The sequence below is a fragment of the Halopseudomonas salina genome (genome assembly GCF_014637955.1).
GTDB classification, from domain to species: Bacteria; Pseudomonadota; Gammaproteobacteria; order Pseudomonadales; family Pseudomonadaceae; genus Halopseudomonas; species Halopseudomonas salina.
The window spans coordinates 515373-571847 of sequence record NZ_BMFF01000002.1 but is presented as its reverse complement, the minus strand read 5'-3'; the positions used below and the strand labels follow the sequence as shown (position 1 = coordinate 571847).

56 protein-coding genes (2 of these 56 running past the window's edge) are annotated in these 56475 nt (G+C 58.4%); 34 read left to right on the top strand and 22 right to left on the bottom strand.

Translation table 11 applies throughout. The annotated features are described in order from the left end of the window. Window positions 1-317 carry the 5' end (the start) of a ribonuclease PH gene (gene rph, locus IEV54_RS06575; RefSeq protein WP_150276527.1) on the bottom strand. 403 nt of this gene lie to the left of the window's left edge, so only the first 317 of its 720 coding nucleotides appear in the window; the start codon lies at window positions 315-317; the stop codon falls past the left edge of the window. Window positions 318-443: 126 nt separating this feature from the next. On the opposite strand from rph, the gene IEV54_RS06570 reads away from it, so the two are divergent. Further along, complete coding sequence (locus IEV54_RS06570) at window positions 444-1310, top strand: YicC/YloC family endoribonuclease (RefSeq protein ID WP_150276526.1); 867 nt, start codon at window positions 444-446, stop codon at window positions 1308-1310. Between the two features lie 15 nt (window positions 1311-1325). Here IEV54_RS06570 and IEV54_RS06565 read toward each other — a convergent pair whose 3' ends face one another. Further along, window positions 1326-2588 (bottom strand): DUF2254 domain-containing protein, encoded by a 1263-nt coding sequence (locus IEV54_RS06565; protein WP_150276525.1) that lies wholly within the window; start codon window positions 2586-2588, stop codon window positions 1326-1328. A gap of 106 nt (window positions 2589-2694) precedes the next feature. On the opposite strand from IEV54_RS06565, the gene gmk reads away from it, so the two are divergent. From gmk to ridA, 4 genes are all read left to right on the top strand, one after another. Next, window positions 2695-3315 carry a guanylate kinase gene (gene gmk, locus IEV54_RS06560; protein ID WP_150276524.1) on the top strand — a complete coding sequence of 207 codons (621 nt, stop codon included), beginning with the start codon at window positions 2695-2697 and terminating at the stop codon, window positions 3313-3315. A gap of 100 nt (window positions 3316-3415) precedes the next feature. Beyond that, complete coding sequence (rpoZ, locus tag IEV54_RS06555; RefSeq protein ID WP_150276523.1) at window positions 3416-3673, top strand: DNA-directed RNA polymerase subunit omega; 258 nt, start codon at window positions 3416-3418, stop codon at window positions 3671-3673. Between the two features lie 97 nt (window positions 3674-3770). Next, on the top strand, window positions 3771-5924 hold the full coding sequence (spoT, locus tag IEV54_RS06550; RefSeq protein WP_150276730.1) for a bifunctional GTP diphosphokinase/guanosine-3',5'-bis pyrophosphate 3'-pyrophosphohydrolase: 2154 nt from the start codon (window positions 3771-3773) through the stop codon (window positions 5922-5924). Between the two features lie 18 nt (window positions 5925-5942). Continuing rightward, window positions 5943-6323: a deaminase RidA gene (gene ridA, locus IEV54_RS06545; RefSeq protein WP_150276522.1), complete on the top strand. Its 381-nt coding sequence runs from the start codon at window positions 5943-5945 to the stop codon at window positions 6321-6323. Between the two features lie 7 nt (window positions 6324-6330). Here ridA and IEV54_RS06540 read toward each other — a convergent pair whose 3' ends face one another. Continuing rightward, the gene (locus tag IEV54_RS06540) at window positions 6331-6762 is read right to left on the bottom strand and encodes an OsmC family protein (RefSeq protein ID WP_150276521.1); all 432 of its coding nucleotides are present in this window, start codon (window positions 6760-6762) and stop codon (window positions 6331-6333) included. Between the two features lie 76 nt (window positions 6763-6838). Further along, the gene (locus tag IEV54_RS06535) at window positions 6839-7693 is read right to left on the bottom strand and encodes an NAD-dependent epimerase/dehydratase family protein (protein ID WP_150276520.1); all 855 of its coding nucleotides are present in this window, start codon (window positions 7691-7693) and stop codon (window positions 6839-6841) included. Between the two features lie 69 nt (window positions 7694-7762). Here IEV54_RS06535 and IEV54_RS06530 point away from each other — a divergent pair, with 69 nt between their 5' ends. The 3 genes from IEV54_RS06530 (at window position 7763) to IEV54_RS06520 (ending at window position 12321) form a co-directional block, all read left to right on the top strand. Further along, window positions 7763-8683, top strand: coding sequence for a hydrogen peroxide-inducible genes activator (locus IEV54_RS06530; protein WP_150276519.1), 921 nt, complete (start codon window positions 7763-7765; stop codon window positions 8681-8683). 21 nt (window positions 8684-8704) lie between these two features. Further along, the gene (gene recG / locus IEV54_RS06525) at window positions 8705-10780 is read left to right on the top strand and encodes an ATP-dependent DNA helicase RecG (protein WP_150276518.1); all 2076 of its coding nucleotides are present in this window, start codon (window positions 8705-8707) and stop codon (window positions 10778-10780) included. Between the two features lie 137 nt (window positions 10781-10917). Then, entirely contained in the window at window positions 10918-12321 is a 1404-nt protein-coding gene (locus tag IEV54_RS06520) for an aminoacyl-tRNA deacylase and HDOD domain-containing protein (protein ID WP_150276517.1), read from the top strand. Between the two features lie 115 nt (window positions 12322-12436). Here the strand turns inward: IEV54_RS06520 and IEV54_RS06515 are convergent, their stop codons facing one another. From IEV54_RS06515 to IEV54_RS06505, 3 genes are all read right to left on the bottom strand, one after another. Continuing rightward, complete coding sequence (locus IEV54_RS06515) at window positions 12437-12709, bottom strand: HU family DNA-binding protein (protein WP_150276516.1); 273 nt, start codon at window positions 12707-12709, stop codon at window positions 12437-12439. Between the two features lie 208 nt (window positions 12710-12917). Further along, complete coding sequence (locus IEV54_RS06510; RefSeq protein WP_150276515.1) at window positions 12918-14072, bottom strand: NAD(P)/FAD-dependent oxidoreductase; 1155 nt, start codon at window positions 14070-14072, stop codon at window positions 12918-12920. A gap of 23 nt (window positions 14073-14095) precedes the next feature. Beyond that, a complete protein-coding gene (locus IEV54_RS06505; RefSeq protein ID WP_150276514.1) occupies window positions 14096-14263 on the bottom strand; it encodes a rubredoxin in 168 nt (55 codons plus the stop codon). A gap of 146 nt (window positions 14264-14409) precedes the next feature. On the opposite strand from IEV54_RS06505, the gene IEV54_RS06500 reads away from it, so the two are divergent. The 4 genes from IEV54_RS06500 (at window position 14410) to phoR (ending at window position 18016) form a co-directional block, all read left to right on the top strand. Further along, complete coding sequence (locus IEV54_RS06500; protein WP_223825359.1) at window positions 14410-14940, top strand: chorismate--pyruvate lyase family protein; 531 nt, start codon at window positions 14410-14412, stop codon at window positions 14938-14940. Window positions 14941-14983: 43 nt separating this feature from the next. Continuing rightward, on the top strand, window positions 14984-15859 hold the full coding sequence (gene ubiA, locus IEV54_RS06495; RefSeq protein ID WP_150276729.1) for a 4-hydroxybenzoate octaprenyltransferase: 876 nt from the start codon (window positions 14984-14986) through the stop codon (window positions 15857-15859). A 101-nt stretch (window positions 15860-15960) separates the two neighbouring features. Further along, a complete protein-coding gene (gene phoB / locus IEV54_RS06490; RefSeq protein WP_150276512.1) occupies window positions 15961-16650 on the top strand; it encodes a phosphate regulon transcriptional regulator PhoB in 690 nt (229 codons plus the stop codon). Between the two features lie 97 nt (window positions 16651-16747). Continuing rightward, a complete protein-coding gene (gene phoR, locus IEV54_RS06485) occupies window positions 16748-18016 on the top strand; it encodes a phosphate regulon sensor histidine kinase PhoR (RefSeq protein ID WP_223825358.1) in 1269 nt (422 codons plus the stop codon). A 17-nt stretch (window positions 18017-18033) separates the two neighbouring features. Here phoR and IEV54_RS06480 read toward each other — a convergent pair whose 3' ends face one another. Continuing rightward, on the bottom strand, window positions 18034-18966 hold the full coding sequence (locus IEV54_RS06480; RefSeq protein ID WP_150276511.1) for a response regulator: 933 nt from the start codon (window positions 18964-18966) through the stop codon (window positions 18034-18036). Between the two features lie 268 nt (window positions 18967-19234). On the opposite strand from IEV54_RS06480, the gene IEV54_RS06475 reads away from it, so the two are divergent. From IEV54_RS06475 to IEV54_RS06425, 11 genes are read left to right on the top strand one after another with little or no spacing between them, the layout of a single operon-like run. Further along, entirely contained in the window at window positions 19235-20059 is an 825-nt protein-coding gene (locus tag IEV54_RS06475) for an NlpC/P60 family protein (RefSeq protein ID WP_150276510.1), read from the top strand. Between the two features lie 16 nt (window positions 20060-20075). Continuing rightward, window positions 20076-21182: a hypothetical protein gene (locus tag IEV54_RS06470; protein ID WP_150276509.1), complete on the top strand. Its 1107-nt coding sequence runs from the start codon at window positions 20076-20078 to the stop codon at window positions 21180-21182. Then, entirely contained in the window at window positions 21179-21757 is a 579-nt protein-coding gene (locus IEV54_RS06465; RefSeq protein WP_150276508.1) for a peptidylprolyl isomerase, read from the top strand. The genes IEV54_RS06470 and IEV54_RS06465 overlap by 4 nt, the downstream gene beginning before the upstream one ends. A gap of 14 nt (window positions 21758-21771) precedes the next feature. Next, entirely contained in the window at window positions 21772-23496 is a 1725-nt protein-coding gene (locus IEV54_RS06460) for an OmpA family protein (RefSeq protein ID WP_150276507.1), read from the top strand. Between the two features lie 3 nt (window positions 23497-23499). After that, window positions 23500-23979: a hypothetical protein gene (locus IEV54_RS06455; protein WP_150276506.1), complete on the top strand. Its 480-nt coding sequence runs from the start codon at window positions 23500-23502 to the stop codon at window positions 23977-23979. 18 nt (window positions 23980-23997) lie between these two features. Then, complete coding sequence (locus tag IEV54_RS06450) at window positions 23998-24702, top strand: hypothetical protein (RefSeq protein WP_223825357.1); 705 nt, start codon at window positions 23998-24000, stop codon at window positions 24700-24702. Window positions 24703-24732: 30 nt separating this feature from the next. After that, window positions 24733-25266, top strand: coding sequence for a hypothetical protein (locus tag IEV54_RS06445; RefSeq protein WP_150276505.1), 534 nt, complete (start codon window positions 24733-24735; stop codon window positions 25264-25266). After that, window positions 25263-26084: a hypothetical protein gene (locus tag IEV54_RS06440; RefSeq protein WP_150276504.1), complete on the top strand. Its 822-nt coding sequence runs from the start codon at window positions 25263-25265 to the stop codon at window positions 26082-26084. The genes IEV54_RS06445 and IEV54_RS06440 overlap by 4 nt, the downstream gene beginning before the upstream one ends. 2 nt (window positions 26085-26086) lie before the next feature. After that, window positions 26087-26812 carry a hypothetical protein gene (locus tag IEV54_RS06435; RefSeq protein WP_150276503.1) on the top strand — a complete coding sequence of 242 codons (726 nt, stop codon included), beginning with the start codon at window positions 26087-26089 and terminating at the stop codon, window positions 26810-26812. Between the two features lie 10 nt (window positions 26813-26822). Beyond that, window positions 26823-28208 carry a PASTA domain-containing protein gene (locus IEV54_RS06430; RefSeq protein ID WP_150276502.1) on the top strand — a complete coding sequence of 462 codons (1386 nt, stop codon included), beginning with the start codon at window positions 26823-26825 and terminating at the stop codon, window positions 28206-28208. Between the two features lie 18 nt (window positions 28209-28226). Then, entirely contained in the window at window positions 28227-28913 is a 687-nt protein-coding gene (locus tag IEV54_RS06425) for a hypothetical protein (RefSeq protein WP_150276501.1), read from the top strand. A 68-nt stretch (window positions 28914-28981) separates the two neighbouring features. Here the strand turns inward: IEV54_RS06425 and IEV54_RS06420 are convergent, their stop codons facing one another. Next, the gene (locus IEV54_RS06420) at window positions 28982-30136 is read right to left on the bottom strand and encodes an iron-containing alcohol dehydrogenase (RefSeq protein WP_150276500.1); all 1155 of its coding nucleotides are present in this window, start codon (window positions 30134-30136) and stop codon (window positions 28982-28984) included. 140 nt (window positions 30137-30276) lie between these two features. Beyond that, window positions 30277-30999: a phosphate signaling complex protein PhoU gene (gene phoU, locus IEV54_RS06415; protein ID WP_150276499.1), complete on the bottom strand. Its 723-nt coding sequence runs from the start codon at window positions 30997-30999 to the stop codon at window positions 30277-30279. A 295-nt stretch (window positions 31000-31294) separates the two neighbouring features. On the opposite strand from phoU, the gene IEV54_RS06410 reads away from it, so the two are divergent. The 4 genes from IEV54_RS06410 (at window position 31295) to IEV54_RS06395 (ending at window position 35132) form a co-directional block, all read left to right on the top strand. Further along, window positions 31295-31687 carry an acyl-CoA thioesterase gene (locus tag IEV54_RS06410; protein ID WP_150276498.1) on the top strand — a complete coding sequence of 131 codons (393 nt, stop codon included), beginning with the start codon at window positions 31295-31297 and terminating at the stop codon, window positions 31685-31687. A 38-nt stretch (window positions 31688-31725) separates the two neighbouring features. Next, the gene (locus IEV54_RS06405) at window positions 31726-32286 is read left to right on the top strand and encodes a TRAP transporter small permease subunit (RefSeq protein ID WP_150276497.1); all 561 of its coding nucleotides are present in this window, start codon (window positions 31726-31728) and stop codon (window positions 32284-32286) included. Beyond that, window positions 32286-33653 carry a TRAP transporter large permease gene (locus IEV54_RS06400; RefSeq protein WP_150276496.1) on the top strand — a complete coding sequence of 456 codons (1368 nt, stop codon included), beginning with the start codon at window positions 32286-32288 and terminating at the stop codon, window positions 33651-33653. The genes IEV54_RS06405 and IEV54_RS06400 overlap by 1 nt, the downstream gene beginning before the upstream one ends. Before the next feature lie 147 nt (window positions 33654-33800). After that, window positions 33801-35132: an MFS transporter gene (locus IEV54_RS06395; protein WP_150276495.1), complete on the top strand. Its 1332-nt coding sequence runs from the start codon at window positions 33801-33803 to the stop codon at window positions 35130-35132. Between the two features lie 47 nt (window positions 35133-35179). On the opposite strand, the gene IEV54_RS06390 is transcribed toward IEV54_RS06395, so the two are convergent. Together IEV54_RS06390 and IEV54_RS06385 are read right to left on the bottom strand one after the other, a co-directional pair. Next, window positions 35180-35677 carry a nucleoside deaminase gene (locus tag IEV54_RS06390; RefSeq protein ID WP_150276494.1) on the bottom strand — a complete coding sequence of 166 codons (498 nt, stop codon included), beginning with the start codon at window positions 35675-35677 and terminating at the stop codon, window positions 35180-35182. Between the two features lie 266 nt (window positions 35678-35943). Continuing rightward, a complete protein-coding gene (locus IEV54_RS06385) occupies window positions 35944-36495 on the bottom strand; it encodes a hypothetical protein (RefSeq protein ID WP_150276493.1) in 552 nt (183 codons plus the stop codon). A gap of 344 nt (window positions 36496-36839) precedes the next feature. Between IEV54_RS06385 and IEV54_RS06380 the strand changes: the two genes are divergently transcribed. Further along, window positions 36840-37967 carry a zinc-binding dehydrogenase gene (locus tag IEV54_RS06380; RefSeq protein WP_150276492.1) on the top strand — a complete coding sequence of 376 codons (1128 nt, stop codon included), beginning with the start codon at window positions 36840-36842 and terminating at the stop codon, window positions 37965-37967. A gap of 65 nt (window positions 37968-38032) precedes the next feature. Here the strand turns inward: IEV54_RS06380 and IEV54_RS06375 are convergent, their stop codons facing one another. The 3 genes from IEV54_RS06375 to IEV54_RS06365 form a co-directional block, all read right to left on the bottom strand. Beyond that, window positions 38033-38677, bottom strand: coding sequence for a DUF2959 domain-containing protein (locus IEV54_RS06375; RefSeq protein ID WP_150276491.1), 645 nt, complete (start codon window positions 38675-38677; stop codon window positions 38033-38035). Window positions 38678-38934: 257 nt separating this feature from the next. After that, a complete protein-coding gene (locus IEV54_RS06370; RefSeq protein ID WP_150276490.1) occupies window positions 38935-39186 on the bottom strand; it encodes a ribbon-helix-helix domain-containing protein in 252 nt (83 codons plus the stop codon). A gap of 241 nt (window positions 39187-39427) precedes the next feature. Further along, a complete protein-coding gene (locus IEV54_RS06365; protein ID WP_188434346.1) occupies window positions 39428-40018 on the bottom strand; it encodes a TetR/AcrR family transcriptional regulator in 591 nt (196 codons plus the stop codon). Window positions 40019-40188: 170 nt separating this feature from the next. Between IEV54_RS06365 and IEV54_RS06360 the strand changes: the two genes are divergently transcribed. Beyond that, window positions 40189-41121 carry an alpha/beta hydrolase family protein gene (locus tag IEV54_RS06360; protein WP_188434345.1) on the top strand — a complete coding sequence of 311 codons (933 nt, stop codon included), beginning with the start codon at window positions 40189-40191 and terminating at the stop codon, window positions 41119-41121. 150 nt (window positions 41122-41271) lie between these two features. On the opposite strand, the gene IEV54_RS06355 is transcribed toward IEV54_RS06360, so the two are convergent. From IEV54_RS06355 to IEV54_RS06340, 4 genes are all read right to left on the bottom strand, one after another. Then, on the bottom strand, window positions 41272-41634 hold the full coding sequence (locus IEV54_RS06355) for a helix-turn-helix domain-containing protein (RefSeq protein WP_150276487.1): 363 nt from the start codon (window positions 41632-41634) through the stop codon (window positions 41272-41274). Then, window positions 41624-41932 carry a type II toxin-antitoxin system HigB family toxin gene (locus IEV54_RS06350; RefSeq protein WP_150276486.1) on the bottom strand — a complete coding sequence of 103 codons (309 nt, stop codon included), beginning with the start codon at window positions 41930-41932 and terminating at the stop codon, window positions 41624-41626. Before IEV54_RS06350 ends, IEV54_RS06355 begins: the two co-directional genes overlap by 11 nt. Before the next feature lie 355 nt (window positions 41933-42287). Continuing rightward, window positions 42288-43004, bottom strand: coding sequence for a hypothetical protein (locus IEV54_RS06345; protein ID WP_150276485.1), 717 nt, complete (start codon window positions 43002-43004; stop codon window positions 42288-42290). Window positions 43005-43706: 702 nt separating this feature from the next. Next, the gene (locus IEV54_RS06340; protein WP_150276484.1) at window positions 43707-43922 is read right to left on the bottom strand and encodes a hypothetical protein; all 216 of its coding nucleotides are present in this window, start codon (window positions 43920-43922) and stop codon (window positions 43707-43709) included. A gap of 174 nt (window positions 43923-44096) precedes the next feature. On the opposite strand from IEV54_RS06340, the gene IEV54_RS06335 reads away from it, so the two are divergent. After that, window positions 44097-45899, top strand: coding sequence for a sensor domain-containing diguanylate cyclase (locus IEV54_RS06335; protein WP_150276483.1), 1803 nt, complete (start codon window positions 44097-44099; stop codon window positions 45897-45899). A 363-nt stretch (window positions 45900-46262) separates the two neighbouring features. Here the strand turns inward: IEV54_RS06335 and IEV54_RS06330 are convergent, their stop codons facing one another. Both IEV54_RS06330 and uvrD read right to left on the bottom strand, forming a co-directional pair. Then, a complete protein-coding gene (locus IEV54_RS06330; RefSeq protein ID WP_150276482.1) occupies window positions 46263-47363 on the bottom strand; it encodes a TRAP transporter substrate-binding protein in 1101 nt (366 codons plus the stop codon). 199 nt (window positions 47364-47562) lie between these two features. After that, entirely contained in the window at window positions 47563-49737 is a 2175-nt protein-coding gene (gene uvrD, locus IEV54_RS06325) for a DNA helicase II (protein ID WP_150276481.1), read from the bottom strand. A 180-nt stretch (window positions 49738-49917) separates the two neighbouring features. Here uvrD and IEV54_RS06320 point away from each other — a divergent pair, with 180 nt between their 5' ends. Further along, the gene (locus tag IEV54_RS06320; protein ID WP_150276480.1) at window positions 49918-52776 is read left to right on the top strand and encodes a putative bifunctional diguanylate cyclase/phosphodiesterase; all 2859 of its coding nucleotides are present in this window, start codon (window positions 49918-49920) and stop codon (window positions 52774-52776) included. 29 nt (window positions 52777-52805) lie between these two features. Here IEV54_RS06320 and zwf read toward each other — a convergent pair whose 3' ends face one another. After that, entirely contained in the window at window positions 52806-54281 is a 1476-nt protein-coding gene (gene zwf, locus IEV54_RS06315; RefSeq protein ID WP_150276479.1) for a glucose-6-phosphate dehydrogenase, read from the bottom strand. A 102-nt stretch (window positions 54282-54383) separates the two neighbouring features. Here zwf and hexR point away from each other — a divergent pair, with 102 nt between their 5' ends. The 3 genes from hexR to IEV54_RS06300 form a co-directional block, all read left to right on the top strand. Continuing rightward, window positions 54384-55259 carry a transcriptional regulator HexR gene (gene hexR / locus IEV54_RS06310; protein WP_150276726.1) on the top strand — a complete coding sequence of 292 codons (876 nt, stop codon included), beginning with the start codon at window positions 54384-54386 and terminating at the stop codon, window positions 55257-55259. Between the two features lie 187 nt (window positions 55260-55446). Then, window positions 55447-55800 carry a response regulator gene (locus IEV54_RS06305; protein ID WP_150276478.1) on the top strand — a complete coding sequence of 118 codons (354 nt, stop codon included), beginning with the start codon at window positions 55447-55449 and terminating at the stop codon, window positions 55798-55800. Between the two features lie 151 nt (window positions 55801-55951). Beyond that, a protein-coding gene (locus IEV54_RS06300) for a sensor histidine kinase (protein WP_188434343.1) crosses the window boundary here: on the top strand, window positions 55952-56475 show its start. 622 nt of this gene lie beyond the right edge of the window; only the first 524 of its 1146 coding nucleotides appear in the window; the start codon lies at window positions 55952-55954; its stop codon lies beyond the right edge, outside the window.

The window sequence follows — 56475 nt, the reverse complement described above, 5'->3', positions numbered from 1 at the left end:
TTCAGGTCAATCGCGGCGCGCAGGGAGCGACCAATCAGCCGCTGGATCTCGAGGGTACGCCCGCCTTGCTTGCCTCGGCTGGCTTCACGCTGCATGCGCGAGCCGGTTGAACGCGGCAGCATGCCGTATTCGGCGGTTATCCAGCCCTGACCTGAGCCGCGCAGGAAGCGTGGCACGCCAGCCTCGACACTCACGGTACAGATCACCTTGGTATCGCCAAATTCGACCAGAACCGACCCCTCGGCATGTTTGGTGTAATGGCGGGTCAGTGTTACCTGACGCATCTGGTTGGCTTCGCGGCCACTGGGTCGTTTCATCTTGGAATCCTTGTACTGCGGGTATGTGTCCCCGGATTATACGGGTCAAGCCAAGCGGGCGACACCTGCGTCTCCACCGGAGTAGAATGCGGCTTCAATTATTCTAGTGCGCCAGGAGGCCAACCGATGGTTTACAGCATGACGGCATTCTCACGCTGCGAGCTGAGCACAGATCAGGGCAACCTCGCCTGGGAAATTCGCTCGGTCAATCATCGCTTTCTGGAGCCCAGTCTGCGCTTGCCAGAGAGCTTTCGCTCACTTGAAGGGCCCTTGCGCGAACGTCTGCGCAAGGAATTCGCCCGCGGCAAGCTGGAAGTCACCCTGCGCTTCAATCCGTCAGCGGGCAGCGACAGCACATTGCAGGTCAACCAGCCGCTAATTGACCAACTGCTCACCGCAGCCCGACGCATCAGCCAGCAGATGGACGCCCCCTGCCAGGTGAATCCGCTTGAGGTGCTCGCCTGGCCCGGCGTGCTCGCCGGTAGCAAGATGGACGACGGCCAGTTGATTCCTCAGGCCAGCGCCCTGTTCGAGGACGCGGTGACCGCCCTGAAGACGCAGAGAGCACGGGAGGGCAGCGAGCTGAAAAGACTCCTGGAAGAACGGTTGGAGGCAATAAGTGAGAGGGTCGCCAGCCTGCGTGAGATGATGCCCGGCCTGCTCACAGCGTATCGGCAGAAGCTGATCGATCGCTTCAACGAGGCCCGCCTGGAACTGGACACCACCCGCATCGAGCAGGAACTGGTATTACTGGCGCAGAAAATGGATGTTGCCGAGGAGCTCGACCGGCTCGACACCCATGTCGCGGAGGCACGTCATATACTGTCTGGCACCAAGGCCATGGGACGACGCCTGGATTTCCTGATGCAGGAATTCAACCGCGAAGCCAACACCCTCGGTTCCAAGGCGATTGACAGTCGCAGCACCCAGGCAGCCGTTGATCTGAAGGTCTATATCGAGCAGATGCGCGAGCAGGTCCAGAACATAGAATAACGCCAGAGGGGCCCATCAGCCCCCTTGGTAACCCGCCACCAGTTCGCGCAGACGTTGCCGATCTTCCTCCAGAGTCATTCCCGCCTCGGCATGCTTCAATGCCAGCAGAGCCTGGCGATGCGCGCAAATAGCCAGCTCCGGGCCCTGCCCTGCCAGTAGTAGCAAGCCCTTTTGCAGACGTAGCTGTACTTCGATCAGGCTTGCGCCGTCTCTGGCTATAGGTGCGAACATGTCGTCGAACAGATCGTGCAGCTCGAGCCGGGGTACCTTGATCCGAGAATAAATAGGCGCGCACTCTCGCTCACCCATACTCTGTTGCGAATAGTAGGACAGAATTCTCACCGCACGGCCCAGCACATCAATAGCGGTGCCAGGATCGTTGACCGCTGGCGAGAGCGCCCGGGAAGCGATTTCCGCGAGCACGGACAGACCGAACCGCGGATCCTGATCGAAAGACCTGTCGTTGCCCAGGGTAAATACCTTGCGTATCTTTTCGTCTGCCGCATCCCCTTCGGCTCCCGCCACCCAGGCGAGCGGCCGCGGACTGCTGACAAAAGCACCAGGCAATGTCGCCACCCAGACTTCCCAATCGTTCTCCTCTGCCAGTTCAGACAGTTCGACCATGTCCAGGTGCTGCACAAGACCCGTGGATTGCGTATGGATCGGGCGAGCGGAGGCCGGAGGCGAGAAGTCGGCAGCTTTCATTGGGATGCCACCCAGACCCGGGTGGCATACGCGATCTTTCAACGCCTCCAGCGTCACGGCCTCGACCCGCCCGGTGGTATCGCCGACCCGGCCAAAATGGGACAAATGCTGAATCCAGCGCAGGATAGTCACCACCACCAGCAGGATCACCACCAGGGTGACCAGAAACAGGATCGCCCTGCCACGCTCATCGTAGGTTTCGGTACTCAGGGCGGTTATGCCCACGAGACTGAACAAGAAGGTGCCGATGAAGGTACCCAGTACGTTCTGCGTGGTGGTGTCCTGCATCAACAGGCGTGTTGCCCGTGGTGTCACATTATTGGTCGCTGCTCCATAGGCCATGACCATGACACTGAGTGAAAAGGTGGTTACCGCAAGCATACTGGAGGCAAGGATCTCCAGAATGGTTCCCACCGCGTTCTCGCCAAGCTTGAGATCCAGCTGGATCGGCAGGCTACCCTGCAGCGCCGCGGCAATCAGCGCTGCCGCAATACCCAGCAAAGCAAACAGTGCAGCGCGCACCCAGAGTGTGTGGGCAATCCGGGTAACCAACCACTGCCACTTCGAAAACATGCTGTTTCTCCTCGGGGCCGTCAGCAACGCAACATGACGGCAGGACTCAATGTCCCTATAATCGTGGCATCCATTCTAGCCGTTAATCTTCAGGACATCCTGACCAATGACTCATGCCACCGGCACCCTGTATATCGTCTCCGCCCCCTCTGGCGCCGGCAAGACCAGCCTGGTCAAGGCCCTGATCGACCAGCTCGACAATCTGCGGGTATCTGTCTCCCACACCACGCGCGCCATGCGCCAGGGGGAAATAGACGGCGTCAACTACCACTTCACCAGTCGCGATCAGTTTCTTGCCCAGGTGACCCAGGGCGACTTTCTCGAGCACGCCGAGGTATTCGGCAATCTGTACGGCACCTCGCAAAGTACGGTAGAGAAAACCCTGGCGCAGGGGAACGACCTTATTCTGGAAATCGACTGGCAGGGCGCGCAGCAGGTCCGCAGGGCAATGCCCGATTCGCGCTCCATATTCATTCTGCCGCCTTCCCGGGCAACACTGCGTGAGCGCCTGACCAACCGCGGGCAGGATGAAGAAAGCGTGATTGAGGGGCGCATGGCACTGGCCGTGGACGAGATCAGCCATTACGTCGAATATGATTACCTGGTCATCAACGATGACTTCAATACCGCCCTGGACGATCTCAAATCAATTCTGCGCTGCGCTCGCTTGAGCGTGGCCCACCAGGAAGAGCTGCATAAGGGATTGTTGACAGCGCTGCTGTCATAGTTCTTGTCATGGTGCTGACCGATTCAGTACACTACGTGGTCCTGCGTTCATAATATGGGCGCCCGTCGTTTTTGATCGTCAAGCCGTACCGGAGTACACCATGGCCCGCGTTACCGTTGAAGACTGCCTGGAAAATGTAGAAAACCGTTTTGAGCTGGTCATGCTGGCCACCAAGCGTTCGCGCCTCCTAGCCACCGGCGGCAAAGAGCCCAAGGTTGCCTGGGAAAATGACAAACCCACAGTGGTCGCACTGCGGGAGATTGCTGCAGGTCTGATTTCCAACGAGATACTGGCGCAGGAAGCGATTCAGGATCAGCAGGAGCCGCTGTACTCGATGGAATCCGACCTGGAGGAGTAATTCCTTGGGCCGGTCGATGTCAGGCCAGACCCGCACGCCCGCCAAGGGCGTGGAGACCTCCGCTGAGCGTTTTCAGCCGGAGCACCTCGCAGGCGGCATGGGGACCGACATCGAGGCGTTCGCCGAGCGCCTGGAGAACTATCTTGAGCCGGACCAGATCAATCTGGTCCGCCGTGCTTATTATTACGCCGAGCAGGCCCACGATGGGCAAACACGGCGCAGCGGTGAAGCCTACGTCACCCATCCCCTGGCTGTAGCCCACATCCTGGCCGATATGCACATGGACCATCAGAGCCTGATGGCCGCCATGTTGCACGACGTGATTGAAGATACCGGCATACCCAAGGACGCTCTGGTTACCCAGTTTGGCGAAACCGTAGCCGAACTGGTCGACGGTGTCAGCAAACTCACGCAAATGACCTTCGAGACCAAGGCTGAAGCCCAGGCCGAGAACTTCCAGAAGATGGCGCTGGCCATGGCCCGCGACATTCGCGTAATCCTGGTCAAGTTGGCTGACCGCTTGCACAACATGCGCACCCTCGGCGCCCTGGCCCCGGAAAAACGCCGGCGGATCGCCAAGGAAACCCTGGAGATCTATGCGCCGATTGCCAATCGCCTAGGTATGCATAGTCTGAGTACCGAGTTCGAGGATCTGGGCTTCAAGGCCATGCATCCGATGCGTTCGGACCTGATTCACCGCGCTGTGCGTGCCGCCCGAGGCAATCGCAAGGAACTGCTCAACAAGATTCTCGACTCCCTGCAGAACTGCCTGGAGCGCGAGGGCCTGCCCGGCAAGGTCATGGGCCGCGAGAAGCACCTGTTCGGTATCTACCAGAAGATGCGCGGCAAGCGTAAGGCGTTCCACGAGATCATGGACGTATATGCCTTCCGGATCATCGTCGACAAGCCCGACACCTGCTACCGCGTACTCGGTGCGATTCACAGTCTGTACAAGCCCTTCCCGGGACGTTTCAAGGATTATATCGCCATACCCAAGGCGAACGGTTACCAGTCGCTGCACACGACCCTCTTCGGCATGCATGGTGTGCCCATCGAGATCCAGATCCGTACCGAGGAAATGGAAGAGATGGCCAACAATGGTATTGCCGCACACTGGGTCTACAAGTCCAAGGACGAGGTGATCAACGGTCACCATGCCCGCACCCGTCAATGGCTCAAGGGCGTACTCGAACTGCAGCAGAATGCCGGCAATTCGCTGGAGTTCATCGAGAACGTAAAGATCGACCTGTTCCCTGACGAGGTTTACATCTTTACCCCCAAGGGTCGCATCATGGAATTGCCCAAGGGCTCTACACCGGTCGATTTTGCCTACGCGGTGCACACTGATGTCGGCAACAGTTGCATTGCCTGCAGGGTCAATCGACGCCTGGCGCCCCTGTCCGAGCCTCTGGAAAGCGGCCAGACGGTCGAAGTCATCCGCGCCCCCGGAGCCAGACCCAATCCCGCCTGGCTGAGCTTCGTGATTACCGGCAAGGCGCGCAGCAACATCCGCCACTTTCTCAAGCACCAGCGCCATTCCGAGTCGATTGCTCTGGGCGAGCGTCTCCTGGACAAGGTCCTGGCCAGTTTTGATACCAACCTGGGGGCGATTCCCGAAAGCAACATCAAGCAGGTACTCAAGGACTGCAAGATGGAGCTGATGGAAGACTTGCTGGCTGATATCGGACTGGGAAACCGCATGGCCTATGTGGTCGGCCGTCGGTTACTGGCAACCGAGCCCACGGTGGATTCTGCAGACTCAGCTTCCAAAAAGCCGGCTGCCACAGAGCCCGAGTCCACCGCGGAAAAGCCCCTGGCAATCCGGGGCACCGAGGGCCTGGTCGTCAGTTTTGCCCGCTGCTGCAATCCTATCCCCGGCGACCCGATCGTTGGCTACTTGTCATCTGGCAAGGGTATGGTGATCCACCAGGAGAACTGCAGCAACCTGGCCGAGAATCGTCACAGCAACGAAAAAACTCTGCACCTGACGTGGGACAAGGACGTCAGCGGCGAATTCACTGTGGAATTGAAGGTCGAGCTAGTCAACGAGCGCGGCATCATCGCTCAACTGGCCACCGGCATCACCATGGCCGATGCGAGTATCGACAAGATAAGTGTCGACGAGCGCGATGGGCGTGTCAGCGTTGTCCAACTGGTCGTACGGGTCCGCGACCGCCTGCACCTCTCACAATTGATCAAGCGCATACGGGCCCTCAGCGGCGTGATGCGCATCACCCGCCTTAAAAACTGATCCGACTCCGGAGATTCAATGAACAAGCAAGTCATTACCAGTGACCGGGCACCTGCTGCCATTGGTCCATATTCCCAGGCCATCAAGGTAGGCAACACGGTATACCTGTCAGGTCAGATCCCACTGGACCCGGAGACCATGGAAGTGGTCGAGGGAATGGAACAGCAGATCTGTCAGGTGTTCGACAACCTGACCGCCGTAGCCGAAGCGGCTGGCGGTACGCTGCAGGATATCGTCAAACTGAATATCTTCCTCACCGACCTGGGCCACTTCAGCCTGGTCAACGAAGTGATGGCGCGTTACTTCAGCCAGCCCTATCCGGCACGCGCAGCCATTGGCGTAGCTTCACTGCCCAAGGGCGTGCCGGTAGAGATGGATGGCATTATGGTTGTCAGCTGAGTAATACTCAGCTTTCCAGAACCGCATCCAGGGTAATGTCCGCTTTCAGCAGCTTGGAAATCGGACAGCCCGTCTTGGCCTTGTTGGCGATCTCTTCGAACTTCCCCTTGTCGATACCCGGTATACGCGCTCGCATGTCCAGATGGACTGCGGTAACGGCAAATCCGTCATCCTGTTTTTCCAGGGTAACTGTCGCTTTGGTATCGATGCCATCGGGCGTGAAACCCTCTTCACCGAGCAGCATGGAGAAGGCCATCGAGAAGCAGCCAGCATGGGCTGCACCAATCAGCTCTTCGGGATTGGTGCCCTTGCCGCCTTCAAACCGGGTATTGAAACCGTAGGGTTGCGCATCAAGCACACCGCTTTCGGTAGAAATGCTGCCCTTGCCCTGCTTGAGATCGCCTTCCCAGTGTGCCGAAGCTGTCTTGTTGATTTTCATCACGCTTTCTCCTGTATGTCGATGCAGCAGGTGATTTACCTACAGTATTCGGACAACGGATAGGCGGCTTTGATCCCTAGTCGGGCCTGGCGCTTTGCAACATCTCCCCATACCCCTCGCGAAAAGTCGGATAACGGGGCGCCCAGCCGCTCTCGCGAGCCAGCGCGTTGCTGCAGCGCTTGCTACCGACCCGACCCGGCGTCGGCCCACTTTCCTGCAACGTCGTGCCGAGCCGCTCAGCCAGCCAGCTGGTCACCTCATGCATGCTTGCCGGCTCGTCATCCACCCCAAGGTAACAAGGTGCCAACAACTCGTCCTTGTCAGCCTCCAACAACAGATGCTCGAGCAGCGCTACTGCGTCGTCGCGGTGAATCCGGTTGCTGTACTGGGGCGGCTCGAGCGGAACGTGCAGGCCGTTGCGCACCTGGTCGATCAACCTGTTTCGACCAGGGCCATAGATACCTGCCAAGCGCACCACTGACGCGGGAAAGCCACAGCGCAGAGCCACGTCCTCGGCCTGCAGCAGCGCCTGACCGGTAGCGGATTCGGGCAGGGCTCGGCTGTTCTCGGTTACCCACTCGCCGTCTTTCTGGGCATAGACCCCGGTACTGGAGATTTGCAGCAGGTGCCGCGGCAACTTGCGACCCTGCTTCAACCAGCCAAGGACATGCTCCAGACCCTGGACGTAGAGCTGTTGATACAGCTGTGCATCGCGTTTGCCCGCAGCCGGGCAGTAGACCAGATAATCGACCTTGTCTGGCCATTGTTCCGGTTTGTCGACGCAGGTCAGATCGCCGATGATTGGCTCGATCCCCTCTGGCAACGCCGAAGTATCACGGCGCAGGCCGAACACCTTCCAGCCACGCTGCCTGAGGCGCAGGCCCAGAGCCGTACCTAGATCGCCACATCCTGCTATCACTACCTGTTTCATCTGATTGTTTTCCTCTATCGATCAACCCGCTATGCTGGGCAGATTAAACACCGGAACAGTATATACGCCATGACCCTGACCGAACTGCGCTACATCGTTACCCTGGCCCAGGAACAGCATTTTGGCCACGCCGCCGAGCGTTGCCATGTATCCCAGCCGACACTCAGCGTGGGGGTAAAGAAGCTGGAGGACGAGCTAGGCGTGATGATTTTCGAGCGCAGCAAGAGCGCCGTGCGGGTTACCCCGATCGGCGAGCGCATTGTCGCCCAGGCACAAAAGGTGCTCGAAGAGGCGCTGACCATTCGGGAACTGGCAACTGCCGGCAAGAATCAGCTCTCTGCACCCTTGAAGGTAGGGGCAATCTACACTATCGGGCCATACATGTTCCCGCATCTGGTACCACAGCTACATAACGTGGCACCGGAAATGCCGCTGTATATCGAAGAAAACTTTACCCACGTCCTGCGTGACAAGCTGCGCAACGGTGATCTGGATGCCATTATCATCGCACTGCCATTCAATGAACCGGATGTACTGACTCGTCCCTTGTACGACGAACCTTTCAGCCTGCTTATTCCAGCCAATCACCCCTGGGCCCAGCGTGACAGCGTGAGCCTGGAAGAACTGGACGACAACAAGTTACTGCTATTGGGCGAGGGCCATTGTTTCCGTGACCAGGTACTCGAGGCTTGCCCGACCATACGCAAGAGCGATGAACAGACCCGTCATACCACAGTCGAGTCCAGTTCACTGGAGACCATCAGGCATATGGTCGCATCCGGCATTGGCATGACAGTGCTGCCAATGTCCGCGGCGGACGATCGCTATTACAGTTCCGAGCTGCTGGTCACCAAGGCATTCAAGACGCCCGCGCCCTACCGCACCGTGGCCATCGCCTGGCGCGCCAGTTTCCCACGACCCAAGGCGATCGAAATTCTCAGCGATTCCATCCGGCTGTGCTCGGTCGGCCAGCCGAAAACGCGCAAGTAAGCCGTGCCAGGCCCCCTGAACATGCCCGAGAAAACCGCGCTGACGGTGTTCAAGGGCGTTGGCCCGGCTTTGGCCGAGAAACTGCACAAGCTTGGGCTCAGCTCCGTGCAGGATGTGCTCTTTCACCTGCCACTGCGCTACCAGGACCGTACACGCGTCACCCCCATCGGCGCCCTTCGCCCAGGCATGGATGCCGTGGTCGAGGGCACAGTGCAGGGTACCGACGTGGTCATGGGGCGGCGTCGGAGTCTGCTCTGCCGATTGCATGACGGGACCGGTGGATTGAGTCTGCGCTTCTATTACTTTTCCGGTGCGCTGAAAGCCAACCTGGAGCGAGGCAGCCAGTGGCGCTGTTATGGCGAGGTAAGGCCTGGCGCGTCGGGGTTGGAGATTTATCACCCGGAACTGCAGAGCCTCGACTCCATAACGCCGCTACCGGTCGCCGAAACACTGACGCCCATCTATCCGAGCACCGAAGGGCTGTCACAGCAACGTTTGCGCAGCCTGAGCGAGGCCGCACTGGCCTGGCTGGACCAGGGCAACAGCCTCACCGAGTTACTGCCTGCGAACATACTCGAAGAGTATCAGCTGGCCCCCCTGCGCGAGGCCATTCATACCCTGCACCGCCCGCCACCCTCAGTTGACCTTGAAGCACTGGAAGAGGGCCGGCACTGGGCCCAGCATCGTCTTGCGTTTGAAGAGCTGCTGGCCCATCAGTTGGCCATGCTCAACCTGCGCGCTCAGATCCGCAGCCACGAGGCTCCGGCGATGCCCCCCGGCAAGGAGCTGGCTGGGCTGTTTCTGGCGCGACTGGGCTTTAACCTGACCGGCGCCCAGCAACGCGTAGGCAGCGAAATTGCCCGCGACCTGCAACAGCGCCAACCCATGCTGCGCCTGATTCAGGGCGATGTTGGCTCCGGCAAGACCTTGGTAGCGGCGATGGCCGCACTGCAGGCATTGGAAGCAGGCTGGCAGGTAGCGCTGATGGCACCTACCGAAATTCTCGCCGAGCAGCATTTCAACAATTTCAGCGCCTGGCTCGCACCGCTGGGTATATCCGTAGCCTGGCTGGCGGGCAAACTCAAGGGCAAGACGCGTCAGAACCAGCTGCAGATGATCGAGACCGGCGATGCAGCCATGGTGGTTGGTACCCATGCGCTGTTTCAGGGGGAAGTACAATTCCACAACCTGGGGCTGGCAATCATCGACGAACAGCACCGCTTTGGCGTGCAGCAGCGCCTGGCTTTGCGCGACAAGGGTGCTGCCGGACAGTTCTCACCCCATCAGTTGATCATGACCGCCACACCAATACCACGCACGCTGGCAATGAGCGCCTACGCAGACCTGGATACCTCGGTACTGGATGAGTTACCACCCGGCCGCACGCCGGTAAATACCGTTCTGGTGTCCGACAGCCGTCGCGAGGAAGTAATCGAGCGGGTCAAGATGGGCTGCGCCGAGGGACGCCAAGCCTACTGGGTCTGTACGTTGATCGAGGAGTCAGAGCAGTTGCAAGCTCAGGCTGCCGAAGGCACATGGGAGATGCTCTGTGAAAGCCTTCCGCAACTTTCCATCGGTTTGATTCACGGTCGCATGAAACCGATGGAAAAGGCCGAGATCATGGCAGCCTTCAAAGGTGGTGATCTGCACCTGCTGGTGGCCACCACTGTCATTGAGGTCGGGGTGGATGTTCCCAATGCCAGCCTGATGGTAATCGAAAATCCCGAGCGACTCGGGCTGGCGCAACTGCATCAGCTGCGTGGCCGAGTTGGACGGGGCAGCACGGCCAGCCACTGTGTTCTGCTTTACCACGCGCCCCTGTCACATCTTGGTCGCGAGCGGCTGGGTATAATGCGTGAAAGCACCGATGGCTTTGTGATCGCAGAAAAGGATCTGCAACTGCGCGGACCTGGTGAAGTACTGGGCACCCGTCAAACCGGGGTGGTGCAGTTCCGGGTTGCCGACCTGCTACGCGATGCCGATCTACTACCACGGGTGCAGGAAGCAGCCAGTCTGATGCAACAGCAGTACCCGCAACAGTGTCAGCCGCTGATTGATCGATGGCTGGCTGTGGGCCAGCAGTTCGCCCGAGTGTGATCCGATGCACGCCCCTGTAAGAAGCACCTTGTATGCGCCCGTGCTAATATCCCGATAGCCTAAACAGACGATCCAGGTTCACCAAGACGCCAAGGCAGTTCGCGTCGGTGAACGCTGAACAATAAAGGAACCTGCCGATGAACAGTTCTGCTCCTACCCCGGAAACCAGCGCAGGCCTGCCCCACCTGATCGAGAAATTACTTCAGCAACAGGCCATAGATTACAAGTTGCGACCGACACCACACACAGTTCCCGGCAAGCAACAGGTACAGGCCTGCCTTCTCTGCGATTCGATAGGTACCGTACTGGCGCTCTTTCCGACTGACCACCTGCTGGACCTGAAAAAAGCCGGAGCACTTCTCGGCCGGGAGCTTGAGCCGGTGCGCGCGGCCCAACTGCAGCGGATTCTCGCCAAGCATCAGCTCAACCAGCTGCCCGGCTTGCCCATTCTGTTCAGTTCCCCCTGCATCGTGGAGCAGAGTCTACTGGCGCAGCAAAGCCTGTGGCTGGATAGTGGGCTGGCCGGCTGGAGCCTTGAGCTCGACCAGAAATCCGCGCACCTGCTATTGTCAAAAGCCAGCGCAGCCCATTTTGCAGTACCCCTGGATGGGCTGAACAGCCTATCTGCGGATCCTGCCCAGGACGGACAGGATCTGAGCCGTGCGGTCAGCAACTTCACCGCCCTGCGCATGCGTCAGCGGCTGGAAGAAACCATCGAGATCCCCCCGCTGCCTGCCACCGCACAGAAAATCATGAAACTGCGCAGCAAACCCGATGCCGATCTCATGGAGTTGGCGGATCTGGTGGAAACCGACCCCAGCCTTGCTGCTCAGGTCGTCAGCTGGGCCTCATCGCCCTTCTACGCGGCGCCCGGCAAGATACGCTCTGTGGAGGATGCCATCGGACGGGTGCTTGGATTCGACCTCGTCATCAACCTGGCGGTTGGCCTTGCGCTAGGCAAGACTTTCACGCTCCCCAAGGACGCACCTGAGGGCGCTACCGGCTACTGGGAGCAGGCGATCTATAGCGCGGCAGTGATCGAAGGACTGGCCAAGGCCATACCGCGCAACAAGCGGCCCGAGCTAGGCCTGAATTACCTTGCCGGTTTGCTGCACAATTTCGGCTACCTGGTTCTCGCCTATATCTTTCCGCCCTATTTCCATACCATCTGTCGCCACCAGGAAGCCAACCCACATGTGCAGCCACATCTGATCGACCAGCATCTATTGGGTGTGACTCGCGATCAGATCGGTAGCTGGCTGATGCGTTTCTGGGATATGCCTTCGGAAATTTCCACAGCGATGCGCTATCAGCACGATCCCGATTACGCTGGTGAGGATCACGTGTATGCCAACCTCGTGTATCTCGCCCAGGCGCTTCTCCAGGAGCAGAATATTGGCGAAGGCGCGCCAATGCCGATACCTGAAGCGTTACTGGCGCGTCTGGAATTGAGTAGCGAAAAAGCGTCTGAGGTGGTTCACAAGGTTCTGGATGCGCGGGAAGCGCTGCGGCTGCTGGTCACCCAGTACCAGCACGGCTGATGTAGCCGCAATGAGCGTTATGCCCAACGCCCTGACCGGGCAAAGTTTGGCCATGGCGCACTGATTGCGCAGGCGGCCCCCGCAAAAAAGGGGCCACCCACACGTCGGCCATATCTCAGTTGATTGATTCTTTCAGGCTCTTGCCCGGCTTGAAGGAAACAGTATTGCTGGCCTTGATATCGACGGGAGCACCGGTTTGCGGGTTTTTACCCGTGCGGGCACCACGGTGGCGTTGCAGAAAAGTGCCAAAGCCCACCAGAGTAACGGTGTCTTTGCGGCTCAGTGCCTGGGTGATTTCATCAAGAACAGCGTTAAGTACTCGATTTGCCTGGTCTTTGGTCAGGTCAGCCTTGTCAGCGATAGCTGCAGCGAGATCCGGTTTACGCATATGAAGCCTCTTCATGTTGTTTTTGTTTTTCACCGTTGCTTCCTCGCAACGATTGCCACGCCGACCAGAGCTGGCTGGCAGGGCGTCTAGTGCTCGGGCAGCATCGCATGACTTGGCATGTTGTGCCAGTCGTATAGCCTGCGGCCTGTGCGGTGTTTCACCGTTTTCCCGACAAAAGGCAATATGGCCCGCCAGTTTGCCCGATTTGTCAGACTAGCCAGGCCGGCAATTGGCGATTCAGCTGCAATTTCTCACTCACTGCGGTACCCGTCAGCGCGTAGCCGTGGAGCATGCCATCGGCGTCGTGGAAAAGTGCTTTCATATTCTGACCTTCGCCACTGACCGTCCACAGTCCATTAGTCGTAGTGACTGGCGGTGCAACGACAAGCGGGCACGCAGGCGTCTTGACCATCACCGGCATCACCGGATAACTGACCTCGGTGGGGTCCTGCGCCAAGGTCCGCGCCAGCGCCCGGGCGCAACTCATCAGCGGCATCACATACATCAACTGCATGCCCGTGACCTCGGCGCAATCGCCCAGCGCGTAGACATGCGGATCAGACGTGCGCAGATAGCGATCCACCTGAATGCCGCGACCACAGAGCAGGCCCGCCTCGTGTGCCAGTGTGGTATTGGCAATCAGGCCGATAGCCGACAATACCTGATCAGCCTCGATACGACTGCCGTCATCCAGCTCAAGACTCAGCGCTGCGTCGGCTGGATGCACGGCAACAACCGATCGCCCCAGATGGAACTGCACGCCCAGTTCCTGCAGAGCAGCTTGTACCGGAGCGGCGATCTGATCAGGGATCAGGCCAGGCATCAACTGCTCATCCGGGGCAATCACCTGCACTTCCAGTCCGCCCAATGCCAGATCATTGGCAAACTCGCTGCCGATCAATCCAGCACCGATGATAGCTATGCGCTTGCGTCCCTGGAGTGCCTCCCGGAACCGGCCATAGTCGCCAAGATCGTTGATCGAAAGCACCCGCTCATGCATTTCCTCGGCCAGCGGGAAGGGTCTTGCGTGGGCACCACAAGCCAGCACCAGATCGCCGTAATGCAACTCGCCGTTCTGGGTCCGGATGGTGCGCGACTGAGGATCGACCTGGAGCACCCGGGTATACGGCATTATCTGCGCGTTCAGTTGGGCGGCCATGGCGGTGGCATCCTGCATCGCCAGCTCATCCGCCTGTTTGCCCTTGGCAAAACCAGTGGACAGCAGCGGCTTGGAGTAGAATCGGCCGTCATCGGCGGTAAGCAGAATAAGCTCACGCTGGTTATCCAGCTTGCGCACTTCCTTGGCCAGGTTATAACCGGCCAGGCCGGTTCCAACTATGATCAACGGACCGGTATCAGACACGTTCGAACTCCTTCATGGCGGGCTTAGCCCATCTCGATCATTTCGAAATCTTCTTTGCCTACGCCACAGTCGGGGCATTGCCAATCAGCCGGGACATCTTCCCAACGGGTACCGGCGGCTATGCCTTCGTCAGGCCAGCCTTCGGCCTCGTCATAGATGAATCCGCATACAACACATTGCCACTTCTTCATGCAGTTTTCCTGGAAAAGGGTATAGAAAGAGTACATGGACACTACCGGAATTGCCTCGATACGCCAAGCTGCAACCCGCAGCGGGCCAGCTCCCATTCATGCTAACCTTGCGCCTCCGATCAACTGCTCTGCGACGATGCCCTGCCGTGACCCTGCCTGACTGGTACGCTGTTTCACTTCACCCTGCGCCACCTCCGACTCCGCTGCTTGACTGGCTGAGTGATGAAGGCTCGCTGACGGCTCGCCTTGACGCTGCCGGCAACGCTGATTTTGCGGTAGAGGTTCTGCACCAGGGGCGCGAACCAGCTCGGCCAGATGAGGTCCTGGCCCTGGGTTTGCAGTGTGAAGAGCTGGTCTGGGTGCGCGAGGTCCTGCTGCACACCGCGGGCGAAGCCCGAGTATTTGCGCGCAGCATAGCTCCACTCGCCGCCCTGGAGCGTTCGACCCTGGAATTGCAGGAACTGGGAACACGAAGCCTGGGCGAGTTGCTGTTTGGGAAGCCGGAGATCAGCCGGGGCAGCATAGAAATCAGCCTCTATCCGACCTCCTGGTTACCATCCCAGGTGTCGCCAGAAGCCCAGCTCAATAGCTGCTGGGCCAGACGATCATTATTTTGTGACGGCGAATTCCGACTGCTGGTTTGCGAAGTATTTCTACCAGGCTGGCCGCCAGCCTGAGCTCATGTCATCAAGGAGAACCCACCCCGTGCCAGGCCTGACGATGAAAATTGCCGCCCGCATCCACCCCCGCGGTCCCGACTTCGTGCAACTGATGCGCCTGGACCGCCCCATAGGTACCTGGTTGCTGCTATGGCCGACCTTGTGGGCCCTATGGCTGGCAGCTGATGGTCTGCCTGACATGCGCGTACTGGTTGTTTTCGTACTCGGCGTTTTCCTGATGCGGGCCGCTGGCTGTGTCATCAATGACTACGCGGACCGCAATATCGACGGCCACGTCAGCCGGACCCGCACCCGCCCACTGGCGACCGGCAAGGTCAGCCCGCGCGAGGCGCTGATCACCTTCGGCATACTGGTCGCAACAAGTGCGTTTCTGGTACTGCTGACCAACGGACTGACCATTCTCCTGGCTTTCGGCGGGCTGGCGCTCGCCGCGCTGTATCCATTTTGCAAGCGCTTTACCTTTTATCCGCAACTGGTGCTGGGTGCAGCGTTTTCATGGGCCATCCCCATGGCGTTCGCCGCGCAGACCGGCGAGCTGCCCCACATACTCTGGCTCATCTATCTTGCCAACCTGATCTGGACAGTGGCCTACGATACCGAATACGCCATGTGCGACCGGGAGGATGACCTGCAGATAGGGGTCAAATCCACCGCAATACTCTTTGGTGAAGCAGACCGGACAATCATCGGGCTACTTCAAGGCCTCACCCTGCTGTGCCTGCTCATGGTCGGTGCCCGCTTCGACCTGGGTCTGTACTTCCATCTTGGGCTGCTCGGCATGCTGGGTGGGTTCGTCTGGCAGCAACGCCTGATACGCAATCGCGAGGCTGATCAGTGCCTGCGCGCGTTTCTCTCCAACCATTGGCTCGGTATGCTGGTGTTTATCGGTCTGGCTCTGGACACCATGCTGGACTGAAGAATGCACTGATTCACCGAGCTGCCACCGTAAAGTCACACAACTGCAATAAAAGTGTTATCTAATCGTTGCACCTGAGATTCAGCAACGGATGGTGATTCATGGCAGGCAAGACCATACTGATAGTCGATGACGAAGCGCCGATCCGCGAGATGATCGCTGTTGCGTTGGAAATGGCCGGATACGATTGTGTCGAGGCAGAAAACACCCAGCAGGCCCACGCCAGCATTATTGATCGGCAGCCCGACCTCATTCTGCTCGACTGGATGCTCCCCGGCACTACCGGCATAGAGCTGGCCAGACGGCTGAAGCGCAATGAACTGACGGCTGATATCCCCATTATCATGCTTACCGCCAAGGGTGAGGAAGACAACAAGATCCAGGGTCTGGAAGTCGGTGCGGATGATTACATCACCAAGCCTTTTTCACCCCGGGAACTGGTAGCCCGACTCAAGGCCGTTCTGCGTCGCGCCGGGCCTCCGGACAATGATGCCCCACTGGAGGTCGACGGGTTGCACCTGGACCCAGCCAGCCACAGGGTCACCATTGATGATCGCCCCGCAGAGATGGGTCCAACCGAATACCGTCTGTTGCAGTTCTTCATGACTCACCAGGAGCGCGTTTATACTCGCAGTCAATTGCTCGACCAGGTATGGGGTGGCAATGTCTATGTCGAGGAACGCACCGTTGACGTGCATATCCGGCGCCTGCGCAAGGCATTGGGCACACATTATGAGTCTCTGGTGCAAACTGTACGTGGCACCGGGTACCGCTTCTCGACCAAGACCTGAATCCTGTATCGTGATGTGCAACGCCTACCGCTCCGCGCAGTAGTGCAATGGGTTGAAAAAGGGGATGTAAGTCTTGCGCACACACTTGACAGGTAGCGTGTTCAAATTATTGTTCTGGCTGTTACTGGCAGGTGTTCTGGGAGGCATGCTGGTCGGTCAGATTGCCTGGGGCCTGGTAGTCGGACTGAGCCTGTATGTAGCCTGGCATCTGCGACAGATGACGCGCTTCGTGCAATGGTTGAGTGTGCAGCGCAATGATCCCCCACCGGATACCCGGGGTCTGTGGGGAGAGATATTCGATAACATCTACCGAATACAACGCCGCGACAGTCGCATGCGAGCAAAACAGCAGCTGGTGATCGACCGGATTCAGGCATCAACTGCAGCACTGAGTGACGCTGTGGTCATGGTGGATGCCAAGGGCCGGCTGGAATGGTGGAACCATGCGGCCGAACGCCTGTTGGGCTTTCGTGCCCCTGATGACAGTGGCCAACACGTGACCAATCTGTTGCGTGATCCGCGATTCGTCGAATATTTCGAAGCTGATCATTTTCGCGAGCCGCTGGACATTGCATCCCATCTGAACGCGAGCGCCTGGCTGCAGTACACCATTACGCACTATGGTCAGGGCGAACGCCTGATAGTGGTCAGAGACACCACTCGGCTGCATAACCTTGAACAGATGCGCAAGGATTTCGTTGCCAACGTTTCCCATGAACTTCGCACCCCGCTTACCGTTGTGGTGGGTTATCTGGAAACCCTTCAGGATTCCGATGAACCTATCAATCCGCGCTGGAAGCGAGCCTTGCAGCAGATGGAACAGCAGTCAAAGCGCATGCAGAATCTGCTCAACGACCTGTTGATGCTGGCCCGCCTGGAAAACGACGATCGCGCTGTCGAAAAAAAGTCTGTGGATATCAGTCAGATGCTCAAGTCGGTATCCCAGGACGCTCAGGCCCTGTCAGCGGAGCGAGGGCATCAGATTCACCTGGACACAGACCCGGCGATACGCCTGCTTGGCGCCGATGCCGAGCTGCGCAGCGCATTTTCCAACCTGGTTTTCAATGCGGTCAAATATACGTCCGACCAGGGCGAGATCAGTATTCGCTGCTGGCAGGATCAGAACGGCACCCATGTAAGCGTAAGTGATAACGGGACGGGCATCGCCCCCGAGCACATCAGCCGCTTGACCGAGCGCTTCTACCGCGTGGATTCAAGCCGTAGCACCAATACCGGCGGAACAGGTCTGGGGCTGGCTATTGTCAAGCATGTGCTGTTACGCCATGGGGCGCGGCTGGAGATCAAAAGTACCCTGGGCACGGGCAGCGTCTTCACCTGTCATTTCCCCGCAAGCCGGGACGCCTGAGCCGCCCGGCCGCTCATTCAGGCGCTTGGCGAATAGTGCCGTTGAGCACTGCCGGACGCGATCAGGCGTGATAGGTAGTCCAATTTCTGCGGATCCTGATCGACGAACTTCAGGGTAACCTTGATCCATTCGCAATCCATTGTCGGCTCCATCGACGCTACCGCGTGCACGTAGGCGTTGATGCGCGCGACACTCTTGTCCGCGTCCTGCTCCAGATCAAGCACTCCACTCTCGAATACTTGCGGCATATGTTCGCTGCGTCGGACCACTACCAGCGCATCGCGCAGGCTCAAGGTCTTGACCACACAGGCAAACTGACCGCCGGCCAAGCGCAATTGCGCCTGGCCACGCACCTGTTGGGTGGCCGGGCGGTCCTGCACATCGGTAGTATCGGAGTCCGTAGCGCCGGTTTCACTGATTGCGGGCTTGATCTCCGGCGGAGCTGCGGGTGAGGCCGCAACAGAATTCGAACCGCTATCAGGCTTGCGCCCCCCCATCAGGTTGGCGACCGAATCCTGCGCAGTTCCGCCGCTGGCCGGAGCCTGACGGCCCTGCAGCACCTGTAGTTTGCCGCTGCGATGCAACGCCTTTTTAACCTTGGCCGCCAGTTGCTCGTTGGTGAAGGGCTTTCCGATAAAATCGCTCACACCGGCCTGAATGGCCTCGATGACATTTTCCTTGTCGCCGCGGCTGGTCACCATGATAAAGGGCGTCTTCTCGGAACCGGGCTGACCACGGAACCATTGCAGCAGCTCGAGCCCGCTCATCTCCGGCATTTCCCAGTCACACAGAATCAGGTCAAAGGCCGCGCGACTCAGCACCTGCTGAGCCTTGCGGCCATTAACGGCCTCTTCAATCTGCAAGCCGGGGAATTGGCTGCGTAATGCTTTTTTTACCAGGTCGCGGATGAAAGGGGCGTCATCCACTACCAGGGCCGACACTCTAGCCATCTCGTTTCTCTTCGCCTGGTTACTCGGCTAGCTTAGCTCAGACCGAGTGCAAACCATACCCATGAATAAATGACCTTTTGGTCACATTCCGGCGAAGGCAGGAGAGATAAAGCTGAAAAAATGTCTCTGCCATCATTGTGGCCATCATTGACAGCCTCAAAAACTTGGCTGATCTTATGTTCCAAGGTCGCATTTCGCGACCTTTATATCGTCAGGACGCCGTCTGGCGTCGCAGTCGTCGATACCCGTCACACGGAGTGGGGGTATTATGACGAAGTCTCGCAAAATCGATCAGCCAGCCCAGGCTTTCCTCGATCACGTGCGCAGCAATCTGTTGCGTCGTGGCTCCAGGGGCGACATGGTCAGCTATCTGAACCAGCGTCTCCACACCCTGGGCCTGGTAGACAAGCCCGGCGCTATATTCGACCTGGCAACCCAGCGCGCGGTGCGCACCTTTCAAGCCTCACAGCTGGACGAACGCGGCAGACCTCTGGCCGTGGACGGACTGGTTGGCGCCCTGACAGCGTGGCGCCTGGTGCACATCGAAGATCCTGTACCGCAGGCTGAACCACTGGATGCAGTGGCCAGCACCCCGACACTTGCACGTGGAGGCTCGGCTCGGGGCCGCCTAGCACTGCAAATGGCTTTCAAAGAGCGCGAAGCCGGTGCCCGCGAAATCGGCAGCAATAACAACGGCGAGTTCGTGCGCAAGTATCTGCATCCCAACGGTAAATCACCCCTTCCATGGTGTGCCGGCTTCGTCAGTTGGTGCTATAGCCAGCACCCCCAGGGTTGCCCGTACAACTACAGCCTGGGTGCCCGCGACATACTTAATCAGTTTACCCGCCGCGGCTGGCGCATAGACCCACGCAAAGGGCAGCTACCGGAACCTGGCGATATCGTGGTCTGGACCCGAGATGTACCCGGGAACCCCCACGCCGGACATATCGGCATGGTTGTCGAGCTCAGCGAAGGCGGCATTCTTTACGTGATCGAGGGCAATAAAGGCCCGTTCCCGGCGCCGGTAAAAGTGTTCGATTACGTTTATTCACGGATGAACAATCTGCTCGGTTTCGGGCGCGTACCGGACTGAATGGCAGGAGGCCAACATGCAGGAAGCCACCCTTCGCAGCCCAGCTGCCGAACAACGTCTGATCGTTGAGTCCATCGGCTCAGCCAGCCCCGGTCTGGCGGGTGTCCTGGCGAGCCAGCTGGGCATGCCAGCTTCGCAGGTGGCCAGCGCTCTGTACAAGGCCCCAGCAATATTGCTCGACAAGCTGCCCATGCCCCATGCACAGGGTCTCGCCGAGATTCTCAGCCAGGCCGGCCTGGGCATCCGTATAGAGCCCAGTCAAAGTCCCGTACCAACAGCTGCAGATAGCCTGGATATTGCCCTGTATCTGCGTGAACCGGCTTGCCTCGCTACATGCTGTGAGCGGCTGTCGCGTTTTCTCGGCTGCCCCGCCGCCGCCATACAGAACATGTTGTTGGCGCCCCCCAGCGTTATTCTTGGCGACGTCAGCCAGGCCACGGCCGACGCCTTGCAGCAGCTGCTGGATGGTCTACCGGTGGAATTGATCTGTTCAGCACGTAAACAAGCGCGCTACGCACTGTTTATCAGTCGCCAACGCGGTACTGCATTGAGCAGCCTGCTCGGCGACTTGCAACGCATGGGCATCAATGCGGACGCGACGGGGACCCTGGATGGCGCCGAGCTGGATTACCAGCAGGGCCAGTACCTCTGGCGTCGGCATCAGTCGGCCGGTGGTCTGCGGCTGGTCGACAAGGCCTTTATGCGCTTTGACCTGAATCTGGAGCAAATCAGCTCCGATAGCTGCCTTGAACAGCTACCAGCCCTGGCCGGGTTTCCCGCAGATCTGGTGCCCTGTGTTATCGAGAACCTGCCCATAGTGGTCGAAGAAGGCGTGCCAGCCCACTCGCTGCAACACCGGCTGGCTGCCTGGTCCGCAGCAGGCATGACAGTGCGGCCGCAACTTGCAAGCCTGCGCTGCTGCCGCCTGATCGTTGAAAGCTGCCCCCAACCTGAGCGCTGCCGCGAGCTGCTGCAGACCGGCGGGCTGATCGAGCATGCCGGGCAGCTAGCCACCCTGCCCTGGATTTCCGACATGCTCTTCGGCGAACTGCTGCCACGCTGGCTGCAAAGCGGCCTCGACGCCCTGGAAGCCGAGTACCGATTCGAGGAGACCTCTCCATGAGCGCCAACGCAGCCAACGTCGGAATGCATCTGGGAATTGCAGAACAGGGCAAGCTGCTCGCGCTCAAAGGCCAGCACGAGTCCGCTCTCGCGCATTACCGGGAAGCCCTGCGCATGGCCGTCAGCAGCTCCGCTCCGGAAGTTTTCTTCCGCCATTACACCCAATGCGTGATGGAAAGCCTGGAACGCAGTGGCAGCCTGGAAGCCGTGCTGCGTTATTGCGACGAGGCAGAGTCCCACTACCAGCGTATTGCCTCCCCGCTGGCCCTGGTAGCCCGGGACCGCGCCGAAAACCACCAGCGACGCGCAAGCATTCTGCTGCGCATGGGTCGTCAGAACGACGCCGTTGAAGCAATCGAGCAGGCCCTGGCTACCGCCGGGGATCATCCGCTACCCATGGCTCGTGAGGTCCTCGGCTGGATACGTCGCGGACTCAGCGTGGGAGTCAGACAACTGGATGAAGCCCAGCGCCGTCACCACTACTACATCGTTCGCAAGGAGCTGGTTGATCCGGCCCGTGCCATTGCCCTACCCGCCGAACGCCTGCACGCCAGCGGCATGGCCTCGCCTCTCTGAAAGGAGCTATACAAATGAGTCAATACAATGGGTTAAAGCCGGGCGAGGTACTCGCCGATGCCAGTGTCGCCGAGTTCATTTCCAGTCTCGGCCTGGGTATCGCGAAGGCGCAACAGGCACTGGATGCCAATTCCATCGAACAGTTGGACAGCTTTATCTCGCCCATTCCCGGCCTGGGAGGCAAGACGCTGATCGAAATGGGCTTCAGCCCGGCGTTTTACCACTATCAGCATGCCGACATCAGTTGCTCGATGAACCTGCGCTTGAAGGTCGAAGAGAACTCAGGATGGGACCTGGGTGTAAACGCCGCCTACGACGGCACATTCGGCAACGAGGCGTCGTCAGAGAACAGCGAAACGACTAGCGAGAGTGGCACCAGCAACGAAACCCGCACCCGCGAGGCCAAACTGCAGATCACCAGCCAGTCAGCCGGTGAAGTCGTGGTCAACAATGAGCGCATTGGCGTCAACGGCCCCGATCTCGAAGCGCGTCTGAACAATCTGGTGGATGCCCTGGCAGGCAATGCAGATATCGACGCAGTGGCTTTCGACCGCACGGAAACCCCCATCAATCCAACCTCCAACGCCAGTGCCGCGCTGGTCGAATGCACAGCCAACGCGGTGGCCTTCAAGGCCTTCGGCTACGCCTGCGGTTTCATTCGCATAGCAGCCAATTCAGCCACCGACTTTGTGGTCAATCCAGACATCACCGTCCAGGTGCCCGTTTCCAACAGCATCCGCAACTATGCACGGAAGGTCAAAACCCATTTTGAGGACGCTGGGTTCAATGCCAAGCTTTTCCCCCCTGGCTTCCCGATCGAGAACATTCTGTTCGACATCAACCGCGCCAACATTCGTGCTGATCAACTGGACAAGCTCCAGGAAGTAGCCCTTCTGCTGGCGCGCAGCTCACTGCATTTCAAGATCGTCGGGCATGCGGACCCGCCGGCGACGCCTGATTACAACCTGGATCTGTCCCAGCGGCGCGCCAACGAGGTCAAGCGTCAGATGATCCGCATGGGTGTGCAGGAAAGCCAGATCACCACCACCACCGGCGAGGGCGAAATCAGCGCCAACCCCGGGGATCGGGAAGGTCTGCCTTACGACCAGGCCCATCGCAGAGTGGAGATTCTGCTGGATATCGAGATGATCCGGGTCGATGCCGAGAATGGCGAGCCCATCAGCGGCGTCAGCCCGGACCGACGGGATGGCTCCGAGCCCGGTACCAATGGATGGATACATACCTTCGATAGCCAGACCCTGACAGGCGTCAATGGCAAGACCGTCACCGCTGAAGGACAAACCTGGGAGTTGTCCGGGGCTGCGATAGACGGCCTCGAGGCTGACAGCCCCCAGGCCTTCGCCAAGAACCTGAGCAACAGCATCAACGCCGATAGCGCCAGCCAGATCGCCGCATCGGCCAGCGGCGCCATCTGTAACCTGGCCCGCGAAACCGACCCCGTCAGCCTGCGCCTGATCACCCGCTCGAGCCGTGATGTGCGCGTCAGTAGCAGCGAAAGCATCACGGTTACCGAACAGTTCGAACGGACCTCCGCCCAGCGTGAGACGCAACGACGTACCGGCAACCATACCGTGGCGGTAGGCGCGACATTCAGCATGCATGAAAGCAAGAAATTCGAGCTGGACGTGACCGGTAACTCGTCGATTTCAGCACGGCTGGTCTCGATTCCGGCCCCTCCGGAATTTCTCGAGACCATCCGCACCTTCCTGGAGGAATAGACCGTGTCGGAAACCGTCAGTGTTACCCGCTCCCTGGTCAGTGCGCCGCTGCCGCAGATCATCGAGCGGCTCGGTCTGGCCATTGCCCAGGCCCAGTCGGCGCTGGACAGCAACTCGGTCGAGGTCGCCAAACAGATGGCCGAGACACCGGTGGAGCTCAACGGTGAAACCTACAACCTGCTGACTCTGGGCTTTGCGCCCAGCTTCTACGCCTTCACCGAGGCCACAGTGGAGGCAAAGCTGTCATTCAGCATGTCGGAAACCACCGAGACCTCGGTTTCAGCCGGCGTGACGGCACGGGTCAATTACGGCGTGGTCATGGTTGCGGCAAGCGTGGATGTGTCCTATGCGCGCAAATTTTCGGTGTCCGCCGAGGGCACCAGTTCAATCGCCGCCCGGCTGGTATCGCTGCCCGCCCCGGAGGCTTTCAGCGAAGTACTGCGCCGGCTGCACGACAAGGGCCTGCAGAATCAGGATGACTAAGTTCAAAGGAGCTGCACAATGAGTATCGGTCAGGAACTACTTAATGTCCCCATGGGCGACATGATCCGGCAGATGGCATTCGCCATCGCCGAAGCCCAGGTCAAGCTCGACGAAGCCTCGATTGACGTCGCCGAAATGATGGGCGGCCTGCGCACCATTTACGATGACGAAGGCAACATCACCTTCGATGACAGCCGGATCTTCTTTGGTCACGAATACATGACCGAAAACGCGGCCAATTCGCTCGCTGCCATTGATACCGGCTACGCCAAGGTCGTGACCGAAGCGGTCAAGCACAAGGACGCTGACGGCATGGTCCGCGTGCCGACGCGACTGTCGATGCTGGAGCTGGGCTTCACGCCGGTCTTCTACAACTTCGTGGACACCATCATCGAGGTGAAGATCGCCATCAAGATCACCCGCACCCGCGAGTTCACCAGCACCCGCAGCAACAAGAAAACCGAGAACTCGAAGAAGAACAAGACCAGCGGCCTGTTCGGCAAGGTTTTCGGCGGCAAGAATAGTGGTTCATCGACCGTGGCCACCAGCCAGGTAGACGCCACCTATTCGTCCAAGTACTCCTATTCAGCCGAGGGGTCGAGCCTGTTGCGTACCAAGCTGGCGCCGGTCCCGCCGCCGCCGATTCTGGAAGAACGAATCCGCGCGATGATGGAAGAAGCCGCAGCGCGCCGTCAGCCGGCCGAAGCGGAAGAAGACGCCTGAGTGCCCACAGCCTGAACAGGAGGATCGACCATGTCTGTAGGCACGGAATTAATGAACGTCCCGTTTCCGATGATGGTGCGCAATCTGGGCGTGGGTATTGCCGAGGCGCAGCTCGAACTGGACCTGGTGTCCCTGCGTATCGCGCGCATGATGGCCGGCTACGCCAGCGGCACTGATGAGGACGAAGACGGTGGCAGCGAGCAGACCTACAAGGTCGAGTTCAGTAACGGCAAGTCCTACAGCCTGCTCGAACTCGGGTTCATGCCAACGTTTTATCAGTTCGTCGACACCGTCATCGAGCTGAAGATATCGATCAGCGTCAGCAGTGAACGCAGCTCGACCTTCAAACGCAATCAGGTCAAAGCCAGTGCCAAGGGCGGCGCGTTGCCTTTCTTCGCCGCCGGCTCGATGACAGCCAGCTCGGTATCCGCCAGTTTCGCCAGCAAGTATCAGTATTCCGCGGAGGGCAGTTCGGTCATGCGGACCAAGCTGGTAACCGTGCCGCCTCCGGCGATTCTCGAGGAACGCATCCGCAAGATGATTGAGGAGGAAGGCGAAGAATGAGTCGCAAGACCTGGCGCGACCTGGCCCGGCAACAGACTGGAGGGCGACGCACGCGGGAGGCACAGCGCGCCCCACCAGCCGATCTTGCCAGCGTTGCCGAGCAGCTGCCTGCTCTGCAGTCACTGCTGGAAAAGCGCAAGGCGCTGGAGGCCCGCATGCAAGAGCTGGGGTCGAGCCCCACACGCGCAGGGCAAACCCCCGGGGAGGATCCGCGCTTTCCGGTTGCCAGCATGGCTGAACGCCGCGCCGAGCTGGAACGCTGGGCGCGCCAGCACGAACAGTGCAAGACCGAACCTGCCGCAGCTCTGGATCAACGGCCTCGGCAAGCCCCCCGCGATGGCTGGCAAGCGTTGCGCGACAGCCAGGCAGGCCAGGCCGAGGATCGGGCACGCCAGCTGCTCGCCCAGAAGCAAAGCCTGATGCAGCGCCTCGATCAGCGCGTCAACGATGCCCGCAACAAGGCGCAGGAACGTCTGCGAAACAGCCGTAGGGAGACCATCCAGGCACCCCTTTCCCGACCCGTCGAGGCACCCCTGACACAGCGGCTGGATGCGGCCCGGCATCCTACCCGGACCGAACGCGCCACCACGCGGGAGAGTTTCGACCAGCGCTATAAGCAACGCACGGAAAAACTGCTTGGTATCGCCCCGGGCTCCACCGACGACCTGGCGCAGCGCCGTGACCGACAACGCGAGCAACAGCGCGCAGAGCGCCTGGAAGCGCGCCGGGCCGAACGACAGGCTGAACGCCAGGACATGATGAAGCGTGAGCGAGCCCAGGAACGCCGCGCCCAACGACCTCAATTGAGTACCGACTGACCATGAGCAAATCCAGCCAATTCGTTTCCAGCTCCATCGAACAGGTATTACTCGGGCTGGCCCGGGGACTGCGCGATGCCCAGGCCGTACTCGACGAGATGCCGCCCACCGACAACTATGGGCGACCGCGCAGCAGCTACCACCTGCCCTATCTGGACTTCACCATCAAGGCGACCATGGAGACCACCGAGCAGGCCGCTCCGGCTGCGCCAACGCGGGCTATGGGTGCGACCAGTGCCAAGATTCAGAAAATCCCCATGCTGCGTCTGAAAATGCCCAGCCTGAACGCCAACTCCGAACCGAGCAGCAGTTCCACCGAGCTGACCAGTACCTTCAGCGGTCGGCTGGTGTCGGTACCGCCGAGCAACAACCTGCCCACGAACCGGTTGGTTACGCGAGCCATGAGCAACACCGACAAGCCGCGCATCCGCCAAATCCTGGTCAACTTGAGCAATACTGCCGGCGACCTGATCAGCGGGGCGATGATCGAGTTCAATCTGGATATTGAAGCCAGTCAGAAGCTTAGCGAGCTGGCTGGTGCGCCAGCCAGCTTCAGCGAAGACAAGATCAGAACGGCGGTGCAGTTCAGCCAGCGTGTGGTAGAAACGGACGAACAAGGCAATGCCGAGGTTGATGTCGAACTGACCAACAAGGTCCCGGCGAACGCCAATATCGTGCTGCTGATCAGCAGCGGCCCAACCCTGACCCAACTCATTCTCAGCCCGTAGGAACACCTTCATGCAATGGAGTATCACTGGCGTCGTGCTGGAAGCCGACGGCAAACCCGCCACCGGTACAGTACAGGTGCAGATCTATGATCTGACCCGCAAGGCCTGGCGCGCCCAGGCCAAGGCTGCACTGAACGCCCAGGGTCGCTTTTCTCTGAAAACCAAACTGACTTCCGGCGGTGAAATACTGCCGGCCATGCGCCTGTGTGAAGCCAGCGTCTCGGGGCAGCCTGCCCGGGTCCTTGCTGAAGGTGGCCTGGTGCAGGTCGCGTCGGCTACCTCCGCTCACCTATCCTTCGGACAGATACAACGTCTGGCCAATAACGCCATCGCGCGCAGCGACCACACAGCTCCCTTCAGCCAGACAGATGACTACCTGATAGCCGGTGTACCCCGTCCGCCTGCACCCCAAGTTAGCGCTGCGACCGCCCGCATGACCATGGCTGGCGCGCCTATTACAGCCTTCGTAAAGCCGCAGATTGTGGAACAACCGAGCACCGCGCAGTTGCGCATGAATGCCGACCTGACCAAGCGCATAGAGCTACAGGATACCGAGCTGAACCAGAAACAGATGCAGATGGTGCAGCTCGAGCAGAACAACCTCAAGACCACACAGGAGCTGCGTCTGGCGCAGAGCAGGATTGCGACGCTGGAGAGGGAGCTCAAGGCAAAGCCCGCCACCACTGCCTCGAGCAAACCGGTAAACGAGCAATTCACCCTGGCTACCGAAACCATGAAGCTAAACCTGAACGAGCAGATCATCCGTCAGGCAGCAGACTACGACATACGTGCAATGCAACTGCAACAGACCATCAATGCCAAGAACCTGGAACTGACCAGCTATACCGAGCGCCTGAAGGAAATGGCCAAGGTGTCGAGTGCTGCAATGGAGGAAGCCGCCAAGGCCAAGGACGAAGCCGAACAGCTGAAGCAGCAGATGAATACCCAGGTAGGTGCTGGTGAGCTGTATGCCAATATCGGTAAACAGTTGCAGGAGGCGCAGATGGCACTCAACAACGAAGCGGTGCCATACCGACTGGGCAAGGTGTCCCTCAACCTCAAGACCCTGGTCTCGGGTAACCAGTTGACCATGCCGACCCTGGCGGATCTGAACAACAAGGGCGCAGCAGGCATGTTCACCGATGTAAACCTGGAGTTCTTGCCCGACGCCGCCGTGAGCGAAGACGAGGGGCTGATCAGCGTACCCGACTTCACCGAACTCACCGAAACGCTGGCCCGACGTCTGGCCAGAGATATGGGGTTGAACATGGATGCTGCCTATCAGAGCGTTACCAACTCCAGCCTGCCGATTGGTCAGGCCATACGTCAGCTACCCGCCAAGGGCACGCAGGTAAGCCCCGGCGAGAGCATCATGGTGGTTTTCACCCAAGCCTAAGCACACAGGATAAACGCAATGACAACCATCAAGAATCTGGTCAGCGACGTGATGGCAGCACCCATCGGTGAAATAATTGCAGCCGTCGGGCAGGGGGTCGCCCAGGCCCAGGAAGCTCTGGACCAGGGCTCGCTGGCCAAGGTACTGGCGATCTACAGCGAAGGGGGGGATGCTGAACTGCGCTTGCTGCAGGAGATTGGATATCAACCAACTTTCTATGCCCTGCCAGAAACCACAGGTGAGATTCAGGTAGCACTGAGCATCAGCGGCGACACCCGTACCCAGCCACCCGCCCCTATACCAGCGAAGGGAAAGATCGCGCAGTTGAACCTGAGCGACCTGAACAGCTCGAGGCTGGTACATTCCCAGCTGCCGGCAGCACGGCTTTATGCGGCACCAGTCAATGCGGACCTGACCAATCGCTACGGTTTTCAGTCCAGTGCCGCCGCCAAGGTGACTTTCAAGATCGTGCCGGTGCCCGCGCCGGCACGCGCCAGCGAGATTCGTGTGGTACCCGCCCTGATAGACAAAAATTGGGAAGAGGCACTACAGCTTGCCGAGTTGCTGGATCAGGAACTCTCGGCCGTAGACAAACAGGGCAACGCCGTAGACGCACCTGCAGCCAAGAGGAAAATCACCATGCAGGAGCCGGAAGCAGGCAGCATAGTTATGGTCGGTGCCGGCATTGAGGTTACCCTGGCCTGAGGACGAGCCGCGGCAGGAACTGGTCCATGCCGCGGCTTGCATCTTGATAGTGAAGTTTGAGAAATATCCTAGAGCACCCCGCGCAGGGCATTGAGAAACAGCTGCTGATACTGGCCGGCATCAAACTTGAGAGCGTTGGTTCTGGCTGCGACATCCTTGGCTGACATCTTGCCGACCAGTTCTGCCTGGGTGTCGTCCATGCCGATCTCGGCCAGCGTGTGGGGGATTTGCAGTTCCGCGCGCAGTGCCAGAACCCACTCCAGAACGCCCTCAAAACCGGCAGTAGGCAAGTCCAGGTAACGTGCCAACCGCTGCATTTCCGGCTCGATGGCCGCTCGATTGGCTACCAGAACATAGGGCATGACAATAGCGTTCAACAAACCGTGGTGGCTGTCATACAGAGCGCCAAGGCTGTGCGATACCGCGTGAATGGCGCCGAGGCCCCGCTGGAAGGCAACCGCCCCCATGCTCGACGCCACCAACATCTGTTGACGGGCATCCACGTCCTGACCGTTGGCCGTTGCACGGGGCAGAAACTCCTTGACCAGCCGCATACCCTCCAGAGCTACGCCCTCTGCCATTGGATGGTAGACCGGTGTGCAATAGGCTTCGAGGTTGTGCGCCAGGGCGTCCATCCCGGTTGCTGCAGTGAGCTTGGCCGGCAGGCCCAGGGTCAGCTCCGGGTCAAGGATAACGATACCTGGAACCATCTTGAGGTGAAAAATGGGCCGCTTGACGTGGTTCTCATCGTCGGTGATCACTACCGCCTGGCCGACTTCCGACCCGGTACCGGCAGTGGTGGGCACGGCAACTACCGGCAGCATCTTGCTTGCGTCCACTGTAGCCGGACCGGCTTCCCACAGGGTGCAGGTCTGATGTGCGATCAGCGCCACGGCCTTGGCTGCGTCGATGGCGGAGCCACCACCAAAGGCAATCACGCCATCGTGCCCCCCGGCCTTCAGCGCTGCTACCCCGTCGGCCACGTTGCCACCGGTGGGATTGCCCTTGATGCTGCTGAACAGTCCTACCTGCAAACCAGCGTCGCGGCAATTCTGCAATGCCTCTTCAACCATGGTCATCGCCGCCAAGCCTGGATCGGTGACCAGCAATGGTGCCTTCATGCCCAGCTGTTTACAGGATTTGCCGAGTTCACGAATGCGACCTGCACCCACACGCATCGCGGTCGGGTAGTGCCAATTCATACTGTAGGAAGTGATCTCCATGGAAGCTCCAGAGTTGGGAAGAGGAATCGCAAGCGTCACATGACTCTACTGCCCAGCAGAGATACAGTTAGCTTCAGTGTCCCAAAACATACCCAAAACCGGGCGTCGCGTCTATGCCCCAAACGCGAGAAAAGCTTCTCCTAATCCTTCCTGACCGTTTCCTGCATGCGCTCGAGTCCCTGATAACGCACGTCGGTGCCCTTGACCAGAAATATGACCTGCTCTGCTACGTTTCGCGCATGGTCACCCACCCGCTCAAGTGAGCGCAGCACCCAGAGGATACTCAGTACGCGACTTATGGATCGAGGGTCTTCCATCATGTAGGTAACCATCTCGCGCATGGCGCTCTTGTACTCCTTGTCCACGATCTTGTCCTCGCGGGCCACCAATAAAGCCTGGTCGCTGTCGAGCCGCGCAAAAGCGCTCAATGCGTCCTGTACCATTTGCCGCACATGGGCACCGATATGGCGGCATTCGACATAACCCTGTGGCGACTGGCCTTCGTCAACCAGCAGCAGGGCCCGTTTGGCGATCTTCGACGCTTCATCACCAATACGCTCCAGGTCCACAACGATCTTGGTTATGCACATTATCAGGCGCAAATCGCTGGCGGCGGGCTGGCGCCGCGCGAGTATGCGCATGCACTCCTCGTCAATCTTGCGCTCCATCTGGTTAACCAGATCATCAGCGGCGCGCACCTGTTCACCGAGGACCGCGTCTCCCTCAATCAGCGCGGTGATGGCGTCATTGATCTGCTTCTCGACCAGACCGCCCATCTCCAGCGTCTGGGTGCGGATGCCCTCCAGATCCTCGTTGAACTGCGTGGATATGTGCTGGGTAAAGACCTCGTTGTCTTCCTTCATCACTTTTGTCTTCCTGCTGATTGTCGAGAAAACCGTCATCAGGCGGCGAAGGCTCACCTGCCACCACATAACAGACATGCGTCAACCGTACTGCCGGAATAGGACAATTGTGTGACCATCTTGCGAGTCGCCTGCAGAGAACCCTCTGCCCGTGCCGGTCTGTGGCACATTGCCCGGCACACAAGCATTGAGACACGGCCCGCAATCTCTTACCATAGACAGGCTTTGCGAATGTCAATAGACGCAGCACGCAAGCGGATAAAACAATTACAACAGACCCTTATTCGAGTATCCCATGCAAGAGATAGACAAGGATCCGGTGCCAACGGGGGAGTTGGCGCTGAAAATCACCGCATTGCCACGCGACAGCAACAGCTTTGGTGACATTTATGGCGGCTGGCTGGTCTCCCAGATGGACGTGGCCGGCACCAGCACCGCCTCGCGGCTGGCCCGGGGTCGGGTAGCCACAGTGGCAATAGACCGCATGGGCTTCATGGTCCCGGTGCCTGTGGGCGCCCAGCTGGCCTTTCACTCCCATGTGCTCGAAGTCGGCCGCAGTTCGGTGAAGATGCTGGTGGAGGTCTGGAGTGAGGACCTCGCACATGAGGGCAGTCGCAAGGTCACCGAAGCAATCTTTGTGTTCGTTGCTATCGATGATCGGGGCCGGACGCGGGTAATCCCTTCCTGATACGCCGGGTTTTCCGGCGCACCAACCACGGACAAGCCATGCCAGGCCGCCCTGCAACCCGCTGTTTGACGATAGCCAGCGCCATTGATCACCTGACAGGCTGGCTGGGTCGCACCCTGTCGTGGCTGACCCTGCTGATGGTTCTGCTGACCGGTGCGGTAGTGCTGCTGCGGTATGCTTTCGGCGTTGGCGCCACCGCCATGCAGGAGCTGGTTCTATACGCACACGCCCTGGTTTTCATGGGCGCCGCAGCCTGGGCTCTGCAGCGCGATGCCCATGTGCGGGTCGACATTTTCTTCAGGCGCATGTCGCCGCGGCGCCAGGCGCTGGTCGATCTCACCGGCAGTCTGTTCTTTATGCTTCCGGTCTGTCTGTTTCTGGCATGGAATTGCTGGGATTACGTAGCAGTGTCCTGGGCACGCCAGGAACGCTCGGCTGATGCCGGAGGCCTGTCCTGGGTGTATCTGCAAAAAAGCATCATCCTGCTACTGGTGTCCACCTTGCTGCTCCAGGCTCTGGCACAGATCATCAAAACGCTCTGCGTACTTACCGGAGCACTACCCAGCCATTTGCCAGCGAAGCACGGAGAGCACCTGTAATGCCCGAGCTGATGGCCATCGCGCTGTTTGTCTGTCTCTGCCTGGCTTTGATGCTCGGCTACCCTGTCGCCTTTACCCTGGGAGGCATCTCCCTGCTGTTTGCCGGGGCCGGCGTAATGCTCGGCCTGTTTGACCCAAGCTTCTTCGGCGCACTGCCCAGCCGACTGTTCGGCACGATGAACAATCAGACACTGCTGGCAGTGCCATTGTTTGTTTTCATGGGGGTCATGCTGGAGAAATCCCGGGTGGCCGAGAAGCTGCTGGAGTCCATGTCACAACTGTTCGGGGGCCTGCGCGGCGGTCTCGCGTTTTCTGTCTTGCTGGTCGGGGCATTGCTGGCGGCCAGCACCGGTATTGTCGGCGCCACTGTGGTCACGCTCGGCCTGTTGGCATTACCAACAATGCTGCGCCGCGGCTATGATCCTGCCCTGGCCACAGGAACCCTGGCCGCTACTGGTACGTTGGGTCAGATCATTCCGCCCTCGATCATTCTCGTACTGCTCGGCGATGTGCTCTCCAATGCCTACCAACAGGCACAGCTGCGCATGGGGATCTTCTCACCCGAAACAGTCACGGTAGGCGACCTGTTCATTGGCTCCCTGTTGCCCGGGCTGCTGTTGGTTGGACTCTACCTGCTGTACCTGATCGCCGTAGCGCTCTGGCAACCCGAAAAGATGCCGGCACTACCGGTCGAAGAGCGTGGCCAGGTGAGTATCATCGGCCTACTCGGTAGCCTGTTCCCACCCCTACTGCTCATCGCTGCGGTACTCGGCTCGATACTTGCCGGCATAGCCACACCAACAGAAGCCGCGGCGGTAGGAGCCATCGGCGCGATGTTGCTGGCGCTGGCCAACGGCCAGTTGTCCATTGCACGACTTCGCGAGGTCAGCCGCGCGACTACCGAGATCAGTGCCATGGTGTTCATGATCCTTATCGGCGCTTCGATATTCTCCCTGGTGTTTCGCGGCTTTGGTGGCGAAGAGATGATCCACAACCTGTTTCAACAGCTACCGGGCGGCGCCTTTACCGCAACGCTGCTGGTCATGCTGGTCATCTTCCTGCTCGGCTTCATTCTTGATTTTATCGAGATCACATTCGTGGTCGTTCCCATTGTCGGTCCGGTGCTGTTGATGATGGGCATCGATCCTATCTGGTTGGGGGTCATGATCGCCCTCAATCTGCAAACATCCTTTCTGACTCCCCCCTTCGGCTTTGCCCTGTTCTACCTGCGCGGGGTCACACACCCCGACGTGCCGACCTCGGCAATCTATCGCGGGGTGCTGCCGTTCATAGCCATCCAGATCCTGATGCTAGTGATCGTGGCCCTGTGGCCTGGCCTGGTCACCTGGCTGCCGGGCGTTCTCTAGCCATTTTTTACGTCAGAACGGAGCAAAATCCGGTCGATTGAGGCTTAGCTATCCTGCAAGGGGAACGGCAACGTTTTGTGTTTGTCCCAGGCAGCGAGATACCGCTTCAAGGTATGTCTATACGCCCAGCACGTCCCCGGAGTTTCAATGCAACGAACCGCCCTGACCCTGTCATCGCTGATTACCAGTATCATTTTGCTGATCAGCGGTAACGCCTTCCTGATGACTCTGCTCGGCCTGCGCCTGAGCATGGAGGAGTTCAGCGCCAGCCTGATCGGCTGGATTCTGGTGTTCTACTCCCTCGGCTTTGTCGCCGGAACCCTATGGGCTGGACGTATCATCGAAAAGGTCGGACACATCCGTGCCTTTGCCGTGTTTGCCGCCATCCTCTCCGCGTCGATCCTGGTGTATCCGATGGCCGTGCAGGCTGAACTATGGGGGCTGCTACGCGCGCTGGGCGGCTTTGTCATGGCCGGCCTGATGATCGTCATGGAAAGCTGGTTCAGCAGCAAGGCCGACAACCGCAATCGCGCGACTCTGTTCGCGGTATATCAGTTGGTGTTCTTTCTTTCCACAGCTGGCGGGCAGGTGCTTATACGGGTCAGTGATCCGGGCGGCTTCATTCCCTTCTCCCTGGCGGCCATTCTGATCGCCCTTGCGCTGGTACCCCTGTCCCTGACGCGCGAAGCTTCCCCGACCATCGCCCAGAGCGAGCGCATGTCACTGCGCAAACTGTACAAGGCGTCTCCACAGGGCGCCTTGGGAGCACTGGTGGCCGGGCTGCTGATCAGCGCTTTCTACGCCATGGGGCCGGTGTTTGCCAATCGTATCGGTCTGGACATCAAGCAACTCTCGAATTTCATGGCCGCATCCATCATTGCCGCAATGATTCTGGCCTGGCCCGTGGGCCGCCTGTGCGACCGTTACGACCGCCACCAGGTCATGCTGGTGGCCTCTTGCGTGGCCGCCATCTGCAGCTTGGCAGCGGCGTTGGTTGGCGATTTCAACATGACCTTGCTGGTGATCTTTGTCGGCTTGTATATGGGCATTACCGCCACGCTCTACCCTATTGCCGTGGCCATTACCAACGACCTGATGGAAAGCCACCAGATCACCGCTACCAGCACCGCCCTGCTCCTGAGCTACGGCGTCGGCAGCTGCATCGGTGCGCCACTCAGTGCGCTTTTCATGGAGCTGCTCGGCCCCCGCGGTCTGTTTATCAGCAATGCACTGATTCTCGGCGGGCTGATCCTGTTCATGCTGTTCGGCCCCAGTCGCAAGCGCCCGGCTGTCGTCGATCAGCAACAGTTCATTACCCTCTCACCCGAGGCGGCACTGGGTCTGGCGGAGCTGGATCCACGGTATACCGAGTTTGAAGAAAATACTGACCAGGAACCGCACAAACCGGAACCAGATGCGGTGCCTAAGGACACGCGGGAGGAAGATCTCAGCGCAGAACCGCTACCGCGCCAGCTATGATCTGCAGGCCTTGCACCCTGCTTATCCGCGCGGCCGCAGCCAGGCAATCAATAGGGTTGCCGATCGTGCTTGACCAACCAGGCCAGAAAAGGCGCGCCCGGGTCTTCGACCTCCAGCTGGGACAGCCCCAACTCTTGCATACGCACCGGGTGTGTCTGGCCGTAAAGCTGCTCGGCAATATTCCCGTCAGCAAAGCCCGCAAGGTTCGCCGTCTCCTGGGATGCGGCGAAAACAATACGCGGAATACGTGCCCAGTGGGCGGCGGCCAGACACATGGGACAGGGCTCACAACTGGCATACAGCGTAGTGTCCTCCAGGTGCGGACTGGCCAGATCGCTGGCGGCCAGACGTATGGCCAGCACCTCGGCGTGTGCAGTGGGATCGCAGTCCAGGGTCACCCGGTTCGCCGCCTGAGCGAGAACCTCGCCATTGCGAACCACCAACGCGCCAAAGGGTCCACCTCCCTTGCCTACGGACTCAACGGCCAATCGGACAGCCTGCAGAAGAAAGGTCTCGTCGATGGTCTTGTTTAACGGGTAGCTCACGTAAGTGTCCTGCTTATGACCGGTTGTAACTCAAATCCTAGCCTGAATAACCGCAAACCGGTATACCAAAGGCTCCGGCCCACAAAGGGGGCCGGAGCCTGCTATGGCAACCGCGCTTCAGTCAATAAGAGCAGTTGCCGCAGGGGCTCCGTGATTATCTAAAAAGTTTCGCTATGGAGCATCCGGCAGAAAAGAGCAAGTCCGAGCCCGTGGGGCGGCAATTACAGCAAGTGCAAAGCCGTGCCTGACAGACACGGCCTGAGCCATTACTTCACCAATGAAACCTGCTGGGGCTCAATCTTCAGCTGAGCGAGGCGCCGCAGGAAGTTCTCGATGTTCTTTTTTGCCGAACCTTCGTTGGCCAGACGCAACCGTGTAACCGCAACAAAGGCGTCACCCACCGTCGCGGTATGCGGCGCCACCACCAGCTCCTCGAATACCTTCTGATTGGTCTTCGTATCCACCAGCGTGTAGCGAACGCGAGTCGTCACCGTCATATCAAAGCCCACCAGGGGTTTGTCGACGCCGACCATCGCTACCTGCAGATTGTAGCGACCCTTATCGCTATACAGACCCTGATTGCTCAAGCTGTTGCGTAGTGCGCCCAGGAAAGACTGGTTGCTGATCTCGGACGTCCACATTGGATTTGTTTCGCGACCGCCAGATACCGTATCCAAAGCAACATTCTTGTTCAGCTCCTGAGCATATTTCGCTTTCTGCATGGACTGATAGGTGATGTTCTCCTGTTTCGCGCCCGAGGCGCAGCCGAACAGGTAGGTAGTCGCCGCTAATACAATCAGCAATTTGATCAATTTCATGAAGGTCTTCCGTGGTAGTTAGTGGGTTACCGCGGACAGATCGCGCACGCCGGCCCGGGCGCGCGGGCGGCGATAGATCGAAAAAGCATCGTATCGGGCATCCTTGCCGAGGGGGTGCGAAAAATTCTCGCAGCCTGTTGATCTTGCGTGACTTATGGCGTTTTGCCAATAGCGTGAAAACGCAAAAGTAGCGGCTAAAATCGACGTTTCAGGAGGCATAAACGGCGGTGATCGGTTGCCATGGCGATGTTTTAGCCACAATCAGCGTTATGATCAGAGCGTTCAGCAACGCGGGTCACGCAAGCCCTCAGGACCAGAACTCTTACCATTTCCAGGAGAAAAATATGACTGACACCAACATCGAACTTATTTCCACCATCAGCGAAGACAACACACTGGAGCTCGCCCTGCGCGAGATCGACATCCCGCAGCCCGGCGAAAACGAAGTCATCATCCGCATCGAAGCTGCCCCTATCAACCCGTCCGACCTGGGCGTGATGTTCAGCGCGGCGGATATGACGACTGCCAAGCAATCCGGCAGCGCCCAGCGTCCGGTCATCAAGGCCGACGTGCCAGCCAAGTTCATGGGTGCCGTCAAAAAGCGCGTGGGCAAGGCTATACCCGTGGGCAATGAAGGCGCCGGTATCGTTGTCGCCGCTGGCTCATCCGCAGCCGCGCAAAGCCTGATGGGCAAAACCGTTGCGTTCATTGGCGGGGGCAGTTACCGCAAGTATCTTCGCGCCAACGTGCAAAGCTGTCTGGAACTGGAAGCGGGTACCACCCCAATCGAGGCCGCTTCCAGCTTCGTCAATCCACTGACATCACTGGCCATGGTAGAAACCATGCGCGCTGAAGGTCACAAGGCCATCGTTCACGCGGCCGCCGCCTCCAACCTGGGGCAAATGCTCAACCGCATCTGCATCGCCGACGGCATCGACCTGGTCAATATTGTCCGCAAGCCGGAACAGGAAGCCTTGCTGCGCGACCAGGGTGCCAAGTACGTGGTCAACTCCAGCAGCGACAGCTTCATGGCAGACCTGACCCAGGCTCTGATCGAGACCGGCGCGACCATCGCCTTCGACCCTATCGGTGGCGGTCGTCTGGCCAGTGATATTCTCACCTGCATGGAAGCTGCTGTTTCTCGGGACATCACGGAATACAGCGTGTATGGATCGACCATCTTCAAACAGGTGTATATCTATGGCGGCCTGGATCGCGGCCCGATCACGCTGAACCGCACCTTTGGTTTTGCCTGGGGTGTAAACGGCTTTTTGCTGTTCAATGCGCTCGGAAAACTGGGCAAGGACACCGCCGCCGCCATGCGCAAGCGCGTAGCCGCCGAAATCAAGACCACCTTCGCCAGCCACTACACCCACGAGGTCTCCCTGGCCGGCGCGTTACAGCTGGATTCGATGGCGGTTTACGGAAAGCAGGCAACCGGCGAGAAGTTCCTGATCAAGCCACAGAGCTGAGGTTCAACCCCTGGCCGCAAGGCCACTGTCGGGCGCTGGAGTCGGATGGCTCCAGCGCCTGCCCCTCAATCCTGCAGGCTGCCGATAAAGGCTTCCGATTCGGCAATGGATTTTTCCATCTCCCAGATCAACTGAGCGACATCCGTTTCTATATCCCCCAGCTCACCTTGCAGCGAGTCGATGGCACGCGCGTTCAGGTTGTGCTTCAGAAACAGCACCTGATCCTGGAAGGCTCGTAATACCGGCTCCATGCGTGACTCTGCACTGCGCATCGCGCTGATAAGCCCCTGGTATTGCCGTCTGGTCTGGCTTAACTTGGCTGCACTTTCGCGCTTGAGGTTGGCGCTGCTGTACAGCTCGATTTCATCTTCCCACTCATCGAACAATGCCTCGGATACATTTTCGACCGCATCGATGCGCTCTGACACCGCTTCAGCTGCGGCCTTACTGTCTTCGTATTCGTCATTCAGCCTGTCGTAACGTGCTGCCAGGTCCTGATCCTTGATCTGAACAATGGCGCGGAATTCCGCCAGGGCAGATTCAAACTGTTCCTTTGCATCGGTCTGCGCCTCCTGAACCGACTCCACGCGATTGACCATGATATCGCGCTTGTGGACACCCACTTTCTCCATGGCGCCGTAATAAGCCGACTGACAGCCGGCCAGGGACAGGAGCAAAAAAGAGATGAAAAACCAACGCGTTAATGACATGTATCCATACCTTTAGCTGTGTTCCGAAGAGCGTGATGGGACCAGGTCTTTGTCTTTCGCGATGCCCGTGCTGGAGGTCATTCGTCGCAAGAACCGGGCATAAGATTGATGTTCATCTGACATCAATCACGACTGTTGATTCCCGGGACTGAATAGCGGGATTCCAGGATGGCCTAGATTTTTTCGTGATAGGCGCGGAAGCACCAATGACACTGAATTCATTGATTTTGGTCGCCATAACGTTGATCTGACCGCAACTACTGGACCCCAATTACTGCGCCGCCGACCGCCTTGATAGCCAATATATTCAGCGGCTTCGGGACGCCGCTTGACTCTCCCTCAACGAGTGCTTGCCTCAACATGGCAAAACGTTCCTTGGCCTGCTTGTCCTTTAGAACAAGACCAAGGATGCATTCACTATCGTTTCCAAAGTGCCCGTTTTCAACCTGGGTTTCCACCCAGCCGTCTTGTTGTTCAGTCAGCGTATAGGTTTTGCGGTGCATGCTCATGGCGAGTGCTCCTGTATGGCTGTCATATGACAATACCATGCTCCTGCCTCGCGCCGAATCAACGGCCCTCTTCTTACGGTACAACGCAAAGCTTTACGTAGGCTTTCATAGCCGCGAAGCGGCGGAGACGTAGTTACTGTGATGCAGAGGAGTGTCACCCACCGGGCAAGGGGCAGGTCTTACAGTTTCAGTTCATCCGATCCCCATTACTCTTGATCTGACCCTAATTACGCTCCAATTACTAAAGCTTTAGGCCATTCAACATGTCCCTCAGCATTCCGTTCAAGTCCTGGTGGACCTGATGAACGTCCGGCAGGCTATTCAGATTCATGGAGGCATTGACGATCAGGCCATAAATCATATTAACCACCAGCTCTCGCGAATAAGGTTTCATACGTCCGCTGTCCTGCAGGCGCGCCACGACCCGTTCGATATTGCCCATGGCGTAATGGCAGTCGATCGCACGCCAAGCATCCCATCCCAGTACGGTAATCACTTCCTGCAGTGCAATTGTGTGCTTGCCATGGCCAACGACATAATCCAGAAAGGCGCGACACTGGGCAAATGCGTAAGCCCAGTCGTCATCCTGCTGTGGGACAGCGGCAATGACCTCAGACACCTGCTTTGCCTGGCGCTCAAAACACGCGCTGAATACAGCACGCTTGCCCTTGAAATGGTGATACACAGCCCCCTTGGTTACGTTCGCCTCCTTCGCAATCGCCTCAAGGGAAGTACCACTGAATCGCTGACGGCTAAAAAGCCGGTGACCTGCTTCTAGAATAGCTTCGCGGGTTTCTTCTGCGTATGCCTGCCGTCTGGTCTGAGTTTCCATGCTTGAAGCTCCATAAATTGTAGGCATACCCTGCTTTCACATACCAAAGGTATGTGACATCCTAAAAGTATTAAAGCCATGGATTATCGTTCGATAAAGCCGAGGTTCCTATGGGATCAGGCGATAAAAATCCTGTGCATCTTTTGAAATTGGGAAAAGGGGAGCTACTTATGGACAAGGACATCGCTGACAAACGCGGTGCGCAACACCTGCTATGCGAGGATGGCTATCCGATCGAGGCAACCCTCTATCAAGCGAATGCTCCACGTGGAACCATAATCATCGCGCCTGCCCTGGCAGCTACCCGGTCTTTCTATGCCGATTTTGCAGGTTATCTGGCATCTCAGCATTTTGACTGCCTGACATTTGACTATCGCGGAACGGGCGACTCCCTCGCAAAAACAGAGCCCTACGCCGTCGCCATTGAGGACTGGGGAAAACAGGACATCGAGGCCGTTATCCGTTTCGCAACAGAACGTAGAGGAGGCCTGCCAGAACACCATCCCATTCATTTGCTAGGCCACAGTATAGGCGGCCAATTGGTCGGCCTGGCCCCCTCTTCACGCGATCTCACCCGCATTGTTCATGTGGCTGCCTCCGCACCCTACTGGCGCCGCTGGCCTTTTCCGCTGAACGCCAGAATGCTCGCTGTCTCTCGCGTGCTGATACCCTACCTTTCAGCGTTCCGAGATCAATTTCCTTCGCGCCGGCTGGGGCTGGGCGGCGTGGATATACCTGCCTCCGTTAGCAGAAAATGGGCACGGTGGATGCGGAGCCCCGACTACCTATTCGATCCCCGCTTCGGACTCGACCTGAGCGGCTATCAAGCGCTTGAGCAGCCCCTGCTTTCCTGGAGCTTCAGCGACGATGACATGGCACCCGACGCCAACGTCGCCCATCTGTTGACCCATTTTCCGAACGCCCAGGTCACCCGTCGACATCTGGACGTCTCTAATTTTCAAAAGGGCGCAGTAAGGCACGCAGGTTTTTTCAAACCTCGTTTCGAGAAAACACTGTGGCAGGAGACGATTGAATGGCTAATGAATGCGGAGGCAACTATCCCGGCTCAGCCACGGCACACACGGGAGCCGGAAACAGAATGAGATCTATCGTGGAAAGGTTCATCTAACAACGAGAAGGCCAGGTCTTGGCTTTTGCCAAGCTACCTTTAACCGAGAGGCAAAAGGCAAGACCCGACCCCAGCACCGGACCCCAGCACCGTTCATCAGCAACCGATCCGGGCCCGCCGCAGATTAAGCAGCCACACCACTCATCAGGCTCTCGTATGGAATGTGTAGGCCCTCGTGCAGTCGCTTGATCATGCGAACGCTCAGGCTTCGATTGCCGTTAAGGACTTCTGAGACGCGGCCGCTCGGACCAATGAATTGCTCCAGGTCACGCGGCGTAAGGCCGTCCTGATCCATCCTGAACTTGATCGCCGCGATAGGGTCAGCGGACTGGATCGGATAATGCTTGTTCTCGTACGCCTCGATCAGCGTCACCAGCACCTCCATTTCATCCGCTTCAGGCGTGCCCTCCTCAGCCTGGAACACATGCTCAAGACGCTGGAAGGCAGCAGTCAGGTCGTCATCATTGCGAATCGGTTTAACATTCATTGACTGTCTCCACATCTATCTGATCGTAACGGGCATGAGTGCCTATGAATTTCACCCAGACAATCTGCGCCCTGTACTGCACCTCAACAACCAAGCGGTATTTATTACCGCCGATGTTAAAAACCACACGGTTTTTGCCACAGAAACTTGCCGTACCGTAGCGATTCTTTACATCCTGCGGTGAACTCCACACCGCATGCGTGACTTCTTCATACCAGCTTTCAAGCGGACCTTTGGCGTCACCCTGCCCCGGCTGCTGCCAGAACAGCACCAATGACCTCTTGGCTATCACGCGCATCAAAGACTCTCCCGTTTTGGGAGATACTAGCGGGCCATTGGTTAATAATCAACCCGTGCCTTTGTCATCGATAGCCAACTGAGCTAGTAACGCGGGTACATTGCGAAGTGAGACTCTGCCTTTGTGTCCTGGAACCCTCCCCCTCACCAAGCACCGATGGGATCAGCCCTTTCCCCTCGCCAAATGAAACACTTCAACTGAGGGGCAAAAGGCAAGACCCGACCCTAGCATCTTAAATTGAATATTGCCGGAGGGCCTTGGCGGGTAGTGCTTACTTAGAGGGTCAGAGCTCAGAGGCAAGCTCAAAGCAAAAGGCAAAACCTGACCCTAGTATTCGTTTTTTCCCAATGTGAAATTACTGGCGATAGCGAGGCACACCATAAGGTCCACCCAACGCATCACCCTTTGCATCCCGATAGTGGTTCAAGCTCATCACCTTTCCACCTTGCAACGTGACAATCAGAACCCGAGCGTCAAACGCCTCACCATTCATGTCTTCGGTACTCCGCATCATTGGACTGCCCGTCTCCGTCACCATGGGCGCCCACTCGATCGCTTCATACTGTATTTGCCAGTCCCTTGAAGAGGCCTCGCCGGAGAGTTCATGTGTACAATTTTCACAAACGCGGTGTTCCAACATTGCGCTGCCATCAGCCCGAAGCGTATACCGAAAGTCAGCCACAGCCGGATCGCGATGTTCGTTTGCATACACCCCTGCATAATTTTCCAGCTGGGACTTGTCAACGTTGACGGACTTATCTTCACCTTCCGATGAGGTGTATGTGAGCGTGTTGTTATTTGCAGCATTTTCAGCCGAGGGCGCCGAGCTTCCTTCATCCATACTCGCCCCAGACGAATTGTCATCCATGGAATCGGCATAGGCGGCATCCTTTGCTTCATCGGCCTTGACCTGCTCAAGAAGTTGTCGGAGTTGCTCGATTTCCGGGCCGGTCACCCCCTGGCGATCCGCCTCTTCTAATTGAGCTTCAAACTCCTCAATCATGGGGTTTGCGTGAATAATAGTCGTAGTAGCCAAGAGCATGGCGGACAGAATAAATACGAACCGAAACATAGTGAGGATCCCTCCAACTTTTTGAAAACAGTATTGCTGGCCGATGCTCCGGCCACAATTGAAGGTAACCCGAACCGACAAAGGTAGGCAAATTGTCGGCCGATCCTGAAAAGAAAGGGCCCAAAATACTACCCCAAGCAATACGGCAGTCAGGACTTAGGGGCCATCAGCACGGATAAAACTGCAGCGCAGGAAGCATTTTGACCCTGTGCCTGCTCGTGTCGACGGGCGGTCTCGAGCAAAAGGCAAGACCTGGCCCTAGTATTCTTTCATGTACTTTTTATTCTAAAAATCAGTGTGATGAGTACATAATGGATGATAAAGAACAAATAGATGATATGAAAACACTGTGTTTCCAGTCATTTGGTAATGTAGAAGCATCATGTAGGCGGGGAACTCCAAGTTGCTCCTATAGGACTTCTTTGGGTTTAAAGATTTCTTACGCCTACTATTCAGACAATTCTTACTTTAAACAGTCATGTATAGATGGTGGAGGAGAGCTGCGTTAAGACAGCCATACCCAGGCATAATCAATGAAAAATAACTGAGTAATTGGGGTCGGATGAGAATGGCACTAAGTTAAGCAGCTTTTGCGCGATATCGGTTTCGATGAAGGGTATCGGTCATTTCATGCCTGTGCTTCGTCAATAAGCCATATGGTTTTGGCCTTCGTTTCACACATCGAGGCTCTTGTCGTCCGGGTCATTCTATCAGCAGATTCCGTGTAATCGCTTTATAGAGCTCAGCCATCAAGCGACGTTTTTCTCTGCAGCCCACTCCCCGCCGGTTCAGCGCTGGCTCCCATTGCCTCAGGGCTTGCACGCTCGCCTTGAAACTGATTTGACGCCTAGCTAGATTCGCTGACTTGCCCGCATTGTTCATCAGCAGTCTGCTGGCGTTGTAGGCAATGAGATACATCAGAATTTCCCTAACCCCACCATCGTTCGAATTTAAGAATGCCGCGCCAGAGCCTCGGCGACGACTTCGACTGCCTGGCTCCAGTTACAACTAAAGATAGCAAGTGCGTGCAACGTCAGTGCTTTATTTCTAGACTAGGCAAAAGCTTGCTCATCCAATAAGACCTAAAAACCGATGCAGCTAACCGCTACTCGCCTTTTTAATAATGTAATTCTGACGCTTGTAGTGTGGGCGGCACTCTGTCTGCCCGCGCAGGTCGCTAACGCCGCAAGTACCACGGAGATCAACGCGGTAGAATACCTGCTCGCTCCAAGTTCCGCGTCTTTCAGCGCAGTAACTGAGCAGGCTTTTGCGACACGCTGGCAGACCTCTGATCAACCTACCCTCAACATAGGCTATCGGCCCGAAGGCGCCTGGGTGCGTTTTCATATAACCAACCATGCAGCAGATGAGGTCAAAAGACTGCTGCTAGTGGACTGGAGCTTCACCCAGATCGAAGCTCGGATTCTGGACACAACGCACGGTGAATGGTCTGCGGGCGTTCATACCGGTGACGGCGTGGCACCCCACAGGCGCGCCGTCAACAGCCCGCTTCAAGTCTTGCCGCTGAGCCTGCCTCCTGGTGAAGCCGAGGTATACCTGCGGCTTGAAACCAACGCGCCCATGCTCTTGCCATTTCGCCTGCTTGCCCCCTCGGAACTGCCGAAGGCAGAGCGCGACAACAATCTGCTGATGGGCGCCTTCTTTGGCGCCATGTTAGTGATGATGTTGTACAACGCGTCGCTGTTCATTTTTACCCGGGACGCGGCCTATCTTTTTTACTGTGCCTATGTGCTGAGCGGGGCCTTTTACGTCGCCAGCGTGTTCAGCTTTGGGCCTTATTTTCTGTGGTGGGATTCCCCCTGGCTGGTTTCGCGGGCCACGGTATTATCGGTAAGCCTCGGCTTCTTCGGCGCCGCTTTGTTTGAACGCCAGTTTCTAGAACTCCGTCGCCAAGGTGGCTGGCTGCTGCATTTAAGCCATGTAGTGCTGGCCTATTGGTTATGTGCTGCCCTGGTCTCTGCCTTCGCCCCCCAAGCTATCGGGTATGTGCATATTGAGCACGGCGGTTCTCTCACCTGCGTCGCGGCCATCGTTATTGCTGTTGTATGTTGGCGGCGTGGCAGTATTTCCGCCGGCTATTTTCTGGTGGCCTGGACAGGACTGGTGTGCGCTACCCTGGGCATCACCCTGGCAATGGCCGGGATAATACCCATGACCAACTCAATCCGCTCCACACAGCTGGCGGGATTCATCCTGGAGTTTCTGCTGCTGTCTGTTGCACTGGCTGAACGTATCAACCGTGAAAAGGCCTCCCGCTTGCAGGCACAGGACGCCTTGCTGCTCATGCAAGAAGAAAACACCGCGCTACTGGAATCCAGCGTTGCCTCACGCACCCGACAACTTGAGCAGGCCAACCTGGAACTCAAGCGGCTGAGTAACACCGATTCTCTGACGGGGTTAAGCAACAGACGCGGATTTGAAGAGCAAGTCAGTGCCGCCATCGAACAAGGTCGTACCAATGGCGTACCAGTTGCTTTTCTGATGCTGGATGTCGATCACTTCAAGCACATCAACGATAAATTCGGCCACAGTATCGGTGACGAATGCCTCGCAGCGGTAGGTCAGACGCTGAGCGAGTACAGCCGCCGTGAGACCGAGTGTGCCGCCCGCATTGGTGGCGAAGAGTTTGCCACCGTGTTCTACAGCATGCCTGCTGTCAGCGCCGCTGCTGTGGCCGAACAGATTCGCTCGGCTATCGCCAAGCTGGAAATCAGACTTCCCGAAGGCAATCTCAGCTTCACCATCAGCATCGGCGTTGCTGCCTGGATACCCACAGAACAGGACAGCAATCTGACCTACGCCAACGCCGCAGATGAGGCCTTGTATCGAGCAAAGGCGAGTGGTCGCAACCAGGTATGCATATCAGGCAGTTAGTAGGCATGCCAAGCAAATAGCAGCATTTTGCTCGCGGTAACGCCGAGGGGTCAGATACCCTCTTGAAATTCAAGCGATGACCTCAGCAGAGAGGCAGAAGGCAAGACCTGAACCCTGGTTCTTTCTAGCGACGCAGGCAAGGGGTCGGTGCTGTGAGATAAACGCGAAAATTTGAATGCAGCATGATATTAGTGACTCCTCCTTGTTCCCCCAACGCAAAAGCGCTGACTCCATTGCAGAGCACAAATGGGGTTGGCATCCATGCCTGCTGTTCAGGCCATACTGCCCCGCTTTATCGCAGATTGCCACTACCGGAAAGTAACCAGAGCGGCGCTCGTCCAGGGAGGTTGAGCGCCAGAGGCTTCAGCCGCGCAGGCCGTACATCGCCTGTTCGCTGATGGCGTGATAGGCCCATACCTTCTCGCGGAAGGCTTCCATCGAGTCCCAGACCTGACGGTTGAGGGGATCGGCGTTGGCGGTTTCTTCCAGTACCTGGGCAGACAGTTCGCGCAGGCGGTCGAGTACTTCATCCGGCAGGCGGCGCAACTCAACCTTGTGCTCGTTGACGAGCGTGTTGAGTGCATCGGCGTTGCGCCGGGTGTACTCATCCAGCATGTACTGGTTGGTGGCACGTGCGGCTTCGCGGACGATGGTCTGCAGATCATCCGGTAGTTGCTCGAAGGCGGTCTGATTGATGCTCAGTTCCAGCACCGCGCAGGGCTCCTGCCAACCGGGGTAGTAATAGTACTTGGCGGCCTGGTGCAGCCCGAAGGCCAGGTCGTTGTAGGGGCTGACCCAGTCGGTAGCGTCGATCACCCCGTTGCGCAGTGCACTGAAAATTTCACTGCCGGGTAGATTAACTGTGGTCGCACCCGCGCGGGCCAATACCTCACCGCCAAAGCCGGGCATGCGGATCTTCAGGCCGCGCAGGTCTTCCAGGCTGTTGATCTCCTTGTTGAACCAGCCCGCCATCTGCACGCCGGTATTGCCACAGGGCAGCGGCAGTACGCCGCTGCTGGCATAGGCTTCCTGCCAGAGCTGCAACCCGCCGCCTTCATATAGCCAGGCGTTCATTTCCTGGGCGTTCATGCCGAAAGGGACAGCCGTAAAGAACGGGGCTGCCGCGCTCTTGCCCTTCCAGTAATAGGCTGCGCTGTGGCCCAGTTCGGCGGTGCCGCTGGAGACTGCATCGAACACTTCCAGCGCGGGTACCAGTTCGTCTGCGGCGAACACCTGCACGGTGAGACGGCCATTGGACAGGGCGTTGACGGTGCCAGCAAAACGCTCGGCGGTCGTGCCCAGACCCGGGAAGTTCTTCGGCCAGGAGGTGACCATCTTCCACTTGAAGCGTTGTTCGGGCTGGCTGCTCTGCTCGCCGGTGGGGGTGGTCTGGTCTGAACAGCCAGTTAAGGCAACGGCGCCGAGGCCGAGACCGGCGGCGGTAAGGAGTTGGCGTCTTTTCATTATTTGAGCTCCAAGCGGCAAGCTTCAAGCGACAAGCTGGCCGTGCATTCTGCATTTTTGATGGTGGTCTTCTTCAACTTTTTTAATGCTGCAGTGCAGCGGACAAATCTGGAACTTTTCGCCTCGACAATCTGCTTGAAGCTTGCGGCTTGCGGCTTGCGGCTTGCCGCTTGCCGCTTGCCGCTGCGAGCTCACGAGCCTAGAGTGCCTGCAGCTTGGCGTAGGCAACCATCAGCCACTTGCTGCCTTCGTCGTCAAAGTTGACCTGGATGCGGGCCTGGGCGCCCTGGCCTTCGTAATTGAGTACCACGCCTTCGCCAAACAGCGAATGCAGCACCCGCTGGCCGAGGGCAAAGCCGGTGCTTTCCGAGGCTTCTGCGGCAAACATACCGGTTTTGGCTGGTCCGAAGGGGCGGCTTACCTGGCTTCCCAGGCGGACCTCCTGAATCAGTTCGGCCGGAATTTCACGCACAAATCGCGAGACCTTGTTGAAGGTTTCGCTGCCATACAGGCGGCGGGTTTCCGCCCAGGTAATCACCAGTTGCTGCATCGCGCGGGTAATACCCACGTAAGCCAGGCGACGTTCTTCTTCCAGACGGCCCGGCTCTTCCAGACTCATCTTGTGCGGGAACAGGCCCTCTTCTACACCCGCGAGGAACACCAGGGGGAATTCCAGACCCTTGGCACTGTGCAGGGTCATCAGTTGCACGCTGTCCTCGAAACGGTCGGCTTGGGTCTCACCCGCCTCCAGGGAGGCATGGGCGAGGAATGCGAGCAGCGTGTCGCCCTCGGCCTCTTCGTCGGCCTGGTCGTTCTCGAAGGCACGCGCGGCGGAGACCAGTTCTTCAAGGTTCTCGACGCGAGCCTGGGCCTTTTCGCCCTTTTCGTTCTCGTGAAAGCGCAGCAGCCCGCTCTGTTCGATGACCTGCTGGGCCATGCTGTAGAGGGGTACGCCCTCGACCCGCACGGTGATTTCTTCGATCAACTCGCAGAACGTCTGGACGGCGTTGGCAGCGCGACCGGGTAAGCCCTTGTTATCCAGCAGGTCACAGGCAGCCTGCCACATGGACACGTCCTGCTGGCGCGCGTGTTGACGCAAAGCCTCGACGGTCTTGTCGCCAATGCCGCGGGTGGGCAGGTTGATGATTCGCTCCAGGGCGCCGTCATCACCGCGGTTGGCGACCAGCCGCATATAGGCCATGGCGTTCTTGATCTCCGCGCGCTCGAAAAAACGCTGGCCGCCATAAATACGATAGGGAATAGCGGCGCGCAGTAACGCCTCTTCCAACACACGTGACTGGGCGTTGGAGCGGTAAAGAATGGCAATCTCGCTGCGCGACATGCCCTCGGACACGGCCTGATCGATGCGCTCGACGATAAAACGCGCTTCGTCCTGCTCATTGAAACCGGCATAGAGCGCGATCGGCTCGCCTTCACTGTCTTCGGTCCACAGCTCCTTGCCCATGCGACCAGCGTTCTGTTCGATCAAGGCATTGGCTGCCTTGAGAATAGTGGCCGTGGAACGGTAGTTCTGCTCAAGCCGGATCAGCTCGGAGTTGGGATAGTCACGCTGGAACTGATGGATGTTCTCGATCTTGGCGCCGCGCCAGCCGTAAATCGACTGATCATCGTCGCCCACAACCATCAGGCTGGGGGTCTTGCCGGCGATCAGGCGCAGCCAGGCGTACTGCACAGCGTTGGTATCCTGGAACTCATCCACCAGCATATGGCGGAACCGTGCCTGGTACTGCTCACGCAGGGAGTCGTTGTCGCGCCAAAGCTCCAGCGAGCGCAGCAACAGTTCGGCAAAGTCCACCACGCCGGCGCGGGCGCAGGCCTGTTCGTAGCTCTGGTAGATCCGCAGCATGTTGGTCAGAAACAGATCACCTGCAGGCTGTATATGCTGAGGCCGCAAGCCTTCATCCTTCTGGCCGTTGATCCACCACTGGGCCTGACGTGGTGCCCACTGATTCTCGTCCAGCCCCAGCTCGCGGATCACCCGTTTGACGATCCGCGACTGGTCATCGCTGTCGAGTATCTGGAACTGCTCGGCCAGACCGGCTTCGCGCCAGTGGGCGCGCAGCAGCCGGTGGGCCAGACCGTGGAAGGTACCCACCCACATGCCCTGTGGCGAGATGCCGAGCAGCTGCTCGATGCGGTGACGCATCTCGTGGGCGGCCTTGTTGGTAAAGGTGACCGACAGAATGCTCCAGGGCGAGGCCTTTTCGACCTCGACCAGCCAGGCAATGCGGTGCACCAGAACACGGGTTTTGCCGGAGCCGGCGCCAGCCAGAACCAGTTGTTGGCCGGGCGCAGCGGTCACCGCCTGGCGTTGGGCGTCATTCAGGGAATTGAGCAGATGTGAGATATCCATCGCAGCATTCTATCAGCCCCCACAGCGAAGCCGGAAGAAATGGCTGCAATGACCAGCCCAGAGGGGTTGTTTTAAAATTATCAAGGGGTCTGGGGCTGTGCCAGGCCAGGGTGGTGGTGTAAGGTTGCATTCGATTGAAATATAACAAGAGTCATCGAGTCCCGAGGGAATCACGTCACAATGACGTTTGCGCCAATCACACAACCGGCTGTGCCCCGCCAGCATCTGCGTCTGCGCGCGCTGGATATGCTGTTCGCCTTTGCGCGGCTGCCCCAGTGGCTGATCATGTTCAACGCTGTGGCAATGATACCCTTGCTGTGGGCGCATACGGATCACGCTGGACTGCTCGGTTGGGCTGCTGTGTTGGGGGCCCTGACATTACTGCGTGTGATGCTGGTACGCCGCTACCAGAGCGCGTCCGATTCGCAACGCGTGCGTCTGCGCTGGCCGGCCATGTTGATCCTGGGAAATGTGGCCTCGGGCCTGTGTCTGGGCTGGGTGCATATCGCCCTGGTGCCCGCAGACAACTTCATGCTGCAGGCGCCGGCCTATGCTCTGACCGCGGGCATCACGCTGTGCGTCAGCGTTATCTACGCCTTCCGCTATGTTGCCTTCCTGGCCTTCACCGTGCCCGCCTGGTTGATGCCGAGCCTGTACCTATTGCTGCAGAATGATGCGTCCAGCCCCTACTGGGGACTCATGGGTAGCATACTGTTCTGCTGTCTGTTGATGGGTGCGGCGTTTATCAACCGCTCCCTGGGTCTTGCATTACAAGCCAGCCTGCATAACGAGCAATTGGCAGCCCGCCTCGAGGAATCACGTCGCCAGGCAGAAGACCTCAATTTTCAGCTGACGCAGGAAATCCAGCAACGAAGACAAGCCGAACAGGGTCTGCGCGACAGCCACGGCGTGCTCGAGGAGCGTGTCGCGCTGAGAACCGCTGAACTGGAGCAGGCCAGCGCCGCCCTCAAATCCAGCGAAGCTCAACTCACACTGGCGATGAATGCCAGTCAGTTGGGGTTGTGGGACTGGAATCTGGAAACCGACGAGGTAGTGCATTCCCACCTCGAGGAAATTTTCGGGCTGCCGCCAGGCTCCGTTACCTCCATGCGCGCGCATTTATCACCGCGAGTGCACCCCGATGACACCGAGATGGTCCGCGATACCCTGGTAAGCCACATGCAGATGCGTACTGGATCCTACCGTATCGAATACCGTGTCAGACACGCCAACGGCCAATGGATCTGGGTAGAGGACAGTGGTCGGGCTGTGGAGCGGGACGCCAACGGCCGTGTCCGTCGGATGATCGGCACCCGCCGCGATATCAGTGCGCGCAAGCTCCAGGATGAACAGGCGCAGCTGGCAGCAACGGTGTTCGAGGCAACAGCCGAAGGTATCTTTATTCTGGACCCGGATCTGCGCATTCTCACGGTGAATAACGCATTCAGCGTTATCACCGGTTATGCCGCGGAAGAAGTGCTGGGCCTGCCCATCGCGGACACCAACAAGACCACCAAGAACCAGCTGAGCTTCAAGGCACTGCGTGACATTCTGCAGAACAATGATCGCTGGGAAGGTGAGCGTATAAGCCAGCGGCGAAGCGGCGAGCTGTATCCGCAATGGTTGCAGCTGACCGTCGTGCGCAACGTCAACGGCAACGTCACTCATTATGTCGGTTTCTTTGCTGATCTGAGTGTCCGCCGGCAGACCGAAGAGCAATTGCAATACCTCAGCAGCCACGACAGCCTCACCGAGCTGGCGAATCGCAGTATGTTTACCCAAAGCTTGCAGGAGTCCACGGCCAGGGCCCGGCAGCACGGGCAGAAGCTCGCGCTGATGCATGTGGACCTGGACCGCTTCAAGCACATCAACGATACCCTGGGTCACACCGTTGCCGACGAGCTTCTTCGTCAGGTGGCGTTGCGCCTGCGCGAGATCACCCCGGAGCACGACACCCTGGCGAGGCTTTCAGCTGACGAGTTTGTCATTATTGTCGAGCAGGACACCAGCCGTGAGCGCCTGGAATATCGCGCCAGCACAGTGCTGGAATTCCTGCGCCTGCCGCTGAGTATCGGCGAACACGAGCTGGTAGTCACAGCCTCCATCGGGATCAGCGAGTTCCCCAATTCGGCACGTGACAGCCTGGTCATGATCACTCAAGCCAACCAGGCAATGCAGCATGCCAAACATCTGGGCGGTAACAGCTTCCAGTTCTTTACCGAACAACTACCCGGCTACAGCCTCGAACGCCTGCAGCTGGAAAATCAACTGCGCAAGGCTCTGGACGAAGACCAGCTGATTGTCTACTACCAGCCCAAATTGCATCTGGCCAGCGACCGCATACAGGGCGCCGAGGCACTGGTACGCTGGCAGCATCCGGAACAGGGGTTGCTGTTACCAGGCGCCTTTATCGATATTGCCGAGGAAACAGGCATGATTGTCGCCCTGGGCGACGCCGTGCTCACCAAAGCCTGTCTGCAGGCGAGCGAGTGGTATCACCGCGGCCCAGCGCCGATATGCGTGGCCGTCAATCTGTCGGTCCAGCAACTGCGTCAATCCAACTTTGCAGCGCGGGTGCAGCAGATACTCGACCACTCCCAGCTGCCCGCCAGCCTGCTGGAATTCGAGCTGACCGAAAGTATGCTGCTCGAGCACGTGGATGCCGTCGCTGAAAATATAGCCCAGCTACAACAGATGGGTATTCGTCTGGCGATCGATGACTTTGGCACCGGCTATTCTTCCCTCGCCTATCTGAAGCGCTTCCCTATCTCGACCCTGAAAATCGACCGGGCGTTTATTGGCGAACTGGAAGAACAGGTTCCGCAAAGCGAGCGCAGCCAGGACGCGGCGATCATTCGGGCGATCATCGCCATGGCACATAGCCTGGATCTGATCGTGGTGGCCGAAGGCGTCGAGCATGATGGTCAGCTGGAGTTTCTCAAGGAGCACCTGTGCGATGAGGTACAGGGCTACCTGATAAGCCGGCCCGTGTCCGCTGCGGACTTCACTGCACTGCTGACTGAAAGCACAGAGGTATAACGAGCTGACAAGCCGCATTGTGGCTTGCTCTAGCGCTGATCCAGCCAGCGATGCCCAAGCCGATCGAGCAGGCTGTCAGCCGCTACAGGCCCCCAACTGCCGGCGGCATAGCGCTTGGGCGAGCGATAGCAGTCGTCCCAGCCCTGAATAATCGGATCTACCCAACGCCAGGCTGCCTCAATCTCGTCACGGCGCATGAACAGCGTCGCATCGCCACTGATCACATCCAGCAGCAACCGCTCATAGGCATCCCAGCGGCGCTTGTTGAATGCCTCGGCAAAATTCAGATCCAGATCCACATCCTGCAGGCTCATGCCCCGCCCGGGGCTCTTCGCCATCAACGACAGCCGGATGCTCTCGTCGGGCTGCAGGCGGATGACCAGGCGATTATGCTCCGGCGCATCACTACCCTGACCAAATAACCGGTAAGGCACCGGCTTGAACTGAATGACAATCTCGGACTTGCGCTGCGCCAGACTCTTGCCGGTGCGCAGATAGAAAGGCACACCACCCCAGCGCCAGTTATCCACCTCCACCTTGAGTGCGACGAAGGTTTCGGTGTTACTGTCGTGATCCACATTTTTCTCAAAATAATAGGCCGGGAGCTTCTCCCCGGCACGCACGCCGCGGGAATACTGACCGCGTACCGTACGGTCCTGCACGTCCAGACCGGTGATCGGCCGCAGGGCGTCGAGGATCTTCAGCTTCTCGTTACGGACTGCTTCGGGTTCAAAATGCACAGGTGCTTCCATCGCGACCAGACACAACAACTGCAGCAGGTGGTTCTGCACCATATCGCGCATCGCCCCAGCGTTATCGTAGTAGGCTCCGCGGTTCTCTACCCCCACGGTTTCCAGAACACTGATCTGCACATGGTCGATATGCGCGTTGCGCCAAAGGGGCTCGAATAGTGCGTTGCCGAAGCGCAATGCCAGCAGGTTCTGCACGGTTTCCTTGCCCAGATAGTGGTCGATACGAAATACCCTGGACTCGTCAAAGACTGCACCGATGCCATCGTTGATCTGATTGGCAGTTTCCAGACTCTGGCCAAGGGGTTTCTCGAGCACGATGCGGGCCTGTTTGTCGGCCAGGCCAACGGATGCCAGGTGCTGCGCCGTGGCGGCAAACAACTCCGGGAAAGTCGCCAGATAGAAGACCCTGATCCGGTCCGGACGGGTTGCCAGTACCTTGGCCAGACGCGGAAATTCCACACGTTGGCTGGCGTCCAGGGTCATGTAATCCAGGCGTGCAGCAAAAGTGTCCCAGGTAGCCTGTTCGAAATCACCAGGGGGAAGGTATTGCCCCAGGTGCCGCTGCGCAAGACGTCGGTAGCCGTTGTCATCGTGTCGCGCGCGCGCGAGTGCAAGAATTCGGCTGTCTGGGTGCAGATGGCGGTCACGGTGAAGGTAATACAGCGCCGGCAAGAGCTTGCGCAGGGCCAGATCTCCGGTTCCGCCGAACACCACTATGTCGCAAGGTTCGCTGTATTGCACCGACACGCTCATTCTCCCGGATGGAGGCAGGGGGAAAGGATTTGTAGTATAACTACAAGAAATCCCATGTTGTCGAACCCAGACTACCACGAAGCCAAAACCTATGAAGCCCACGTGAACCTGCTCCAGCACATTGCCGCCAGCCGTCAGCAACTGCGCAAATCCGAACTCAAGGTCGCCGACCATGTGCTTGGTCACGCGGCCGACGTCATGCATTCGTCGATGGCCGATCTCGCGCGGGAAGTGGGTATCAGTGAACCCACCATCGTCCGGTTCTGCAGGGCTATAGGCTGTACCGGGTTTCAGGATCTCAAACTGCGTCTGGCCCAGAGCCTGGCTGCCGGGGCCAGTTTCGGTCAGTTCTCCATCAGTGAGGACGACAATGTCGGTCAGCTCGCCCACAAGATATTTGATACTACGCTGGCCACGCTGATGGACGTGCGTGAACGTCTGGACCCGCATAAGGTGGAGCGGGCGATCGAAGCGCTGAGCGATGCCCGGCGGGTGGAGTTTTATGGCTTTGGAGCATCAGGCGCCGTGGCCAGCGATGCGCAGCACAAATTCTTCCGCCTGCAGGTGTCCACTGCCGCCTATTCCGACCCGCATATGCAGGCGATGTCAGCCGTTACATTGGGGCCACAGGATGTGGCCGTGACCATTTCCCAGACCGGCCGCACCAAGGACTTGCTGCATTCAGCCGCGCTGGTCAGAGAAACCGGCGCTACGCTCATCAGTCTGTGCCCCAGCCACACCCCGCTGGCTGAGCTCGCGCAGATACACATCGCAATCGACGTGACCGAAGACACGGATATCTATACCCCCTTGTCGTCGCGCATCGCCCACCTGGTGGTTATCGATGTACTCGCCATGGGCATGGCGATGCGCCGAGGGCCGGCGCTGGTCAATCACCTGAAGAATGTCAAACGCAGTTTACGCGGACTTCGCCTGACCCATAAGGCTGGGCAGCGCAATCTCGACAACAACGATTGATTTGCGCCAAGACTTCCGGGCTGCTTACGCGAGGCATTTATCGGCCTGCCAACGCTCAAGACATGCGTGACTGGAACGACTTGATTGGAACGACTTGTGTTTGTAGCAATCAGACACTGTTAGCCATCGCTTATCGATGAGCGCTGCGGGCCGTTCGCAGCACGTCAAGACAAGGTAAATTCACCCGATGCCCCGAATATTGATTGTAGAAGACGAGCCTGTTATCGCAGAGCTGCTAGAGGAAGTACTGACAGACCATGGATTCAGCATAGTTGCCATTGCTTCGACCATAGAACAGGCTGGATCCCTGGCCGAAACCCTCGATCTGGATGGAGCACTACTGGATGTCAATCTGGGTGGGCGGGAAGTATATCCGGTGGCGCGGTTGCTCGAAGAAAAGGGCGTACCCTTTGCGTTCACTACCGGCTTCGGGTCCCTGGGGCTGCCAGCTGAGTGGGTGAACCGACCCGTTTTCTGCAAGCCCTACGATATTGAGTTATTGGCCGAGACCCTTGCGCAGTTGACTCACGGGGCTGCATAAAGCAAAAAAAACTTCCCATTTTGCAGCTTATGATCACAATTGACTGAACATGGCGAGACGGTAGTACCCCATGGAAACCGGCCCCAACGGGCAAACCGGACTCAGCACGACTAATGCATTTCGCCAAGACCCTACATCATCAGGACCTAGCATGACGACGTCGAGTACTCCCGAAACCAACCCACCTCAGGATTTACCAGCCGCCGGGAACCCGCCCGATACTCGACCCTCTCTGCTTCTCGCCGTTCAAGGCTCTGAAGAGTTACTAAACTGTCTGAGTAACCCTCAATTGAATCTTGCGGGCACCGTTGTCTGCGACTCAGCGGCTATCGTCGTTAACCAGGAGGTAGCCAGCCTGAGGGGCGGCTGCGAGCAACGGGCACTTGCAACCCTTGCCTCCCTGCATGCAGCCGGCGTATGTGGCACCTATAACAGCGATATGCAGAACCTGGATAGCGGCGCTGGAAATCCCGTGCTGGCTATCTGCTTTTGTCCTCCGGAAGACGGCTGGATCATGTGGTTCCGCGATGAGCAACCGGATCAGGCCGAGGGCTGGAGCGAAGTCGACATTGGGGCAGCCAATGCGCTGCGTGGCGATTTACTCGAAGCCTGCCTGCAACGGGCCGTGACGGCCAACCGCGTGCAACAGGGCCTTATCGCCAGGCTCGGGCACGA

Excerpts from the sequence above, each read along its gene's own strand:
- IEV54_RS06570 (WP_150276526.1), top strand. The coding sequence starts at position 444 with ATGGTTTACAGCATGACGGCATTCTCACGCTGCGAGCTGAGCACAGAT.
- IEV54_RS06565 (WP_150276525.1), bottom strand. The coding sequence starts at position 2,588 with ATGTTTTCGAAGTGGCAGTGGTTGGTTACCCGGATTGCCCACACACTC.
- gmk (WP_150276524.1), top strand. The coding sequence starts at position 2,695 with ATGACTCATGCCACCGGCACCCTGTATATCGTCTCCGCCCCCTCTGGC.
- rpoZ (WP_150276523.1), top strand. The coding sequence starts at position 3,416 with ATGGCCCGCGTTACCGTTGAAGACTGCCTGGAAAATGTAGAAAACCGT.
- spoT (WP_150276730.1), top strand. The coding sequence starts at position 3,771 with ATGGGGACCGACATCGAGGCGTTCGCCGAGCGCCTGGAGAACTATCTT.
- ridA (WP_150276522.1), top strand. The coding sequence starts at position 5,943 with ATGAACAAGCAAGTCATTACCAGTGACCGGGCACCTGCTGCCATTGGT.
- IEV54_RS06540 (WP_150276521.1), bottom strand. The coding sequence starts at position 6,762 with ATGAAAATCAACAAGACAGCTTCGGCACACTGGGAAGGCGATCTCAAG.
- IEV54_RS06535 (WP_150276520.1), bottom strand. The coding sequence starts at position 7,693 with ATGAAACAGGTAGTGATAGCAGGATGTGGCGATCTAGGTACGGCTCTG.
- IEV54_RS06530 (WP_150276519.1), top strand. The coding sequence starts at position 7,763 with ATGACCCTGACCGAACTGCGCTACATCGTTACCCTGGCCCAGGAACAG.
- recG (WP_150276518.1), top strand. The coding sequence starts at position 8,705 with ATGCCCGAGAAAACCGCGCTGACGGTGTTCAAGGGCGTTGGCCCGGCT.
- IEV54_RS06520 (WP_150276517.1), top strand. The coding sequence starts at position 10,918 with ATGAACAGTTCTGCTCCTACCCCGGAAACCAGCGCAGGCCTGCCCCAC.
- IEV54_RS06515 (WP_150276516.1), bottom strand. The coding sequence starts at position 12,709 with ATGCGTAAACCGGATCTCGCTGCAGCTATCGCTGACAAGGCTGACCTG.
- IEV54_RS06505 (WP_150276514.1), bottom strand. The coding sequence starts at position 14,263 with ATGAAGAAGTGGCAATGTGTTGTATGCGGATTCATCTATGACGAGGCC.
- ubiA (WP_150276729.1), top strand. The coding sequence starts at position 14,984 with ATGAAAATTGCCGCCCGCATCCACCCCCGCGGTCCCGACTTCGTGCAA.
- phoB (WP_150276512.1), top strand. The coding sequence starts at position 15,961 with ATGGCAGGCAAGACCATACTGATAGTCGATGACGAAGCGCCGATCCGC.
- IEV54_RS06480 (WP_150276511.1), bottom strand. The coding sequence starts at position 18,966 with ATGGCTAGAGTGTCGGCCCTGGTAGTGGATGACGCCCCTTTCATCCGC.
- IEV54_RS06475 (WP_150276510.1), top strand. The coding sequence starts at position 19,235 with ATGACGAAGTCTCGCAAAATCGATCAGCCAGCCCAGGCTTTCCTCGAT.
- IEV54_RS06470 (WP_150276509.1), top strand. The coding sequence starts at position 20,076 with ATGCAGGAAGCCACCCTTCGCAGCCCAGCTGCCGAACAACGTCTGATC.
- IEV54_RS06465 (WP_150276508.1), top strand. The coding sequence starts at position 21,179 with ATGAGCGCCAACGCAGCCAACGTCGGAATGCATCTGGGAATTGCAGAA.
- IEV54_RS06460 (WP_150276507.1), top strand. The coding sequence starts at position 21,772 with ATGAGTCAATACAATGGGTTAAAGCCGGGCGAGGTACTCGCCGATGCC.
- IEV54_RS06450 (WP_223825357.1), top strand. The coding sequence starts at position 23,998 with ATGAGTATCGGTCAGGAACTACTTAATGTCCCCATGGGCGACATGATC.
- IEV54_RS06445 (WP_150276505.1), top strand. The coding sequence starts at position 24,733 with ATGTCTGTAGGCACGGAATTAATGAACGTCCCGTTTCCGATGATGGTG.
- IEV54_RS06440 (WP_150276504.1), top strand. The coding sequence starts at position 25,263 with ATGAGTCGCAAGACCTGGCGCGACCTGGCCCGGCAACAGACTGGAGGG.
- IEV54_RS06435 (WP_150276503.1), top strand. The coding sequence starts at position 26,087 with ATGAGCAAATCCAGCCAATTCGTTTCCAGCTCCATCGAACAGGTATTA.
- IEV54_RS06430 (WP_150276502.1), top strand. The coding sequence starts at position 26,823 with ATGCAATGGAGTATCACTGGCGTCGTGCTGGAAGCCGACGGCAAACCC.
- IEV54_RS06425 (WP_150276501.1), top strand. The coding sequence starts at position 28,227 with ATGACAACCATCAAGAATCTGGTCAGCGACGTGATGGCAGCACCCATC.
- IEV54_RS06420 (WP_150276500.1), bottom strand. The coding sequence starts at position 30,136 with ATGGAGATCACTTCCTACAGTATGAATTGGCACTACCCGACCGCGATG.
- phoU (WP_150276499.1), bottom strand. The coding sequence starts at position 30,999 with ATGAAGGAAGACAACGAGGTCTTTACCCAGCACATATCCACGCAGTTC.
- IEV54_RS06410 (WP_150276498.1), top strand. The coding sequence starts at position 31,295 with ATGCAAGAGATAGACAAGGATCCGGTGCCAACGGGGGAGTTGGCGCTG.
- IEV54_RS06405 (WP_150276497.1), top strand. The coding sequence starts at position 31,726 with ATGCCAGGCCGCCCTGCAACCCGCTGTTTGACGATAGCCAGCGCCATT.
- IEV54_RS06400 (WP_150276496.1), top strand. The coding sequence starts at position 32,286 with ATGCCCGAGCTGATGGCCATCGCGCTGTTTGTCTGTCTCTGCCTGGCT.
- IEV54_RS06395 (WP_150276495.1), top strand. The coding sequence starts at position 33,801 with ATGCAACGAACCGCCCTGACCCTGTCATCGCTGATTACCAGTATCATT.
- IEV54_RS06385 (WP_150276493.1), bottom strand. The coding sequence starts at position 36,495 with ATGAAATTGATCAAATTGCTGATTGTATTAGCGGCGACTACCTACCTG.
- IEV54_RS06380 (WP_150276492.1), top strand. The coding sequence starts at position 36,840 with ATGACTGACACCAACATCGAACTTATTTCCACCATCAGCGAAGACAAC.
- IEV54_RS06375 (WP_150276491.1), bottom strand. The coding sequence starts at position 38,677 with ATGTCATTAACGCGTTGGTTTTTCATCTCTTTTTTGCTCCTGTCCCTG.
- IEV54_RS06370 (WP_150276490.1), bottom strand. The coding sequence starts at position 39,186 with ATGAGCATGCACCGCAAAACCTATACGCTGACTGAACAACAAGACGGC.
- IEV54_RS06365 (WP_188434346.1), bottom strand. The coding sequence starts at position 40,018 with ATGGAAACTCAGACCAGACGGCAGGCATACGCAGAAGAAACCCGCGAA.
- IEV54_RS06360 (WP_188434345.1), top strand. The coding sequence starts at position 40,189 with ATGGACAAGGACATCGCTGACAAACGCGGTGCGCAACACCTGCTATGC.
- IEV54_RS06355 (WP_150276487.1), bottom strand. The coding sequence starts at position 41,634 with ATGAATGTTAAACCGATTCGCAATGATGACGACCTGACTGCTGCCTTC.
- IEV54_RS06350 (WP_150276486.1), bottom strand. The coding sequence starts at position 41,932 with ATGCGCGTGATAGCCAAGAGGTCATTGGTGCTGTTCTGGCAGCAGCCG.
- IEV54_RS06345 (WP_150276485.1), bottom strand. The coding sequence starts at position 43,004 with ATGTTTCGGTTCGTATTTATTCTGTCCGCCATGCTCTTGGCTACTACG.
- IEV54_RS06340 (WP_150276484.1), bottom strand. The coding sequence starts at position 43,922 with ATGTATCTCATTGCCTACAACGCCAGCAGACTGCTGATGAACAATGCG.
- IEV54_RS06335 (WP_150276483.1), top strand. The coding sequence starts at position 44,097 with ATGCAGCTAACCGCTACTCGCCTTTTTAATAATGTAATTCTGACGCTT.
- IEV54_RS06330 (WP_150276482.1), bottom strand. The coding sequence starts at position 47,363 with ATGAAAAGACGCCAACTCCTTACCGCCGCCGGTCTCGGCCTCGGCGCC.
- uvrD (WP_150276481.1), bottom strand. The coding sequence starts at position 49,737 with ATGGATATCTCACATCTGCTCAATTCCCTGAATGACGCCCAACGCCAG.
- IEV54_RS06320 (WP_150276480.1), top strand. The coding sequence starts at position 49,918 with ATGACGTTTGCGCCAATCACACAACCGGCTGTGCCCCGCCAGCATCTG.
- zwf (WP_150276479.1), bottom strand. The coding sequence starts at position 54,281 with ATGAGCGTGTCGGTGCAATACAGCGAACCTTGCGACATAGTGGTGTTC.
- IEV54_RS06305 (WP_150276478.1), top strand. The coding sequence starts at position 55,447 with ATGCCCCGAATATTGATTGTAGAAGACGAGCCTGTTATCGCAGAGCTG.